This is a genomic window from Mesorhizobium sp. M0060, from assembly GCF_040323155.1.
Taxonomy (GTDB): domain Bacteria; phylum Pseudomonadota; class Alphaproteobacteria; order Rhizobiales; family Rhizobiaceae; genus Mesorhizobium.
In genome coordinates this window covers 1-53018 of record NZ_JAMYUP010000031.1, presented here as the reverse complement: position 1 = coordinate 53018, position 53018 = coordinate 1, and the positions used below count along the sequence as shown (strand labels likewise).

Genomic DNA, 53018 nt, shown 5'->3' with positions numbered 1-53018 from the left:
CGCATCGAGGCTGACGCCAAGCGCTTTCGCTTGCGCCATCAATTCGAGGCCGATCGTGCCTTGGCCCGCGATGATGGCCGGATCGTCGTAGGGCGGCACCAGGACCATGCCCTTTTCCACGTAAGAACGGACGACGGCAGTACGATCGTCGCGGACCCGGTCGAAGGTGATCACTTCCGCGCCCATCTTCCTGACATTGCCGACCTTCATCGCCGGTGCATCGGTGGGCATGGCGATAACGGCTCTGACGCCGAACATCGCCGCCGAGGCAGCGACGCCTTGCGCGTGATTGCCCGACGAGAAGGCGACGACGCCACGACTGCGTTCTTCCGCTGAGAGCGAGGAGAGCTTGTTGTAGGCGCCGCGGAACTTAAACGAGCCGGTGCGCTGCAATGTCTCGGGCTTGAACAGAATTCTGGCGCCAAAGCGCTTGTTCAGCTCCGGTGATTCGATCAGCGGCGTTTCGACAATCAGTCCAGACAATCGGACTGCTGCGCTGCGGATATCGGCAATGCCTGGAGAGATCATGGCGAGGTCCTGCAAGAAATGAGACCATCTATGGTGCACGGAAAGGGAGGCCGCGCACCAATGAAAAAATGTGACCGTTACAATTCGTCTTTGGGCAGGAAAGGGCGCGCACCTGTCACCTACCGCCTCCCCGGCCCTCCGCTATGGCTCCGGGCATTCGTCGCTTCAATCGATAAATCGTTGTCGAATGATCGGCTTCGCCGACCGCTCACCCCAACAGCGTTTTTCGCCGTTTGGCGCCGCCCATCTTGCGCCAGGTGTTAAAGCGATGGGTGGCGGCGGCGAAGGAGATCTTCATCTGCTGGGCGACCGAATAGCGCGACTTGCCCTCGTCGAACAGACGATAGCAGCATTCGACGCCCTCCTCTGTCAGCTTGCCGTCGGGAGCCTTGTTATGCGGATTGGCGGGATCGAATTTTTCGACCTGCAGCTCGACCAAGCCTTTCAGGCGCTGCAGGTCCGCCTCGATGTTGGCGATGAGATCGAGAACGGGCTTGGGATCAAACGGGTGCTGTTTTGCCGGCATCTGCGGGTTCCTTTCTCTTGGTTCAGATTCGGTTATATAGGTGAACGTTTGCCGATAGCAACGACGGCCTGTTCGGTTTCGAAGTCGGTACGTTTGAGCAGATGAGTGAAGCGCGCACGATTGACCGGGGATGTGCGAGGCCCTAGTTTAGAACTCTTCTAAACTAGGGTGAATTTCTCATGCTTTCCCGCGTTTTCGGCTTTGGCCGCCGTCCCTTCGAATCGCTCTCGGAACAGGAGATCCTGGCGCTCGCCATCTCCTCCGAGGAGGATGACGGGCGCATTTATCGCGCCTATGCCGACGGGCTGGCAGAGGGCTTTCCGCAATCGGCCAAGGTGTTCGAGGAGATGGCGGAGGAAGAGGACGGCCATCGCGACTCGCTGATCGAGCTTTACCGCAAGCGTTTCGGCGAGCGCATACCGCTGATCCGGCGCGAGCATGTGAAGGGCTATTACGAGCGCAAGCCGGACTGGCTGGTGAGGCCGCTCGGCATCGATCATGTGCGCAGCCAAGCCGAGGCCATGGAGCGGCAGGCCTACCTGTTCTATGTCGAGGCAGCCAAACGCACAGGCGATGCCTCGACGAGAAAGCTGCTCGACGATCTGGCGGTCGCCGAACAAGGCCACGAGACGCTGGCGCAGCGGCTGGAGCAAAAGCATGTACCGGGCGCGGTCAAGGACGAAGAGGCGGCGGCCGAGCAGCGCCAGTTCATCCTGACCTACGTGCAGCCCGGGCTGGCAGGGCTGATGGATGGCTCGGTGTCGACGCTCGCACCGATCTTTGCCGCGGCCTTTGCCACGCATGACACGTTCCAGACCTTTCTGGTCGGGCTTGCCGCCTCGATCGGCGCCGGCATCTCGATGGGCTTCACCGAAGTGGCCTCTGACGACGGCAAGCTATCCGGCCGCGGCTCGCCGGCAAAACGCGGGCTGACCGTCGGCGTCATGACGACGCTGGGCGGGCTCGGCCACGCGCTGCCCTATCTCATCCCGCTTTTCTGGACGGCGACGATTGTCGCCGCGGTCGTGGTGTTCTTCGAGCTTTGGACGATCGCCTTCGTGCAGAATCGCTACATGCAGACGCCATTCTGGCGCGCCGCCTTTCAGGTGGTGCTGGGTGGCGCGCTGGTGTTTGCGGCAGGGGTGCTGATCGGGAATGCCTAGCAGTCCCTACCCATTCACCGCCCGGCTATCTGCTGGCGCCTCGGCGCGTTCAGTCAGGCCGTAGTCGCGTATGACGTGGGCGATGCGCAAACGGTAGCCGGCAAAGATGCCGCTGCGCCCGGCCTTCTGCGCCTGCCGATGTTCCTCCATGTTGCGCCAGGCCTTCACCGCCTCCTCGTCCCGCCAGAACGACAGCGACAGGATGCGGTTCGGATCGGCAAGGCTCTGGAAGCGCTCGATCGACAGAAAACCGTCTATGCCGTCGAGCAGCGGCCGCAGCTCGGCGGCGATGCCGAGATAGGCGTCGCGTTTGCCCGCCGCCGGCTCGACCTCGAAAATGACCGCGATCATGGCTTCACCAAAGGAGCATGGGGCCCGGAGGCCAGCTTGAGGAAGATGCGATCCTCCTTCAGGATGAATCTTTCCCGTCGGGCGAACTCATAATTCGCCTTGCCGGCGGGATCGGCGGCGAGCCGAGCCCGATAGGCTTCGTAGGCCGCCAGACTGTCGATATTATACGCGGCATAGGCCGTGGTCGCCGAGCCTTCATGCGGCGCGAAATAGCCGATAAGATCGGCGCCGCAGCGCGGGATCGCCTGCCCCCAATTGCGGGCATATTTCTCGAACGCCGCTTTGCCGAACGGATCGATCTCATAGCGGATGAAGCAGGTAATGGTCATTTTCGCCCCCTTGGCGTGTGGATAGTTTCTTGCGACCACAGTTCGAGTTGGGTCGAAACGTTCCGAAGATCGATGTGCTAGGCAATTTCCCTCGCAGTCAGGCTTGCCAGAAGGATTTCGCGCATTCGCGACGGACGTCTTCGGCAGTGAGGCCAAGGTCACGCAGCAGATGATCGTCGATCTCGGCGAGGTCGCTGCAAATGGCGGTCGTACCACCGCGCCAGGAGCCGCAGCCGCAAGCGGCGCAAGGTGATGAACGGCCGGCGATCGAAGCGGCCGGCGGGCGCGGCGTCGAGAATGGTTCTTGTCATCGTCGTCTCCTTGATCCGGGCCGAGAATAATGGTTACCTGACGAGAATGCTTCGATGAGGAACGAACAATGCGTGAAGGACCCGACATAGCCCGCATCGCCAGCCTGGTCGGCGATCCGGCGCGTGCAAACATGCTCACCGCGTTGATGGGTGGCACCGCACTGACGGCGAGCGAACTGGCACTCGAGGCCAGCGTGTCGCTGCCAACCGCCAGCTCGCATCTGTCGAAATTGATGGAAGGCGGGCTGCTGACGGTGGCGAGCCAGGGACGGCACCGCTATTACGGCCTCGCCGGGCCGCAGGTGGCTGAGATGATCGAGGCGATCACTGGCGTCGCTGCTGCTGTCGGGCCGCAGCGGGTGCGGCCCGGCCCACGCGACGCGGCCATGCGCGTGGCACGGGTCTGCTACGACCACCTCGCCGGTGAGCAGGCGGTGGCGATGCTGGACCGTCTTGTCGCTCGACAAGTGCTCCTGCGCGACGACAAGGAGATCCGACTTGGGCCGTCAGCCGCCTCACATTTCGCCGCGATCGGCATCGATGTCGAGAGCAAGGCGCGGCGACCGGTGTGCCGGGCCTGCCTCGACTGGAGCGTGCGGCGTTCGCACCTCGCCGGCACGCTGGGCGCCGCCATTCTCGATAAGATTCTCGCTGAGAAATGGGCGCGGCGCGAGAAGGACAGCCGTGCCGTGATCTTTTCACCCGTAGGCAAGCAGGCCTTCCAGAAGACATTTCTCGCCTGACGGCTCGCTTCGATGCGCTAGCCGCGCTTGAGCAGCTTGGCCTGCTTGAAAAAGTCCGTCCAGGGATCGGCTTGTCCGAGTCGCTTCAGCGTCGTCTTGTCGCCGATCGGAAAGGCGTTCGGCGGCAATCCGGCCTCGATCTCCGCCCAGGTCACCGGCATGGATACTGTGGCGCCCTTCTTGGCGCGTGACGAATAAGGAGCGACCGTGGTCGCGCCGCGGCCATTGCGCAGATAGTCGACGAATATCCTGCCGGTGCGCGCCTTCTTCGACAGTGTCGCCGTGTAGCGGTCGGGTGCGGCCTGTTCGAGGGCGCGGGCGAACTCATGGGCGAAGCCCTTTACCTCGTCCCAACCTGCCGACGGCTTCAGCGGCACGACGACATGATAGCCCTTGCCGCCTGACGTCTTGACGAAATTCGGCAGGGACAGCTCGTCGAGCCGGCCGCGGATATCGAGCGCCGCGGCACGCACCGCCTTCACGTCGACGCCCTCGTCCGGATCGAGATCGAAGATAATCTGGTCGGGCTTCTCCAATTCGTCTGTGGTGCACCCCCAGATGTGGATTTCGACCACGCCGAGCTGCACCAGGGCCACGACACCGTCGAAATCGCGAATGAACAATATCTCCTCGCCGTCGGTTGGATCCTTCATCACGGCGATCTTGTCGTGCATGCCGGCCGAGGCATGTTTCTGGAAGAAGCGCTGGCCGCCAACGCCGTCCGGCGCCCGCACGAGGCTGAGCGGCCGGTTGATGACGAATTGCTTCATGCGCGGCCAGACCAGCGCGTAATGGTCGACCAGATCCTGCTTCGACACCTCCTCCTCAGGCCACAGAAGTTTGTCCGGGCGAGACAGCGTGACCGAGGTTTTCGCCGTCCCGGCGGGTTTGGCGGGCTTTGCCTTGGACTGCTCTGCCGGAGCTGAGCGTGCTTTCGGTTTCTCCTGCACGACTTCCTCCGCCGGCTTGTCCTCGCGCAGTCCCTGGAACGACGCGTGGCGTATTATACGGTCCGACGTCCAGCTGCGAAACTCCACCTCGCCGACAAGTTCGGGCTTGACCCAGACCAGCCCCTTGCCCCTTGGCACCGCCCTGTCGAAGGGCGAGGTCGTCGTCTTCAGCGCATCGAGCCTCTTCTTCAGCTCGTTGGTGCTTTTGGCCGTGAAGCCGGTGCCGACGCGGCCGGCATAGCGCAGCTTGCCGCCCTCGTGATAGCCGACCAGCAGCGAGCGTAGGCCGCGCCCGGTCTTGTCCGACGGCATATAGCCGCCGATGACGAATTCCTGGCGCGCCGTGCATTTCGATTTCACCCAGGAGGGAACGCGGCCGCTGCGGTAGGGCGCATCGGCGCGCTTGGAGACGACGCCTTCGAGCCCCAGGCGGCAAGCATGCTCCAGCATGATCTTGCCGGGCTCGGCAAAGTGCTCGCTGAAGCGCAGCGCCGAATCCTCGGCCTCTTCGGCGAGCAGGCTGCGCAGCCTTTCCTTGCGCTCGACCAGCGGCTCGGAACGGATGTCCTCACCATCGAGACGCAACAGGTCGAAGACGTAGTAGATGAAACGATCGGTCCGGCCTGCCGACAGATCTTGCTGCAGCAGCGAGAAAGACGAGACGCCGTTATCCGCCAGCACGACGATTTCGCCGTCGATGATGGCGTCGGTGCATTTCAGGCCCCCGAGTGCGGCGACGATCGCGCCACCGAATTTGTCGGTCCAGTCGAGGCCGGTGCGTGTCAAAAGCCGCACCTCTGTACCGGCAAGCTGCGCCTGCATGCGATAGCCGTCGAACTTCACCTCATGAAGCCAGTCCTTGCCGGGCGGGGCGTCCCGCTCCAGCGTGGCAAGCGCCGGTTCGATGAATTCGAGCCGCCTTGCCGTCACGGCCTTCGCCTTGCCGGTGGCCGGCCTGTTGGATTGCCAGACCCTCGGCTTCTTGCCATCAGCCGTCTTGCCTTCGCCGACCTCCTCGATGGTCAGGCCGGATTTCACCGATTGTGGCGCCTCCTGCAGAATATCCTCGCCGGGACGTGCGGCGGCATCGTCGGACTTGATCAGCAACCAGTTGTCGCGCTTTTCGCCGGGGCGCGGCTTCAGCCGCACCAGATGCCAGGCGCCGTGCAGCTTATGGCCGTGCAGTTCGAAGTTGATATGGCCTTTCTTCATCGCCTTTGCCGGGTCGCCTTCGGGGACCCATGTGCCCTCGTCCCAGACAATGACCGAGCCGCCGCCATATTGGCCCTTTGGGATAGTGCCTTCGAACGGCGCATAGTCGATTGGGTGGTCCTCGACATGCACGGCGAGCCGCTTCTCGTGCGGGTCGAGGCTCGGGCCTCGCGTCACCGCCCAGCTCCACAGCACGCCGCCATACTCAAGGCGAAGGTCGTAATGAAGCCTGGTGGCGGCATGCTTGTGGATGACGAAGATGCAACCCGGCTCGGCTTTCTTGCCGCGCGAAACCTTGCCGGCCGGTTCGGCGGTTTTCTTGAAATCGCGCTTGGCGTGATATTGTTCGAGGCCGACCATGGGCTGATCCTAAGCCGATTTGCGCCGGGCGGCTTTCGGTTTGGCACCTTTTGCCGGCTGCCCGGCCTTTGGCGGCGCGCCGGCCTCCGAGGAGAGGCTCTTCTTCAGTGCATCGAAGAGATTGACGACGTTGGAGGGCCGCGGCTCTGCCTTGGTCTTCGGTGCCTTCTTGCCGGCCTTCTTGGCGCGGACCAGCTCGATCAGCGCGTTCTCGTATTTGTCTTCGAATTCGGAAGGGTCGAATTTCGCCTGTTTCTCATCGATGATGTGCTCGGCTAGCCTGATCATCTCGGTGTCGGTCTTCACCGGCTTGATGTCGCCGAACACCATCTCCGGCCTGCGCACCGTGTCGCCATAGCGCAGCGTCGTCAGCAGCAGGCCCTTGCCCAGCGGCTCGATGACCACCGGACGTTCGCGGCGGTAGAGCACGATGCGGGCAAGGCCCGCCGTCTTCTTGGCGGCCATGGCGTCGCGGATGACGGCGAAGGCCTCTTCCGAAACGTCGTCCGCCGGCGTCACATAATAGGGCGTATCGAGATAGATCTGCTGGATCGAGGATTTTTCGACGAAACCATCGAGGCTCATCGTATGCGAGGATTCGATCTGCACGGCTTCGATCTCCTCCTCCTCGATTTGGACGAAATCGCCGTCGCCGATCTCGTAGCCCTTGATCTCGTCGCCTTCATCGAGCGGCTTGCCGCCTGCCGAATCGACATAGACGCGCTTGACGGTGTTGCCGGTCTTGCGGTTGAGCACGCGGAACGAGACTTTCTCGGCGTGTGTGACGACATTGGTCAGTTCGACGGCGCAGGTGACCAGCGAAAGCTTGAGATACCCTCTCCAGGCGGGGCGCGGCGCCATGACAAACTCCCTGCGCGACAACATTCAACCGAGAACGAGCAAAGTCCGTTCAGGTTCCGGCGGTGCAAAAGGCAAGCCCAAGCTTTCGGGCCCGGGCTTGCCTTGAACTCGATCGCGGCCTTACTCGGCGGCCTGCAGGTTGATCTTGCTTTCCGCCATCTCGGTGAGCTTGCGGTCAGTCGCCTGCTCTTCCTTGATATTGTTGGCCAGGACATTGGCGCAGTCGCTGCGGCCAAGCTGCTTGGCCCAGGCTATCAGCGTGCCGTAACGGGTTATCTCATAATGCTCGACCGCTTGCGCGGAGGCGATCAGGGCGGCATCGAGAACGTCCTTGTCGTCGATGTCGCCGCTGACTTCATCGGCCTCCTCGAGAATGCCGTCGATGGCCGGACAGTTGACCGTCTTGGCCTTCACGCCATGCAGTTCGAACACCTGCTCGACACGCTCGATATGGCCCTTGGTCTGGCCGAGGTGCTTCTCCAGGCCGGCTTTCAACTGCGGATTGGTCGCCTTGTCGATCATCTTCGGCAGCGATTTCTCGATCTGTTTTTCGGCGTAGTAGATGTCGCGCAGCGTGTGCACGAAGAGATCGTCGAGTGTTTTGATATCTTTCGAAAAGAAGCCCATGGCTTTTGCCTTTCCATTGCTCTTGCTGTTTCGGATTTTGGGCTGCGGCTCAACCTGAGCACCGCAGCCTGCGGAACCGGTCGTCCCGCACTGGGAAATCAACGTGCGGGCTGACGGGCCGGTTCCTGGTTTTCCGGCCGCGTGCACGGAAATTTCGCGGTGGCAGCAAAAGTGAAACAAACCCGCGCCTCGGCGACATCAGGCGAAACATATGTGATGCAAAAGTCACACTAGGCGAAATGCCGACGGACTGCACGGAAACACCGCGAATCAGCCGCATTCCAGCCATGAACAAAGGCATTTTCGACCAGAGATTAACATCGCGTTCACCGACTATTCACGCCTGGACGCTATGATCCCCGCAATTCGGAAGGGACATCCGAAACGGGACAGGGACCGAGTAAAATGAGCTTCTGGAATCAAATCGCCGGCTATGCTGCCGCCATCCGCGAATTCGTCGCGCCGACCTATCGGCCCGAGCGCTATTACATGCGCGGCCCAGGCCCCGCCTGCGCGCGCCGCGGCAACACGCTTGGGATCAGCGTGCACTGATGATGACCACGGAAAGCCGTCACGACAGCCGGATCTGCCGGCCTGACGCCGACAACCGGTCAACGACCTATCGCGCCGAGCGCCCTGCGCTGACCGACAGACGGCGTGCGACAACGCCAAGGTTCTAACATTCCGGGCTTTGATCCAGCCGCCGGCAGGCCTAGTTTCATCTGACACCAGCTGTCAGGCGCCACGTGACCGTCAAGCCGAACCATTCTCCTGAACCGCCGGAATTCGATGCAAGTCGCCCGTTGATCGTGTTCGACGGCGTCTGCGTGTTGTGCTCGGGCTTTGTGCGCATGGTGGTGAAGCTCGACCGCAAGGGCCACTTCCATTTCGTAACGGCGCAGTCGCCGCTCGGCGAGATGCTGTTCAAGAAATACGGGCTGCGGACGGATAGCTACGAGACCAATCTCGTCATCGTCGATGGCGCCGCTTTCACCCGCCTGGACAGTTTCGTTGCCGTCATGGCCGAACTCGGCTGGCCGTGGCGGGCGGCGCGGGTCCTGCTGCTGTTGCCGCGCCAGCTTCGCGACTGGCTCTACGACCGCATCGCAAAGAACCGCTACGCCCTGTTTGGCAAAAAGGACAGCTGTGAAATCCCTTCCGCCGAGGTCAGGGCAAGGTTGATCGGCTAGGGTTCGTTGCCCTCGCCGGACGTAGCGAGCGGGTGGCGCGCCGGCACTTTGGGGGAACTGCGAATGAAGGTTCTTATAGTCGGCGGCTATGGCACCTTTGGTGGCCGTATCGTCGAGCTGCTTGAGGACGAGCCGCGTCTGATCCTGATCGTCGCCGGGCGTTCGCTTGCCAGGGCCGATGCCTATTGCAAGAAGCGCGCCCCTACAGAAGCCCGGCTGGTGCCGGCGTTGTTCGACCGCGATGGCGATCTCGCCGCGCAGTTCGCTGCGCTGCGGCCCAACATTGTGGTCGACGCGAGCGGTCCGTTCCAGGCCTATGGTGAAGGACGCTATCGTCTGATCGAGGCCTGCATCGCTCAGCGCGTCAACTATCTCGATCTTGCCGACGGCTCGGATTTCGTCGCCGGTGTCTCTACGTTCGACGAGGCGGCGCGAAACGCCGGGATCTTTGTGCTGTCCGGAGTGTCGAGCTTTCCGGTGCTGACGGCGGCAGTGGTGCGTCACCTGTCGTCAGATCTGGCGCCGGTAGACAGCATTCGCGGCGGCATCGCGCCGTAGCCCTTTGCCGGAGTCGGCGAGAACGTCATTCGCGCCATTGCCGGTTACGCCGGTCAGCCGGTGCGGCTTGTTCGTAATGGCCGTCCCGAACAAGGCCATCCGTTTACCGAGCAGCTGCGCTACACAATCGCGCCGCCGGGCCGGCGGCCGCTTCGAAACACGCTGTTCTCGCTGGTCGACGTTCCGGACCTGCGCGCCTTGGCCGAACTTTGGCCCGAGGCGAGGACGATCTGGATGGGAGCCGGCCCGGCGCCCGAGACGCTGCACCGCGCCCTGATCGGCCTCGCCTGGCTGGTGCGCGCCGGATTGATCGGTTCGCTTTCGCCGCTGGCGCCGCTGATGCAGCAGGCAACGAACCGGCTGCGCCGGGGCGAGCATCGCGGCGGCATGTTCGTCGAGGTGGAGGGATCGGATCGGGCGGGCGCCACCGCCAAGCGCTCGTGGCATCTCCTGGCGGAGGGCAATGACGGGCCGCTGATCCCGTCGATGGCGGTCGAAGCGTTGGTCCGCAAGGCATTGGACGGACATAGGCCCGCGCCGGGCGCACGGGCTGCCGTGCGCGATCTGGAACTCCGGGATTATGAGGCTCTGTTCGCCGGGCGGACGATCTACACCGGGTTCAGGAGCGGGGCCGCGGACGAGCACAAGCCGCTTTATGCCGCGCTGCTCGGCGATGCCTGGCAAGGCCTGCCCGACGCAATTCGTGAAATGCATGACCGTACGATTACGGCGGAGGGACGTGCGAGCGTGGAGCGCGGGCGCAATGTTCTTGGCCGGCTAATGGCCTGGATGGTGGGCTTCCCCGGGGCAAGCGGGGACATCCCGGTTCATGTCCGCTTCGACACCGACAAGGACGACGAGACCTGGACACGGACATTCGGCAGGCACAGCTTTTCGAGCGTACAGTTCGCAGGCCGGGGTCGATCGCAGCGCCTGCTGTGCGAACGCTTCGGCCCGCTGACCTTCGCGATGGCGCTGGTTGCCGAGGACAGCCGGCTGGCGCTGGTCTTGCATCGCTGGAGCCTTTTCGGCCTGCCGCTGCCGATGTGGCTCGGTCCACGCTCGACTTCTTACGAAACGGTGGAGGACGGCCGCTTCCGCTTCCATGTCGAGATCTCGCATCCGCTTGCCGGTATGATCGCCCGCTACCGCGGCTGGCTGGAGCCCTCCGGCCCGCATGGCTCCAGCGAGATCGTCTCGCCTGCCGCCTTGCCAAGTTCGCGGCAATCCTGAGCCGTGCACAGCGTCCAGCCTTCACCCGTGGCGCCCGAGGCGGCGAGCACCAGGCGCCGCTGTGGCCCGACCTGGGGCGCATAGATCCACCAACCTTCGCGCAGCACCGAGCCTTGCGGCGGCTCCATACCGGCCCCAGAGCCCTTGATGCGGGCCTCGACGAGCTGCAGGCCGGACGGCAGCACCTTCCAGTCTTCCTGCCACCGGGTCTTCTCCACCGAATGCGTCCAGGCGAGCGTGAAGGCGGCCACAGTGAGCGTCGCCGTCTTGCCGGCTGCGACGATGCAGAGGCTCATGCCGAACTGGCCAGCGACGCCTGCCGCGCACGCCAGCAGTGCCAGCCGATCCAGGCAAGAGACAGCGCCCAGCCCGCCTCGTCGGTGAGCGGCAGCGCCGCAACCAGCAGCACGCCTGCGGCGAAGGCGACGAGGCGTTCCCACCAGGTCATGCGCCGGGCCAGAAAGCCGACGGCGGCGGCGCCCCACAGGACGATGCCCATGCAGGCTTTGATGACGATATAGGCGACCTCGACGGGATAGCCGAACTGGGCGGCGATCGGACCGGGGTCCTGCAGCATCAGCGCCGGGGTATAGACCGCCATGAACGGCACCACGAAGCCGGCGATGGCAAGCTTGGTGGCCTGGATGCCGATCTTGAGGCCGCTTTCCTTGGCCATGGGTGCGGCGGCGAAGGCGGCCAGCGCCACCGGCGGAGTGAGATCGGCCATGATGCCGAAATAGAAGACGAACATATGGCTGACCACCAGCGGCACGCCGAGCGACAACAATGCCGGCCCGGCTAGCGAGGAGGTGATGATGTAATTGGGAATGGTCGGGATGCCCATGCCGAGCACCAGGCAGGTGAGCATGGTCAAAAGCAGCGACAGGAACAGATTGTTCTCGCCGATCGAGATGATCCAGCCGATGAAGGTCGAGGCAATGCCGGTGAGCGTCAGCGTGCCGATGACGATGCCGACAATGGCGCAGGCAATGCCGACCGGCAGCGCGTTCTTTGCTCCCTCAGCAAGGGAATCGATGCATATGCGCAGCGTCTCGCGCCCGCCCTTGGAGGTGAGGCAGGCGATAACCAGCACGGCGATAACCAGGCTGAGGATGTTGACGCCGAACCTCATGAAGGAAGCGGCGGCAAGCCCGAGCGCCAGCCAGAAGACGACGCGGAAGGCAAGCGGCCCGATCAATGCCGCCAGCGGCGTGCCGAGGATGAGCACAATGGTCAAGGCCAGGCCCATGGTGCCGGCGAAGACCGGTGTATAGCCGGCAAACAGCAGGTAGATCAGCGCTGCCAGCGGCAGCACCAGCGGCCAGTGTCGTCTCACTGCATCCCACGGATTGGGCAGGTCGGCCTTGGCCATGCCGTGCAGGCCGGCCTTGCCGGCCTCCAGGTGCACCTGCCAGAAACAGGCGCCGAAATAGAGCAGCGCCGGGATGATCGCCGCCTTGACCACCGCGGCATAGGGGATGTTCAACGTCTCGGCCATGATGAAGGCAACCGCTCCCATCACCGGCGGCATGATCTGGCCGCCCATCGACGAGGTCGCCTCGACGGCTCCGGCGAAGGCCGAGCGGAAGCCGAAGCGCTTCATCAGCGGGATGGTGAACTGGCCGCTTGCCACCACATTGGCGACGCCGGAACCGGAAATGGTGCCCATCAGCGCCGAGGACAGCACGCAGACCTGCGCCGGGCCGCCGCGCCATGAGCCGACCAGGCCAAGCGCAAAATCGTTGAACAGCGCGATCATGCCGGCGCGTTCGAGAAAGGCGGCGAAGACGACGAAGATGAAGATGTAGGCGGCCGAGACATAGATCGGCGTGCCGTAGATGCCTTCCGTGCCATAGGCGAAGGTGTCGACGAGCTGGGCGAAATCATAGCCGCGATGGATGAAAGGCGGCGGCAGATGATTGCCGGCAAATGCGTAGGCGAGAAAGATGAAGGCGATGACGGCAAGCGGCAGCCCCATCAGCCGCCGCGCCGCCTCGAAGACCAGCACCACCAGCACCGCGCCGACGATCAGGTCCGGCGTGGTGAGAAAGCCGGAGCGGCGGATGAGGTCGGCGTAGAATACCCAATTGTACAGGCCGGTGGCGAAGCCGAGCACACCGAGCGTCCAGAACACTGCTTTCGCCGGGACGCTTTTGGCGCGCAGATTGGCGATCAGGGCAAAGCCGAGCAGCAGCAGGAAGCCCACATGCATGGCGCGCACGACCTGGCTCGGGAGGCTGCCATAGGCGGCGATGTAGATCTGGAAGATGGAGAAGGCGATGGCGATGAAAAAAGCCGCCTTGCCGGCGATGCCTTCGCCGAAGCCCGGCGGCAATCCTTCGACAGGGGCTTGGGCTGTGGGGGAAAGAACGGTCGGGGTTTCGGTCATTAGCGGGGTTCCTGGCGGTCGGCTCCCTCCCCTCAAGGAGGAGGGAGCGCCCTACTTCAGCAGTCCCTTTTCCTTGTAGTATCTCTCGGCGCCTGGATGCAGCGGCACCGGCATGCCGTCGAGCGCCTTTGCCGGGTCGATCGCTTTGGCGGCGGCATGGGCGGCGGTGAGCTGGTCGAGATGCTCGAACAACAGCTTGGTCATCTGGTAGGCGGTCTCGTCGGCGACATCGGCGCTTGTGATCAGGAAATTGCCGACAGCGGCGGTCGCGACATCCTCGGTCTGGCCCTCATAGGTGCCTTTCGGGATGACCACCGAAAGATAGGGCGAGCCGATCTTGGCGACGTCCTCCGCCGGCACCGCAACGATGTTGACCGGCAGCGAGGTGGCGAGGTCACGGATCGATGCAACGCCCAGGCCCGCCGATTGCAGCGTGGCGTCGAGCTGGCGGTTCTTGATCAGCTCCACCGATTCGGCGAAGGGCAGATATTCGATCCGCCCGAGGTCTTCGTATTTCAGCCCGGCAGCGGCGAATATCGTGCGGGCGTTGAGCTCGGTGCCCGAAGCCGGCGCGCCGACCGACAGGCTCTTGCCCTTGAGGTCGGCGAGCGTCCTGATGCCGGACTCCTTGCTGGCGACGATCTGGATGTAGTTGGGGTAGATGGCGGCAATGCCGCGCAGCTTGTCGAGCTTGCCTGGGAAGCCGGCTTCGGTATTGCCTTCGGCGGCCAGTTTGACGGAATCGCCCAGCGCAAAGGCAATCTCGCCCTTACCCTGCTGCAGAAGATTGAGGTTTTCGACCGACGCTTTCGTCGCCTGCACCTGGGTGCGCGCGCCTTCGATGCCCTTGCCGTAGATTTCCGACAGGGCGACGCCGAGCGGATAGTAGACGCCGGACGTGCCGCCGGTCAGCACGTTGATGAATTCCTGCGCCTTGACCGATGCCGCGCCAAACCCAAGCGACAGCGCCAGCACGCCGGCTGCAACAAATTTCGTCCTGAAATAGAGCATCCGATTTCCTCCCTGAAAATTCGCCGCCGTGCCGTCCTCTGCGGCGCGAAGCGAGGCAAGTTTAGACGGCGGGCGGGAAATGCCAACCCGCAATAGCAGTGATTAGACGAACGGCTAAGCAATGCCGCAACACACAGGCGCTTGCGCGATGTCGCATCGCGGCCGAAAGATTTTTCCAGCGCCTGTCGAAATCGGGCAGGGCCGCGCGACATACGTCCGGCTCGCAACGATGCGGCCTTCGAGAAACGGGAGAAGACCATGCGATACATGCTTTTGATCTACGGAAACGAAGCCGGGATGGCAGCCGCGCCGGCAGACGCGGTGACACAGATGTCGAGCGCCTATGTCGCCTACACCGAAGCGCTGAAGAAATCGGGCGCCTGGCTTGCCGGCGACCGGTTGAAGTCGACGCAATCCGCCACCTCGGTGCGGATGGCCAACGGTAAGACCAACGTGCTCGACGGCCCCTATGCCGACACCAAGGAGCAGCTTGCCGGCTTCTATATGATCGAAGCGGAGGACGTCGACGCGGCCATTGCCTGGGCGGCACGCTGCCCGGGCGCCAGCACCGGCACGGTCGAGGTGCGGCCGATCTGGGAAATGACGGAGTACTTATCTGAGAAATGACCATGTGATGGACGGTCGCCCGGAGATGGCGCGGGCGGCGGCGGAAGCGGCCGCCCGGCAAAGCTACGGCAAGCTGGTCGCCTATCTCGCCGCGCGCACGCGCGACGTGGCCGGTGCCGAGGACGCCTTGGCCGATGCCTTTGCAGCGGCGCTCGAGCGTTGGCCACAGGCGGGCGTGCCCGACAAGCCGGAAGCCTGGCTGCTGGCGGTGGCGCGCAGGCGCCGCGTCGACGCAATCCGGCGGCGGCTGACCAGCGAGGCGGGCCGCGACCACCTCAGGCTGATCGCCGAGGAGATGGAGGCACGCGTGGCCGACGAAGACCTGCCGGACGAGCGGCTCAGGCTGATGTTTGCCTGCGCCCATCCGGCTATCGAGGCCGGCGTGCGAGCGCCGCTGATCCTGCAGACCGTCCTTGGCTTCGACGCAGCGACCATCGCCTCGGCTTTTCTTGTCTCGCCAGCCACGATGAGCCAGCGCCTGGTGCGCGCCAAGACCCGCATCCGCGAGACCGGCATTCCGTTCCGCGTCCCGGAGAGGGCCGAACTCGGCGAGCGGCTGGGCACCGTTCTGGAAGCGATCTACGCGGCGTTTGCCGAAGGCTGGTCCGACCCGGCCGGCACCGAAACGCTGCGCCGTAATCTCGCGACCGAAGGCATCTGGCTCGGCCGTCTGCTGGCCACGTTAATGCCGGACGAACCGGAAGCGCTCGGCCTGCTGGCGCTGATGCTGTTCGCCGAGGCGCGGCGTGCAGCGCGGCGCAACGCGGCGGGCGATTATGTACCGCTGGCCGAGCAGGATCTTGCACTGTGGGACGATACAATGATCGATGAAGCGGAGACGCTGCTCAGGCGCGCCGCGGCCAAGAGCGTTGTCGGCCGCTACCAGCTCGAGGCCGCCGTGCAGTCCGCCCATACGACACGACGGCTGACCGGTTGTACCGACTGGGTCGCGATCAAGGAGCTCTATGACGCGCTGTCGGTGATTGCCGGCTCGCCGGTGGTTTCGATCAACCGCGCGGTGGCCATTGCCGAGGTCGGCGGCGCGGCGGCAGGATTGAGTGCACTTGATGAGCTTGGCGACGACAAGCGGCTTGCCGACTACCAGCCCTATTGGGCGGCGCGCGCGGGCCTGCTGGCCAGGCTCGGCAAAGTTCCGCAAGCGAGCGAGGCCTATGACCGGGCTATCGGCCTCGAACGCGACCCGGCCGTGCGCCGGTTCCTGCAGGACCGACGGGCAGGGCTTTGCGAACGGGCGGCGGATGATTGAGACACGTCCTTGAGTCGGCCACAGAAACCTGTTGATGCCGGCGGGACAACGCCCCCTCTGTCCTGCTGGACCTCTCCCCCACGAGTGGGGAGATTGGACGTCATTTCGGCTTTCGCCAATCGCCAACGTTGCAGGAGTGAGCGGCGCGCTGAAGCTGCCAATCTCCCCCCAAGTGGGGGAGATGCCCGGCAGGGCAGAGGGGGGCGCGAAGGATCGCTACGAATCGATCCTGTGTCGAAAACCTAAGCACCCAATCCCTCGAACAGGATCGTCGAGAGGTAGCGCTCGGCGAAGGAGGGGATGACGACGACGAGATTCTTGCCCTTGTTCTCCGGCCGCGAGCCGACGACGATCGCCGCTTGCAGGGCGGCACCCGACGAGATGCCGACCGGCACACCTTCGAGGCGGGCGACGAGCCGTGCATTGGCGACCGAATCCTCGTTCGAGACCTTGACGATCTCGTCATAGATCGTCGTGTCGAGGATTTTTGGTGCGAAGCCGGCGCCAATGCCCTGGATCTTGTGCGGGCCTGGCTGGCCGCCGGATAACACCGGCGAGGCTTCCGGCTCGACGGCGACGACATGCACCGACGGCTTGCGCTTCTTCAGCACCTGGCCGACGCCGGTGATGGTACCGCCAGTACCGATGCCGGCAACGAAGATATCGACTTCGCCATGGGTGTCGTTCCAGATTTCCTCGGCCGTGGTGCGGCGATGGATTTCCGGATTGGCCGGGTTCTCGAATTGTTGCGGGATGACGGCGTGGGGCAGCGTTGCCGCCAGCTCGTCGGCCTTTGCGATGGCGCCTTTCATGCCTTTCGGCCCTTCGGTCAGCACCAGTTCGGCACCGAGCAGCGCCAGCATCTTGCGGCGCTCGACCGACATGGTTTCCGGCATGGTCAGGATCAGCTTGTAGCCCTTGGCAGCGGCGGCAAAGGCGAGCGCGATGCCGGTATTGCCCGAGGTCGGCTCGATCAGTGTGGTCTTGCCGGGCGTAATCCTGCCCGAAGCCTCCAGCGCCTCGATCATCGACACGCCGATGCGGTCCTTGACCGAGCCGATCGGGTTGAAGAATTCGAGCTTGGCGAGCAGATTGGCGACGACACCCTTCTCCCTGGCGAATTTGTCGAGCCGCACCAGCGGCGTGTCGCCGATCGTCTCGGTGATCGAATTGTAGATGCGGCCGCGGCCGGGCACGTGTGTGGGGGTGGCGGGCTTGTTCATTGGTTTTCCTCCCAGAGGTCAAGCGGCAAGAGTCGGGCGGGCATAAGATAGAGCCATCCGCAGCGCAAGATAGGCTGTCGATCGAAAATATCCGAGTGAAGTTCGTGCCGAAATACCACCGCTTTGGAAAGGCGTGACAATCCTTGGGCGGCTTGGCGAAAGACGCTATTGGCGGGCGGCGATTGCTGCTGCCGCCCCGATCATGAAACCGGCGGCGGTGCGGTTGAGTGCCCTCAGCGCACGCGGCGACTTCAGGAACCAGCGTGCCTTGGCAGCCAGCGCCAGATAGGGCACCAGCACCACGAGCAGGACGACGATGGTGAGCGCGACAAGGATGCCGTAATCGGCCAGCGTGATCGTCTTCAGATCGACGATGGTCGGGGTGATGGCGAGATAGAAGATCATCGTCTTCGGATTGCCGAGAGTGACGGCGAGGCCGGCTACAAAGCTGGATGCCAAGCCGCCCTTGCCTTTCTTCGCCTCCACCGTTTCGGGCGTGATGCCGCTCGTCCAGAAGCGCCAGCCAAGAAAAGCGAGGTAGGCGACGCCCAGCCATTTGATGGCCAGAAAAACCATGCCGAAGGTTTGTGCGACGAAAGCGAGGCCGAGCACCACGGCAGTAAGATAGGTCAGATCGCCGAGCATCAGCCCGAACGACATGGCCAGCGACGAGCGGAAGCCCGAACCCAGCGCACGCGCAACGAGCGCGGTGACGCCGGGGCCGGGGATGGCTGCGGCAATGCCGAGGGCGGCACTATAGGCGAGGAACCCAGTGAGCGTCATGATTCGAGCTTGTCGCACAATGTTGAAGTTGGGTGAATTCCCTCGGGCCGGATTCGATTACTCCAGCGCAGGAGACGATTCGGCCCCGTTAAGAGCGACCGTCTCCATAGGTGATGCGCCAGATGGTGCCGTTACCGTCCTCGGTGACGATCAGCGAGCCGTCCTTGGCCATGGCGACACCGACCGGGCGGCCCCAGACGGCGTCGTTCGAGATCACGAAGCCGGTCATGAAGTCCTCATACGCACCGGTCGGCTTGCCGTCCCTGAATTTGAGCCTCACCACCTTGTAGCCGGTCCTGGCGCCGCGGTTCCACGAACCATGCATGGTGACGAAAGCGTCACCGTGATAATCCGCCGGAAAGTTCTCGCCGTGGTAGAAGGCTATGTTCATCGGCGCCGAATGCGCTTGCATCAGCACGTCGGGGACAGTGGCCTTGCCGGCGAGGTCGGGCCGCTCGCCCTGATGGCGCGGATCGTCGTGATTGCCGATGTAGTACCAAGGCCAACCATAGAAAGCGCCGTCCTTGACTTCAGTTGCAAATTCGAACGGCACATTGTCGCCGAGTTCGTCGCGCTCGTTGACGACGCACCACAACGCGCCGGTGGCTGACTGCACGGTCATGCCCGTACAGTTGCGCAGGCCGGTGGCGACAGTTCGGGGATTTTTGCCATCCGGGTCGAAGGCTAGCACATCGGCACGGCCGTCCTCGGAGCCCCAGGCCGCACCGAGCGGCTTTGATTTCGCCCAGGCATCGAGGCCGCCATCCGGCTCCTTGCCTATGTCCTCGGCGACGTTCGAGGCGGAGCCAACCGACAGATAAAGCGTCTTGCCATCCGGCGAGAAGGCGATGTCGCGGGTCGAGTGACCGCCCGACGGGATTTTGGCGACAATGGTTTCTGGTTTGCCGGACGCCTTTAGGTCGCCGTCGCGATAGGGGAAGCGGACGATGCTGTCGCTGTTTGCGACATAGACCCATTGCGGCTTGTCCCCTGGCGGATAGAAGGCGATGCCATATGGATAACTGAGCCCCTTGGCGAAGATCGCTTTCTCGATGGGCTTGGCGCTGCCCTCGGCGAGACGATAGACGCGTATCTGGTCGGCATGGCTGTTGGCAACGAACAGGTCGCCATTCGGAGCGACGCGCACGACGCGCGGATTGACGATGCCGGATGCGATCATTTCGGCCGAGAAGCCCGGCGGCAATTCTGGCTTGGCGCTTTCGGGCCGTTCCGCCACGCCGGCGCCGTTCGAAGCGGATTGGGCGGGATCGGCTGTCGGCATGTCTTGCGGCCCGATCAGGCGGCGGATGCCAGGCCTGTCGGCGTGCCAATCGCCAAAAGCGGCTTCGCCTTTGAGCACCTTCTGATCCGCCTGCTGGGCGGATGCCGGTGTCGCAACAAGGAGAGCAGCGGCAATGGCCGCAAAGCCGCCAGATCGGATCATCATCGTCCTTCGGGATTCGCCTCGAAGAGGACAAACGGGATGAGGCATCGGTCGTTCCAAGCGGGCGTCCAGCACACGAGGATTTGAAGCCGAACCCCGGTTACTTGCCAGCGGCGTAGAAATCGTCGTCGAGGCGCTTTTCCAGCGCGACCAGATCGGCCGGCAGCGGCAAGCCCATGGCCCGCATCTCCCCCAGCTTTTCGCGCAATTGCTCCTGTACCTCGTGCTGATCCTGGGGCTGGTTGACCATTTCCTCGAGCAGCAGGCTGATCTGGGCCTTGAACGATTCCAGCGCCATTCTTTTTCTCCTTGCGGCAGGCCGCGGCGGCTCCTAGCGCAGCATGCGCGAAATCAGCTGCGCGGTATAGTCGACCATCGGTACTATGCGCGCATAATTCAGCCGCGTCGGCCCGATCACGCCGAGCGCACCGACGACGCGCGCGTCCTTGTCGCGATAGGGTGCCACCACCAGTGATGAGCCCGACAGCGAAAACAGCTTGTTTTCCGAACCGATGAAGATGCGCACGCCCGGGCCTTCCTCGGCGAGGTCGAGGAGCTGGATCAGCCCATCCTGGGTTTCGAGATCCTCGAACAAATGCCGCAGCAGCTCGATGTCGGCCTGGGCGGTGACGTTTTCCAGGAGATTGGCGCGGCCGCGCACGATAAGCCGCCCAGGCACCCCGCTTTCGGCACCTGCCCAGACCGCCAGGCCCTTCTCGACCAGATCCTGCGAAAGCGTGTCGAGGGCTGCCCTCGTCTCTTCCTTGATGCGGGCGATCTCGACCCGCGCCTCGGCCAGCGTGCGGCCGCGAATATGGGCGTTGAGGAAGTTCGAGGCTTCGTGCAATTGCGAGACGGTGATGCCGGCGGGCAGGTCGATGACGCGGTTTTCGACGTCGCCGTTCTGCGAGACCAGCACGGCAAGCGCCTTGGTCGGCTCGAGCTGGATGAATTCGATGTGCTTCAGCGCCACCTCGTTTTTGGCGGCGAGCACGAGGCCGGCGCCGCGCGACATGCCGGATAGCATCTGGCTGGCCTCGGTCAGCATATGCTCCAGCGTCGCGCCCGAGCCGGAGGCGCGCACCTGCGCCTCGATGGTGCGGCGCTCCTCGTCTGAGAGGTCGCCGAGCTCCATGAAGGCGTCGACGAAGAAGCGCAGGCCGGCCTGGGTCGGCAGCCGGCCGGCCGAAATATGCGGCGCGTAGATCAGGCCGAGATGCTCGAGGTCGCTCATCACGTTGCGGATGGTGGCCGGCGACAGCGACGAGGGCAGGATGCGCGACAGGCTGCGCGAACCGACCGGCTCGCCATCCCTCAAATAAGAATCAACGATGCGCCGGAAGATGTCGCGCGAACGTATGTCGAGCGATTGAAATGCGGGCGATTGAAGCGCGTGCGACGGGAGCACGTGTGATTGCGAACCGGGATCGACTGCCTTGGTCATTCGAGCCAAAAACCTCCGGCCCGAAGATATAGACTTCTGCGGCGTCGGCGCAACCGGTCCATTTTCCTTTGCGCCTCACGCCCCGTGCGGCTACAAGCCGGCCAAGATTCCGAAGAAAGAAAGAAGCCTGAATGCGCCCTTCCAAACGCCAATTCGACGAAATGCGCCCCATCTCCTTCGAGCGCGGCGTCTCCAAGCACGCGGAGGGCTCGTGCCTGGTGAAGTTCGGCGACACACATGTGCTGTGCACGGCCAGCCTGGAGGAAAAGGTGCCGGGCTGGATGCGCAATTCCGGCAAGGGCTGGGTGACGGCGGAATACGGCATGCTGCCGCGCTCGACCGGCGAGCGCATGCGCCGCGAGGCGTCGGCCGGCAAGCAAGGCGGCCGCACACTGGAGATCCAGCGGTTGATCGGCCGTTCCTTGCGGGCGGTGGTCGATCTGCAGGCGCTCGGCGAGCAGCAGATCACCGTCGACTGCGACGTGATCCAGGCCGACGGCGGCACGCGCACCGCTTCGATTACCGGCGGTTGGGTGGCGCTCTACGACTGCCTGCGCTGGATGGAAGCCCGCCAGATGGCGAGCCTGGGCAAGGTGCTGAAGGATCACGTTGCGGCAATCTCTTGCGGCATCCATGATGGCCAGCCGGTCATCGATCTCGACTATATCGAGGATTCCTCGGCCGGCACCGACGCCAATTTCGTCATGACCGGCAAGGGCGGCATTGTCGAAATCCAGGGCACGGCCGAGGGCGAGCCGTTTTCGGAAGAGCAGTTCGCGGCGCTGATGAGGCTGGCCAAGAAAGGCATTCAGCGTCTGGTCAGCCTGCAGCAGATGGCCGTGGACTGATCTTCAGTTTATGACGATGAGGTTGACGATCCTGTGACTCCTTCCGCAATCCTGGAATCAGCACTCTACGTGACGGATCTTGCTGCCGCGGAAGAGTTCTATTCCGGCGTGCTCGGGCTCGATCTGCTCGGCAAGGTCGGCGGCAGGCATCTCTTCTTCCGCTGCGGCGACGGCGTGCTGCTCATCTTCAACGCCGAAGCGACCAAAGTGCCGCCGGCGCCCGATGCCAGGCTGCCAGTGCCGCCACATGGCGCGGTCGGCGAGGGCCATCTCTGCTTTGCCGCAAGCGCCGACGAGATCGTGCGCTGGAAAGCGCATCTGGAAGCAAAGAGCATCGCCATCGAAAGCGAGTTGGAGTGGCCGCAGGGCGGCCGCTCGATCTATATTCGCGACCCCTCGGGCAATTCGATCGAATTCGCCGAACCAAGAATCTGGGGCATCTGATGCATTCGCCAACTGTTCATTCGCCAACTGTTCATTCGCCAACTGTTCATTCGCTTGACGGGAAGAAGATCGTCGTCGCCAGTCATAATGCCGGCAAGCTGCGCGAATTTGCCGAGCTGATGGCGCCGTTCGGCTTCGAGGCGACGTCGGCCAAGGAATACGGCCTGCCGGAACCGGACGAGACCGGCACCACCTTCGAGGAGAACGCGCTCATAAAAGCCCTGGCCGCCGCCAAAGCCACCGGATTGCCGGCGCTCTCGGACGATTCCGGCCTGTGTGTCGATGCGCTCGACGGCGCGCCTGGCGTCTACACCGCCAACTGGGCCGAGGCGCCGGACGGCTCCCGCGATTTCGGCATGGCCATGCAGCGCACGGAAGTGGCCTTGCAGGAAGTCGGCGCGGTCGCGCCTGCTCAGCGCAGGGGCCGCTTTGTCGCGGTCATCTGCCTGGCCTTTCCCGACGGCGAGGCTGAATATTTTCGCGGCGAGGTCGAAGGCACGCTGGTGTGGCCGCCGCGCGGCGAGCTCGGCTTCGGCTACGACCCGGTGTTCTTGCCCGACGGCTTCGAAAAGACCTTCGGCGAGATGAGCGCGGAGGAAAAGCATGGCTGGAAGCCCGGCCAGCCAACCGCATTGTCGCACCGCGCCCGCGCTTTCCAGAAATTCGCCCAAGCCAGACTGGATTTGGCGCGATCGGGCGCCGCATGACCATGCTGCTCGATCGCCGCCCGGGTTTCGGCGTCTACATCCACTGGCCGTTCTGTGCGGCCAAGTGCCCCTATTGCGACTTCAACAGCCATGTCCGCCACCAGCCGGTCGACCAGGAGCGTTTTGCGCGCGCCTTCGAAACCGAACTGGCGACCATGCGCGCACGCACCGGGCCGCGCGAGGTGACGAGCATCTTTCTTGGCGGCGGCACGCCGTCGCTGATGAAGCCGCAGACCGTGGCCGCGGTGCTGGACGCCGTGGCGAAGAACTGGACGGTGCCTGATGGCATCGAGGTGACGCTGGAAGCCAATCCTTCCTCCGTCGAGGCCGAGCGCTTTCGCGGCTACCGCGCGGCGGGCGTCAACCGGGTGTCGCTCGGCGTGCAGGCGCTGAACGACAAGGATCTGCGCTTTCTCGGCCGTTTGCACAATGTCGATGAGGCCCTGCACGCGATCGGTCTGGCGCGCGAGATCTTTCCCCGGCTGTCGTTCGACCTGATCTACGCGCGGCCCGGCCAGACGCCTGAAGCGTGGCAGGCGGAGCTCGAGCAGGCGATCGGCCACGCCGCCGACCATCTGTCGCTCTATCAGCTGACCATCGAGGAAGGCACGCCGTTCCACGCATTGCATGCGGCAAGGAAATTCATCATTCCAGACAATGACCATGCCGCCGACCTCTACGCGTTGACGCAGGAGATCACCGCCGCGCACGGGCTGCCGGCCTATGAGATTTCCAACCACGCCAGGCCGGGCGCCGAAAGCCGGCACAATCTCACCTATTGGCGCTATGGCGAATATGTCGGCGTCGGTCCCGGCGCGCATGGCCGCTTCGTCGAGAGCGGCCGCCGCGTGGTGACGATCGCCGAGAAAATGCCGGAGACCTGGGCCAATCTGGTCGAGGCCAAGGGCCATGGCGTCACCGGCGGCGAGATCTTGACGCGATCGGAAGAGGCCGACGAGTTCCTGCTGATGGGGCTGAGGCTGGCGGAAGGCATCGACCTTTCGCGTTACGAAGCGTTCTCCGGGCGCGGCCTGTCGACGGCACGGCTTTCGGTGCTGCAGGACGAAGGCCTCGTGGCACCGATCGGCAACGCCCGCCTGCGCGCCACGCCGGCCGGCATGATCGTGCTCGATGCGGTGGTGGCGGATCTGGCGCGGTAGCATCGTTGAAGAACGTTCTCTTCATCTGCAGCCAGAATCGCTTGCGCAGCCCGACTGCGGAGCAGGTGTTTTCCAAGCGCCGGGACATCGAGGTCGCATCAGCGGGCACCAATCACGATGCCGACACTCCGTTGACGCACGAACTCGTCGCCTGGGCCGATATCATCTTCGTGATGGAAAAGGCACATCGAGCCAAACTGCAACGGAAATTCAACACCAGCCTGAGGAAGGCTCGCGTGATCTGCCTCGATATTCCCGACGATTATGAATTCATGGACCCGGCTCTGGTGGGTCTGCTGCAAGCGCGCGTCTCAAAGTATCTGGGTTGAATGATACATCGCCGAGCATTCGCAACCGCGCTTTCGAGAACTGTCTCGGCCAATCGCGAAGGTTTCCGGTGGTCAAGCCTCGTGCTTGTGGCGGTGTTTGCCGCGATCTTTTTCGCTGGCAACCTCTCCGGAGCGGGCCTGCTTGATCTCGCTTTTGTCGCGCGGGGCACGGTGCTGGTCGCCTGTGGGATGTGATGCTGCGCCATCACGGGCGCTTTTTGTTTCGAGACGGGTGATGAAAATGTCGAAGCGATTGGGCATCGTCCGGTCAGTGCTCCGTCGTGTTGTCGGTTTCGGTTGCGGGCTTGCGCTCTGCCAATGGCTGGCATGCGAGCGGCTTCTTGGCTCTGCCATCTGCGGCTTCGGCAGGCAGGCTCTTGTCGCTCGGCGGGGCGAAGCGCTTGCGGCCGGCATAATAGGGTTCGAAAACGTCCTGTATTGTCAGGCTGTCCATCCTGCTCCTCCCGAGATCAGGTGTAAAATTCGCCGGCAACGGTTTCGTTCCCTACTGTGGCGAAGGCATGGCCGCCGGTTCACGTCGGCATCCTTTTGGAAGTCCGGGCTTTTGTAACCCGGGCCTTTGCAACCCAAGCTTTTGCAACCAGGCGTGAGCCGTGCCAAACAGGGTCGAATGGAGTTGTGCAGGTGACCGGCGAATTGGCCAAACGCAGTTATGTGATCGGGCAGACCGAGATCGCCGCCCGGCCGCTTGAGCCGGCGCTCTATCTGGTAGCGACGCCGATCGGCAATCTCGCCGACATCACGCTGCGCGCGCTGGAAACGCTCGCCGCCGCCGATATCGTCGCCTGCGAGGACACGCGTGTTTCGCGCGTCCTGCTCGACCGGTACGGCATCCGCCGCCGCACCACCGCCTATCACGAGCACAATGCCGGCGAGGCCGGGCCGAAGCTGATCGCGGCGTTGCTGGCCGGGCAAAGCGTGGCGCTAATCTCGGATGCCGGCACGCCGCTCATCTCCGATCCCGGCTACCGGCTGGTCGGCGAGGCGCTGGAACGCGGCATTCGTGTCGTGCCGATCCCCGGACCGTCGGCGCCAGTTGCCGCTTTGACGGCATCCGGCCTGCCTTCGGACGCCTTTCTGTTTGCCGGCTTCCTGCCGGTGAAGACCGGGCAGCGGCTGACGCGGCTGGAAGTGCTGAAGGCCGTGCCGGCAACGCTGATCTTCTTCGAATCGCCGCGCCGACTGGCCGAGACGCTCAGTGCTATGGTCGAGGCGCTGGGCGGCGCCCGCAAGGCGGCGATCGGCCGCGAGCTGACCAAGACCTTCGAGGAAATGCGGACCGGCACCTTGCAGTCGCTTGCCAGCCACTACGCGGCAGCCGATACGCCGAAAGGCGAAATCGTCATCTGCGTCGGTCCGGCCGATGCGGTCGCTGATGAACCGGCGGACATCGACCGGCTTCTGCTTTCGCTCGCCGCCGAAATGCCGGCCTCCAAGGCAGCGGCGGAAGCCGCCAAGATGACGGGTGGCCAGAAGCAGGCGCTCTATCGTCGGCTGCTCGACCTCAGGGCCAGCGGAGACGGCGATGGTTGAACGGCCGAGCGCCAGCCGGCAAAAGGCCTACCGGCGCGGCCATCACGGCGAATGGCTGGCGGCAGCGGCGCTGATGGTGAAGGGCTACCGGATTCTAGCCCGCCGCCACCGCACCAGGTTCGGCGAGATCGACCTGATCGCGCGGCGCGGCGATTTGGTGCTGATCGTCGAGGTCAAGGCGCGCCGCACGCTGATGGAGGCAATGGAAGCCGTCGGCCGCGAATCGGAGCGCCGCATCGAGGGTGCCGCCGATTTCTGGCTTTCGCGCCAATCCGACTACGGAAAATTGTCGGTGCGCTTCGACATGGTGGCGGTGCTGCCATGGCGCTGGCCGGTGCATGTCGAGAACGTGTTTTACGGACGGAACTAGGCCATTCCCGAAGTGGGGCTCGTTTTGCTGCGCTGACCTCCGGTTCAGATCAGGGTGAACAGGAAATAGAACCCTAGGGTCAAAACTCAATCAGCTGCCGCAAATGGCCGAGATGGGTGGATATTGCCCATCGTCTCGTCGATGGGAACAAACAAGCAGCGCCATTTGCTGACCTTCGATGCGCCGCGCAAAAGCGGACAGTCCGGCAGGAGACATTCGGGTTTTTCGTCGGCAGCCTGGATCGTCATGTGCCGGCGACTCACCTGTTTCGCTCAATCGATCGGTTTGTCGACCTCTGGAACATTTGTCGACCTCTGGAACAAAAGCGTTCCTGCGTTGTTCTCCAACCGTCCTGATGTTCGACGGGCTGGTTCAAATGCCGGCCAGAGCAGTCTTCGCGGCAGGCATGCGAAGACACGGGATGGCGAGGCAAATGGATCCTGACGATCTCAACATGGAACGGATCGTCACTGTGTTCGGCGGAACAGGCTTTCTCGGGCGCAGGATCGTGAAGCGGCTCCTGGAAAGGGGTTTCACGGTCCGTGCCGCATCCCGTCACCCGGCTCGCGTGGGCCTGGTCTTTTCCTCGACTACAAGGATGCCCGAAGCAGTCGAGGCGGATATATTGGATGCGTCCTCGATCGGGTCGGCCATTACCGGATCACAGGCGATCGTGAATGCTGTCAGTCTTTATGTCGAGCGGGGCGTCCAGACGTTTGAACGCGTGCATGTGAAAGCCGCGGCTGATCTCGCCGCCGCGTCGCGCGATGGCGAGGTCGACAAGTTCGTGCAGATTTCGGGGATCGGCTCCGATCCTCAATCGGATTCGAATTATATTAGGGCACGTGGGCGCGGAGAAGTTGCCGTGGAGAGCGCATTTCCCGGCGCTTTCATTGTGCGTCCCGCCGTCATGACAGGACCTGACGACGCTTTCCTCACGACCATTGTGAGGCTGATACGCCTCCTGCCGGTCTATCCGCTGTTCGGCGACGGTAGCACGCGGCTTCAGCCGGTCTATGTGGCAGACGTCGCAGAAGCAGTGAGCCGGCTGATCGACGGGCCAAACCGCAAGGGTTCATCCATATTCGAATTCGGTGGCCCGCGCATCTACACCTATAAGGAACTGCTTCGGGAGATCGCCCGACAGCTCGATATGCACGTCAAGCTGATGCCGGTGCCCTTTGCGGTGTGGAACGCCTTGGCTGGCGTCGCGGAACTCCTTCCGGCCACCCCCATAACGCGCAACCAGATCGATCTTATGCGTCACGACAATGTGGCAGCAATCGACGCGCCGGGCCTGAAGGAACTCGACATCGAGCCGCGGGACATCGACGAGGTGATCCGCTTGATCGAACAGCGCCGCGACGCAGGCTCGCGCTCGTCTCCCGCTTAGGAAGGCCCTATGATCCTGACGGGAACCTATCGCCGCGCGACAGGTTGGTCGAGCTTGAGGCCAATGAAAGAAGGAAAAGAACTATGGCCAGATGCGATCAATGCGGGAATGACTACGACAAGGCTTTCAAAGTGACGATGGCCGAGGTGACCTACACTTTCGACAGCTTCGAATGCGCGATCCAGAAACTTGCTCCGACGTGTCCGCATTGCGGATGCCGGATCATCGGACATGGCGTCGAACAGGATGACATCATCTACTGCTGCGCACATTGCGCCGCGGAGGAAGGTGCAAGCGCGCTGACCGATCGCGCGCCTTGATGCACCTCTTGGCCTCCCCAGGGCGACCGTTCCGAATGGTTGCGCCGGCTCACCCCCAGATGGCCAGTGCTGTCAGGCCGACGATGCCGACGACCAGCCGCCACCAGCCGAACAGCGCGTAGCCGTGGCGCGAGACGTAGTCGAGCAGGAAGCGCACGACGATCAATGCGGTGACGAAGGCGGCGACGAAGCCGACGGCGATGATGGGCAGGTCGGCGCTGCTCAGCACGTTGCGGTTCTTGAACAGGTCGAAGGCGAAGGCGCCGACCATCGTCGGGATGGCAAGGAAGAAGGAGAATTCCGCCGCCGCCCGCTTGTCGACGCCGAGCAGCAGCGCGCCGACGATGGTCGAACCCGAGCGCGACGTGCCGGGGATCAGCGACAGGCACTGGAACAGCCCGATCTGCAGATAGAGCCTGGTCGGAAACCGCTCGACATCGTGGTAGTACGGCTTCGGCTTCATGCGATCGACCAGCAGCAGGATGACGCCGCCGATGATCAGCATGATGCAGATCAGCCGCGGCGATTCGAACAGCACCGTCTTGATGAAATCATGCGCCAGCGCGCCGATGACGGCCGCCGGCAGGAATGCGATGAGGATGCCAAGGACGAAATGCCGCGTCAGGCGATCGTAGGGCAGTTCGAGCAGCATCTTCCAGAGACGGCGGAAATAGACGCTGAGGATCGCCAATATGGCGCCGAGCTGGATCAGGATCTCAAAGGCCTTGCCGGTCGAATGGAAGCCGAGGAAATGGCCGGCGAGCAGGATATGGCCGGTCGAAGACACCGGAATGAACTCGGTCAACCCCTCGAGCAGCCCGAGCAGCAGCGCTTCGACGACGGTCTGGCTTTCCATGGCAACCTCGGCGTTGGGGTGAGGGCTTGAGAAAAGGGCTTGCTTGTCACAGCGCGGAACTCCCCCTATAGGTCGCAGCACCCTGACAGCCCGGTGAATCGGGCGATCAAGACTTACCGGCGCAGCCGGCAATTTGCCAGTGCGCTCTATTATCGCGGGACCATGCTGACGCTTTTCCACCATCCGATGTTCGCCAGCTGCCGCTTCGTCCGCCTCGCCTTTGGCGAGTATGGCGAGGAACTGGCGCTGATCGAAGAGAAGCCGTGGACGCGGCGCAAGGAGTTCCTGGCGCTGAACCCGGCCGGCACGCTGCCGATCCTGCTCGCCGAGGGCGACGTGCCGATCGTCGGCGCAGGGGTCATCGCCGAATATCTCGATGAGACGCGCGGCGTGCTGAAGCGCGACAAGCGGCTATTCGCCGAAGACCCGATGGAGCGCGCCGAAATCCGCCGGCTGACCGACTGGTATCTCAACAAGGCGGAAAGCGAGGTCACCCGGCATCTGGTTCGCGAGCGCGTGCTGAAGCCGGTCATGCCGGAAACGGCGGGCGGCGGCTCGCCCGATTCGGCGGCGATCCGCGCCGCCCGCGCCAACATCCGCCAGCATATGAAATACACCAACTGGCTGGCCGGCACCCGTCATTGGCTGGCCGGCAACAAGGTCACCTATGCCGATCTCGCGGCGGCGGCGACGCTGTCGGTGCTCGACTATCTCGGCGAGATCGACTGGCGCGAACACACCGCTGCGCGCGAATGGTATACCAGGGTGAAATCACGGCCTTCGTTCCGGCCGCTCCTGTCCGACCGGGTGCGCGGCCTGTCGCCGGTGTCACATTATGCGGACCTCGATTTCTGACGCGGCAAAGCTGCGCGCGCTGATCGACCGCGAGGCGCGGAACGCCGGCTTCGACGCCGTTGCCGTCACCACGCCCGATGCGATCCCGCAGGCGCCGGCGCGGCTGGCCGAATTCGTTGCCGACGGCTTTCACGGCTCGATGGGCTGGATTGCCGAAACGCTCGAGCGGCGAGGCAAACCGACGGCACTTTGGCCGGAGGTCCGCTCGATCATCGTGCTGGCGATGAATTACGGCCCCGACCACGACCCGCGCGAAATCCTGGCAAAGCGCGACCGCGGCGCGATCTCGGCCTATGCGCAGAACCGCGACTACCATGACGTCATGAAAGGCCGGCTGAAGGCGATCGCCGGCAAGATCGTGGCGCGCACCGGTGGCGACGTGAAAGTGTTCGTCGACACCGCGCCGGTGATGGAAAAGCCGCTGGCCGAAGCCGCCGGCCTCGGCTGGCAAGGCAAGCACACCAATCTGGTCAGCCGCGCGCACGGCTCCTGGCTGTTCCTCGGCACCATCTTCACGACGGCCGAGCTCGTGCCGGACGGGCCCGAGGACGACCATTGCGGCTCCTGCCGCGCCTGTCTCGACGTCTGCCCGACCGACGCCTTTCCCGCGCCCTACCGGCTCGATGCGCGGCGCTGCATTTCCTACCTCACCATCGAGAACAAGGGGCCGATCCCGCATGAGTTCCGCGAAAGGATCGGCAATCGCATCTATGGCTGCGACGACTGCCTGGCTGCCTGTCCATGGAACAAGTTCGCCCAAGCCGCCTCGGAGGCGAAGCTTGCCGCCCGCGACGATCTGCGCGAACCGCGGCTCGCCGAGCTGCTGCGTCTGGACGACGCCGCCTTCCGCGCGTTTTTTTCGGGTTCGCCGGTCAAGCGCATCGGCCGCGACCGTTTTATCCGCAACGTGCTGACCGCCGCCGGCAATTCCGGCGATTTGTCGCTTGCCGACGCCGTTCGCACGCTGCTCGGCGATGCCTCGCCCCTGGTTCGCGGGGCGGCTGTATGGGCACTGTCGCGGCTTGTGCCGGGGACCGAATTCGCTGAACGTGCCATTTCTGCCGTGAAAACAGAGACCGACGAGGCTGTGAGAAACGAGTGGCATTTTGCGTCACGAGACCCCCAAATGCAGGCTGAGATGCGCGTATGACAATTAAGAAGGTGCTGATATTTGGCGCTGGCTATTCAGGCATGGCGTTCGCACGGGCGAACAAGGATCCAGGTACAACGATCGTCGGCACCACGCGCTCTCAGGAGAAGTTCGAAGCGCTGAGGGAGGCCGGCATCACGCCTATTCTGTTCGAAAATACGGTCGGTATCCTGGACGAGATCAGTGCGGTGACGCACCTCATCATTTCCGTTCCGCCGGACGAGGCTGGTGATCCCATTCTTGGAACATTCAGCGAGCCGATCGAACAATGGATGCCGGCGCTCGAATGGGTCGGCTATCTCTCCACTGTCGGTGTCTATGGCGATCATGGCGGCGATTGGGTGGACGAAACATCCCACTGCCGGCCTGTATCGAAGCGCTCCATCATGCGGGTAAAGGCCGAACGGCAATGGCTGAAATTTGGCAGTAAGACGATTTTCGTGCCAGTGGCGATTCTGCGGCTTTCCGGCATTTACGGACCGGGCCGCAACGCCCTGGTCAATCTGGAAAACGGCACCGCCCGGCGGCTGGTCAAGCCGGGCCAGGTGTTCAACCGCATCCATTGCGACGATATTGCCGGTGCGCTTTGGCATCTCGCCGAAGGCAATCGCGGCGGCATCTTCAACGTCACCGACGATCTACCGGCGCCGCCCCAGAACGTCGTCGCCTATGCCGCCTCTCTGATGGGCATCGAGCCGCCGCCGGAAATCCCGTTCGAGACCGCCCAACTTTCGCCCATGGCGCGGTCCTTCTATGGCGAGAACAAGCGTGTCGCCAACGCGGCGATCAAAGCGGCCGGTTATCGCTTTCGCTTTCCCGACTATCGCTCGGCCCTCGATGCCATGTGGGCCAGCGGCGACTGGCGCGACGGCGAGGCGCGCAGCCCGATGAAGCGGTCGTGATCGATGCGTTGCGCGAGCCGTGGTATGATGTGATTCAAATCAGGGAGGGGTCCCGCTTGGTGAAGATGTTGAAGCGATCCTTGTCCGGAGGAGCGCGCCTGCTTTCGGCAGCACTGGCCGTCGCCAGCTTGACGGCACTGGCAGAGCAGCCGGCGGGCGCGGAGCAACGGGCAAAAGCCCTGTTCGGCGCCAAAGAGCTACCGGCGCTCGCTGCGCCGCAATCGATCGGCTTCTATTCCAAGGGCTGTTTTTCCGGCGGCGTCGCGCTTCCCATGGATGGCCGGCACTGGGAGGTGATGCGGCCTTCGCGCAACCGCCGCTGGGGCCATCCGGCAATGATCGCGCTGATCGAGAAATTGTCACGCGACGCCGCCGCCGACGGCTGGCCGGGTCTGTTGATCGGCGACATTTCGCAACCGCGCGGCGGTCCGATGCTGACCGGTCATGCCTCGCACCAGATCGGCCTCGACGCCGACATCTGGCTGACGCCGATGCCCGACCGCAAGCTCTCGACAGAAGAGCGCGAAAACATCAGCGCTACCTTAATGGTCGATGAAAAAACCCACCTGGTGAAGGACGGCGTGTGGACGCCGATGCATACGCGGCTGTTGAAGCGCGCCGCGAGCTATCCCGAAGTCGAGCGCATCCTGGTCAATCCAGGGATCAAGAAGAAGCTCTGCGACACGGTCAAGCGCGACCGCAGCTGGTTGCGCAAGGTCAGGCCGTTCTGGGGCCACGACTACCACTTCCACATTCGCATCGGCTGCCAGGCTGGATCACCCGACTGCAGGGCGCAGGAAGCGACGGCGCCGGGCGATGGGTGCGACCAGGCGCTGGCCTGGTGGTTCACCGAGGAGCCGTGGCGCCCCAACAAGAACCCGGACAAGCCGAAGGCACGCGACGTGATGACGATGGCGAACCTGCCCAGACAATGCCAGTTCGTGCTCGACGCGCCGGCTCCGGCCTCGGTGGAAGCAGTCACCTACTATGGCGACGGCGTGCCGATCGCGGCCGCACCCGCTGTCGCGGCAGAACCTCCGCCGCAGCCGACGGTCGCAGCCGGCGCGGCAGCGCTTCCGGCCTCGGCGAATGCCTTTGTGGCGACCCCCGAGATCGGCATTCCGCTGCCGCGGCCACGACCGGGACACTGACGCGGATTGCGTGTTCGCCGTTTGCATCCGTGCATCGTCCAATTCGAAAACCCATTTCCCTTTCCAAGGTCATGCGCTAGTCAACAGGAGTGGGAACGGACGAGAGCATGCCAGGCGTAAGCGACGACGACACTCTGTTGCGGTTTCCGATCCTGATCGGCGACATAGGCGGCACCAATGCGCGCTTCTCGATCGTGCTCGACGCGAATTCCGAGGCCGGCGAGCCGACCATCGTCCAGACCGCCAATTTCAACACGATCGATGAGGCGATCCAGGCGGCCGTGCTCGACCGCTCGTCGGTCCGGCCGAATTCGGCTGTGCTGGCGGTAGCCGGGCCTGTCGACAGCGACGAGATCCCGCTCACCAATTGCCCATGGATCGTCAAACCGAGACAAATGTTCGCCAGTCTCGGCCTCAGCGATGTCGTGGTGCTCAACGATTTCGAGGCACAGGCGCTGGCTGTCGTCGCGCTCGGCGAAGAGCATATGGAAAAGATCGGCGGTGACGCGCCGGAACCGAATTCCGGGCGGGTGGTGCTCGGTCCGGGAACCGGGCTCGGTGTCGCCGGGCTGGTCTATGCGCTGCATCACTGGATACCGGTGCCCGGCGAGGGTGGCCATATGGATATCGGACCGCGCTCGCCGCGCGATTTCCAGGTCTTTCCGCATATCGAGAAGCTCGAGGGCCGCATCTCCGGCGAACAGATCCTGTCCGGACGCGGCCTGGTCAATGCCTACCGGGCGGTGGCCAAGGCGGACGGCAAGCCGTCGCCGTTCACCACGCCGGCCGAGATCACCGCCGCGGCGCTGGCAAAGACCGATCCGGTAGCCGAAGAGGCGCTGTCGATCTTCGTCACCTGCCTGGGGCGCACCGCCGGCGACCTCGCTCTGGTGTTCATGAGCCGCGGCGGCGTTTTCCTCACCGGCGGCATCGCGCAAAAAATCCTGCCGGCGCTGCGGACCGGCAATTTCCGCGCCGCCTTCGAGGACAAGGCGCCGCACAGCGCCCTGATGCGCAGCATGCCGGTCTATGTCATCACCCATCCGCTGGCGGCGCTTTTAGGGCTGGCCGCCTATGCCAGAAATCCGTCGCTGTTCGGCGTGCAGACGGCGGGGCGGCGCTGGCAGGTCTAGGCTGCAACCTGCGCCGCGACGAAGTTTCGCCGTCCTCGGCCATAGGCAAGCCGCCATTGGAGCGTTAAGAGGTTGCCGAATTGCAGCCGGCCGAAGCCAAAACCACAAAGCGCTCCAAATTGACACTTCTAGCACCAACCAAAGGGAAAGTCCGGCCCGGCGAAATCGTGGCGGTGATCCGCCGCATCATCGCCGAGAACAGCCGCGAATACCGCTGGTACTATGTTCTTGCCGTGCTGTGCCTGGTGACGATCGCGGCGACGACCGCCTTCACCGCATGGATCATGAAGGACGTCGTCGACCAGATTTTCTACAAGCAGCGCGGCGATCTTATCGCGCTGATCAGCGTGTCGATCCTGGCCGCCTTCATGCTGCGCGGGCTGGCCAGCTACGGCCAGGCAGTGACGCTGGCCAAGATCGGCAACAATCTGGTGGCGCGCTATCAGCGCCGCATCTTCGACCATCTGATGAAGCTCGGCGTCGGCTTTTTCAACGACACCCGGTCGGGCCGGCTCGCCGCGCAGATCAACGAGAACGTCAACGGCATTCGTGATCTTTTGTCGATGACGCTGACGTCGCTGGCGCGCGATGCCGTGTCGCTTGTCGCGCTGCTCGGCGTCATGATCTGGCAGGACCCGGTGCTCTCGGCGATGTCGCTGCTGATCGGGCCGCCTTTGATCTACACCGTCACCTATCTGATGCGCCGGGTGCGGCGCATCACCCGCGAATCGGTGCAGATCAACTCGCGGCTGATCGGCGCCATGCAGGAGGCGACGCAAGGCATCGCCATCGTCAAGGCTTTCACCCTGGAGGACGAGCTGTCGCGCCGCATTGGCGGCCTCGTCGCCGGCGCCGAGCAGCGGTCGAACAAGATCGCCCGCGTCTCCGAACGGTTGACGCCGATCTCCGACATGCTGGCCGGCTTCGCCGTCGCCGGCGTCATCGCCTATTCCGGCTACCGGGCAACCGTCGGCGGCCAGCCGCCTGGCGCCGTCGTTGCCTTCATCACCGCCCTGCTGCTTGCCTATGATCCGGCCAGGCGGCTGGCGCGTATGCAGGTCGGCATGGAAAAGTCGCTGGTCAACGCGCGCATGATCTACGAGCTTCTCGACCTCGAGCCGCAGCAGGGTGACGTGCCGGCAGCCGCCGAGGCGAAATTCACCTCTGGCGAAGTGCGCTTCAACACCGTGTCTTTCCGCTATGTCGAAGAGGCGCCGGTCCTGCAGGATCTGAGCTTTGTCGCCGCCGCCGGCAAGGTGACCGCCATCGTCGGAGCCTCGGGCGCCGGCAAGACGACGCTGGTTGCGCTGCTGCAGCGCTTCTACGATGTCGAGTCGGGCAGCATCGAAATCGACGGCCAGGACATTTCAAAGGTCACCAAGCATTCGCTGCGCGGATCGATCGCCTATGTCTCGCAGCAGCCCTATCTGTTTGAAGGCACCATCCGCGACAACATCCGCTACGGACGACTGAGCGCCACCGACGCCGAGATTGAACGCGCCGCCCACCAGGCCGCGGCCGACGATTTCATCCGCCAGCAGCCGCAAGGCTACGACACGCCCGTCGGCGAGAACGGCGTGACGCTGTCGGGCGGTCAGCGCCAGCGCGTATCGATTGCCCGCGCCATCGTTCGGCAGGCGCCGATCCTGCTGCTCGATGAAGCCACCTCGGCGCTCGACAACGAGGCCGAGGCCCGCGTCCAGCAGGCGCTGACCCATGTCATGGAAGGGCGCACAACCATTGTCATCGCGCACCGGCTGTCGACGGTGGTCAATGCCGACCATATCATCGTGTTGGAGCAGGGCCGGCTGGTCGAACAGGGCACGCATGCCTCGCTGATGGCCGACCCGCACAGCGTCTATACGCGGTTCCACCGGGTGCAAGGCAGGAAAGGGCTGGGGCTTGTCGATGACGGCAAGCCAATCCAGACTGCGGCGCAAAATGTTCGCGCGAAAAAGGCGGCCGGGAGACATTCATGAGTGACACGCCGACCGTTAGTGAAATGGGCCTCGTGGTCGTGGGCGCGGCCGGCCGCATGGGCCAGGCGCTGATCCGCGCCATCCACACGATACCGGGCGCCCGTGTCGCCGGCGCGATCGAGCGGGCCGGTTCGCCCCATATCGGCAAGGATGCCGGCGAACTGGCCGGCGTCGGCAGGCTCGACGTGGCGATCGGCGACGATCCGCTGCCGGCCTTCGCCAAGGCCGACGGCGTGCTCGATTTCACCACGCCGGCAGCGACCGTCGAATTCGCCGGCTATGCGGCGCAGGCGCGCATCGCCCATGTCATCGGCACCACCGGCTGCTCGGCCGAAGACAATGCCAGGATCGCGGCGGCGGCGCGCCACGCGACTATCGTCAAATCCGGCAATATGAGCCTCGGCGTCAATCTGCTGGCGGTGCTGGTGGAGCAGGCGGCGCGCGCGCTCGACGCCGACGATTTCGACATCGAGATCCTGGAAATGCACCATCGGCACAAGGTCGATGCGCCGTCGGGCACGGCGCTGCTGCTCGGCGAAGCCGCCGCCATCGGGCGCGGCGTATCGCTTGCCGGCAACGATGTGCGCGTGCGCGACGGCCATACGGGCGTGCGCAAGGCAGGCTCGATCGGTTTCGCCAGCTTGCGCGGCGGCTCGGTGGTCGGCGACCACAGTGTGGTGCTGGCCGGTACCGGCGAGCGCATCACGCTCGCCCACCACGCCGAAGACCGGGCGATCTTTGCCCGCGGCGCGGTCAAGGCAGCCCTGTGGGCGCGCGGCCGCAAGCCGGGCCTCTATTCGATGCGGGACGTGCTCGGCCTGACCAGCTGATCCACAAAATTTGAAGGAGCAAATATGTCGAGAACTCTCGTGCTCGTGCGTCATGGCCAGAGCGAATGGAACCTGAAGAACCTATTTACCGGCTGGCGCGACGTCGATCTGACCGAACTGGGCCATGCCGAGGCCAAGCAAGCGGGCGCCAAACTGAAGGCGCGTGGCATGAAATTCGACATTGCCTTCACTTCGTCGCTGATCCGGGCGCAAAAGACCTGCCAGCACATTCTCGACGCCGTCGGCCAGAGCGATCTCGAAACCATTCGCGACCCGGCGCTGAACGAGCGCGACTATGGCGATCTCTCCGGCCTCAACAAAGACGATGCGCGCAAGAAATGGGGCGAGGAGCAGGTGCATGTCTGGCGCCGCTCCTACGACGTGCCGCCGCCCGGCGGCGAAAGCCTGAAGGACACCGGCGCGCGCGTCTGGCCCTATTATTTGCACGATCTGCAGCCACATGTGCTGCGCGGCGGCACCGTGCTGGTGGCGGCGCACGGCAATTCGCTGCGCGCGCTGATCATGGCGCTGGACGGCAAATCGGGCGAGGAGATCGTCAAGCTCGAGGTCGGCACCGGCGTGCCGATCATCTACACGCTCAACGCCGATTCGACGGTGGCGTCGAAGGAAGTGCTGGAGGACTGAGCCGGCGAGCGGGTTTCTTGATTGAGCATGATCTTTTCCGAAACCTGTTCCCCATTTTTCGCTGACGCGGACCTTCGGTTCGGGATCATGCTTTAAAAAAGCGCGTTGACACTCATCCCTCGCCCGCTTAATGAGCGCGCACCAGCCCAGATGGCGGAATTGGTAGACGCGCACGGTTCAGGTCCGTGTTCCGCAAGGAGTGGAGGTTCGAGTCCTCTTCTGGGCACCATTCGATCCCGACTGCCAACGGGATCAATAAGATAGCTTGTTCATTCGTTGCACTCGCACTGTGTATTGCAGAGGTGTACAATAATCGGCTGGTCCGTCCCACGCTTCTCATGCTCTTGGGCAGCACCAACTGCTCGTTTTTCATCAACGCCTCGATGAGGTCAAATCAGGAATGGCGATACGGTAGCTAACGTGCCGGCTAGCAGCAGCAGACATTGCGGACATAGGTGTTGCCATAAGTGACGTAGGCGTCGTCAGGGATCGCGCCGTTTTCCTTCATCACCCTGGCTAGGTTCTTGGCAACGTCCTGCGCGTAGGTTCCGCGTAGCGTAATGGCGAACCAGCCGTTGGTGGCAAGGTAGGCGACAAGCGGGATCGATGCGGATCGCACATAGGCCTCAGTCTCGGCCAGATTGTCGAAACTCTTGACCTGGATATGGCGCTGTCCGAAGGGGCCGCTCTCATATTGGTCGACGTAGACCCAGGTATCATGCATGTAGCCGACCTGACCGTCCGCCTGGACACGGTACCATCGCCCGACATTGCCGAGGATCGCCACCGCGCTGCGGTTTCGCACATTGGTGAGCGTGGCGGATTTTACCTCTGGAAGCGCCTTCAACGGCGCCGCACCCTGGGAGCGGAGAATGCGGCCCGAGCGGGCCTGGGGAATCATGAGTGACGGATTCGCGGAAGCCGGCGGCAACGAGGCGACAGGAGGCTCAGACGGCACTTGCTTAGGCGATGGCGGCAAGGATGGTGCCTGGCTGGCGACTGGCGGCTGGCTTGCTCCAGTGTCCAAGGTGGTGACCCTGTATTTCGCCATCTCGCTCATGGACAGATAGCGAACGTCGTTACTGTCATATTGAAGCGAAAGTTGAAGCAGAGTCGGGTCGACGCCCATCTCGATCATGTAGGTGATGATGTCGGCGGTAACGGACAGCGGAAACCGCATCCCGGGTGCCTATCGGGATGTCACCGCCGAAAGAAGACTTATGGACGCCGATGGAACCCGGATCGGCATAGCGCATGACGCCACCGAGGAAGGCCAGGGAGCACGCCGAGGCGCACTCGGCGGCCCTGAACTGAGCCGTGTTGAGGCCGAGCCTGCGGATGAGGCGGCCGAGCTCCATTGCTTTCTGGATGTTGCCGCCTGGCGACTGGAACGTGACAGCGACTGATGCATTGGACCGTGCCAGTGCCTCGAAAACCGACAGGTCGTCCTGAGAAGCGAAATCGCCCGATATCAGGATATAGCGGAATCCGGAATCGGTCTGCCCGGCTTGGAACTGCAAACCAGCATGGGCCGCGGTAGCTCCCAGCAGCACCGATGCAATAAACAACAGGACGCGAACGGAAGAGATGCGAGACATGGCCCAAGAGTACCCCGAAGGTTAGCCTAGCCTCGGCCAATGACACTGTCGAATCCTCGTTGCAGATTTGGCGAGAGCAATCTTAAGTTCATGCCAGGGCGGGATATCCGAGGGGTCTGCCACCTATCGTCGTAACTTGAGACGGCTGGCTGTTTGGCTGCAGCACGCAGCGCAAATATTGTGGGATCGTTCCAACTGGCGGTTGGTAGACGCAAGGCAGCTGGCGCGCCTATGAATACTCACGGTCCGCGCTCACCAGGCGCAGCCTAACCGCCCCCCGCCCAGCGCGCTTGGTGCAACGCCGTGATCGTCCCGCCGCACCGAAAGGAGCGGCGGTTTTTGTTTCTGGGATGAAACACTGGCTTGCGACGAAGGTTCGGTGCCTGCAGAACCGAGGCGCCGCGAGCCGGTCTCGCCAAACATAATCGTCAGTTGCCCGACAACCCAAACAGTCTCCCAGCCGGCACGACATCATCCACCCCGGCGAGCCGTAGGCAATGCCAGGCCATGGCGTGGTTGCTCGAAGTGACCGGGATGCCGATGCGCTGCTCGAGCCTTGCCGCGGCTTCGGCGACGCGCAGGCTTGTGCAGGATATGAAGATCGCATCCACCCCCGGCGTGGCAGCCATGCGCTCGGCTGCGGCCTCGATCGACGCGACCGAGATGCGGGCGGCGTCGCGGTCGTCGCGCCGGTCGAACGTGGCGACGGCTGATATGTCGAGGCCACGCCCATTGAAATAGGCGACGAGGTTTTCGTTGATCTGAGGCGCGTAAGGCGTCAGCAGGCCGATGCCCTTGGCGCCGAGAGCCTTGAATGCCGCAAGCGCGGCAGTGACCGGCGTGGTGCAGGCGACGCCAGGCCGCGCTCTCCTGATCTCGGCGAAAACCGCCTCTTCGCCGAGCACCATCGTTGCCGAGGTGCAGCCGAAGCCGACGACGTCGAGCGGGATGCTCGGCAGGATGAGGTCGACGGTGGGCGCGATCCTTGGGCCGATGGCGCGCAGCGTGTCCGGCGTGATGTCGTTGTCGCTGAAGACGCGAGCTTCGTAGAAGGCGACGCCGGGCATGCGCACCAGCGCACGGAATTCATGCTCCAGTGTCTGGTCGGTGGCCAGCACCACGAGGCCGATCGCCGCCCGTGAGGCCAGACCGCCGTCGAGTTCGGACGGCAGCACGCCGAGGTCCACCGGTTTGCGATTGGTCGATCCGGAAGACGGAACGGCGGCAACGTTGAGAGACATGGCGTTCCCTTTCAGTTCAGCAGACCATCCATGGCAATCGCCGGAGTCCGGCCTGCGATCAGATCGGCGGTGATACGGGCCGAGCCATGCGACATGGTCCAGCCGATATGGCCGTGCCCGGTGTTGAGGAAGAGGTTGCGAAAGCGTTGCCGGCCGAAGGCGGGAAGATTGTTCGGCGTCATTGGCCGGAGACCAGCCCACATTTCGGCGCGGTCGTAATCGGCGCCTTCTGGGTAGAGCTCTTCCGTCACGCCCTTCATGAAGGCAAAATCGGCAGGCTTGTGACTGGTGTCGTAGCCGGCGAACTCCGCCGTCGCGGTGACGCGGATGCGGTCGCCGAAGCGCGAAATGGCGACCAGATTGTGCTCGTCGACCGAGGCGATGGTCGGCGGCAGCGGGCGGTTGCCGATCGGGATCGTCAGCGAATAGCCCTTGATCGGATAGATCGGCAGCCGAATGCCGATCTTGCCTGCAAGCGTTGGGCTGTGCGATCCGAGCGCAAGCACATAGGCGTCGCCTTTGAAGGCGCCTTTGTCGGTGAGCACCTGGGTGATGCCGTCGCCTGAGGTCTCGACCCCGATGATCGTCGTGCCGGTGTGGATGGCACCGCCTCTGGCAATGATCTTGGCGGCGAGAGCCCTGGTGAACTTTGCCGGGTCTCCCGTCTCGTCGGTCGGACAGTAAATGCCTCCGGCAATGCTGTTCTTAGCGGAGGCCAGCGCCGGATCGAGCGCGACGATGCCGTCGCGGTCGAGCACCTCGATTTCTTGCCCGTCCGACTGGAGCAGCTTCATGTGCTCGACGCCCTTGTCGAGCGCCTGCTGGCTGCGGTGGAAATAGACGATGCCGCGATCGTTGCGGTCGTAGTCGATGTCCTCGTCCGCGACGACCTCGCGCAAGACAGCCTGCGAGTAGGCGGCAAGGCGATGCTTGAGCAGCGTGTTGCGGCGCGCCTTCGGAGCCGTGCATTCCATCAGAAACAGCCAGGACCAGCTATAGAGCCGCGGGTCGGCCGAGAATTTGAAGCGCAGCGCCTGGTCCTTGAGCAGCAGCGATTTCAGCAAGGTCATCGGCGCCTTGGGGGACGACCAGACGAAGGAATGGCCGGGCGCGATCATGCCGGCATTGCCCCAGCTCGTCTCGGCAGCGACCTGCGCGTTGCGCTCGATGAGCGCGACCTCGTGACCGTCGCGTTGCAGTTGATAGGCCGTCGTGACACCGACGACGCCGCCACCCAGCACCACTACGCGCATGACACCTCCGAACCGCTGGTCCGTCCCTTCGATCCAGAAGAGATTGGAGCACAATTATCCCAGGCATTGCTGCCTGGAAAGAGGCGCCATTTCCTGACTGTCACTGGTTCCTGGTCATGCTTATCCGTCCGGGTTAGGCAGCGATCTGTCGTTGCGACAGCGCGCTAGCGGAAGGATTTCGCCCGAGATCACCCTGGTGATCTTTTGCTGCTTGGCGTTGGTTACGACGGTCATGCACGCACATCCGTAGCCATGGCCCGAACCAGGCACATTGGTCTCGACGAATTGTCGCTCGTCGAAGGCCGGCACATTGTCGATGCCTTTGGGATCCGGGCGGCCCTGCATCTGGATCCACCATTCCCCGTCCCTGTCGGTGAGCATGAGGTTGCCGGGTGTCGAGCTGGAGTACCAGCCACAACGGCGCTCGGCATCGGCGGCCGCAGGTAAGGACATGACGGCCAGGCAGAAACAGATAGCGAACAGCAGGCGCATGAAAATCTTTCCTTCCCTGGAGTAAGTGAGCAGGTCATGCCGTCGACAATTTCTGCGTTGAAGCCGGTAACGAGGCGGCATGAGTTTTTGTAGCCTTATGGCTCCAACTTCGTGTCCACGTTTTCTTCGATCAATCCGCAATGAAGCGTCACAGGTTCCCTTTGGACATCGCTTAGTGGACCGTCGATGAAATCGCAGTTGAGCAAATTGTCCGCACTGCTCTTGCGCGCCGACGCAACGTTGACGTTGACCTCGGGAGGGCCGGCAAGCCAGTCGAGACGCTTCGTATCGACCCTTGCGCCGCTGATGTGGGCGTGGCCAGCTGTGCCCGGAATCCCTACCTGCTCGTCCTGCGGCGTGAGATCGATCTGGCCGACTTCGTTGGCGTGCTTCTCGGCGCTCCGCTTTGGATCGCCGTAGTAGGAAGCGAAGACAACGATCCCTTCCTTTTCAGCCGCGAGCTTGGCGGCTGCCTTCTTGGAAAGCGTGACATTGACGTCGAAGCTCATGTCACCCTGGGCTGTTGCCGGCACCGCACATGCCAACAGCACAGATGCCGCAATCGTCATTGCGAGCGACGATCCATAGCGTTTCACAATCCACCTCCTTCAAGTCCCTCACGCAATGATGATGCCCCTCGCATCCTTTCATGTCTGGCGGCGACGTCACGCTCGCCGCCGGCTTCATCATGATCCGATCAGCTGTGGCATGTGTCAGTTCGCGGCCGGAACAGGGCAGCTCATGTCGCCTTCCTGGCATTTCAGATAGCCTTCGAAACCTTTGGCACGGGATTGCGTAAGGCCGTCCATGCACTGCGCGATGAGCATTGGCATCATGCTTCCTCCGGCCGCTCCTGCGGTCTGGAAACTGCATTCCGCGTCGCGAAACTTGCCCCAATCCCGCTGTGCCTGAACAAGAAGCTTCTTGGTATCCGCATCGTCCTTCAGGCGGGCTTCGATCTGCTTGTAAAGCTCATTGAGCTTCTTGTCGGATTTCTGAAACTCGGCACCGAAGCATCGGTTCATGGCGGCCTGATCCTTGGCATCGGCGCACTTGTCCTTGGCAAAGGCGAAAGTCGGCAGGGCCAGAACCACGGCAGCGATCAGTATTGCTGTTTTCATCGATTTCCCTTTCCGGTTGCAGTCAAGCTCTTAAGTTGCTCAGCCCCGCCCTATGTTCTCTTCAGCTGTCCGTCGTCGCCATGGTCGGCCGTGCCCATGGCCTGATCATCTGGTTGTCATTGGATCAGCTTTGCCACCTTCGGCGACCGTGATGCTGCCGACCTTTCCTGAGCCGGTCAGCCTGCCGCCTTCTTTGACCGTGACTTTGCCGGAGACCTCCCCGTCAACGACAAGCAGTCCCGAGACGGAAACGTCACCGGTCAAAGAGCCGATCACGTGCAACTCCGCTCCCGCCGCCACTTCGGTCATGCCCGAATATTTGTTCTTTCCGCTCAGCGTCAGCTTGCCACCGGCGATAACGAGACCGCCGCTGTCGCCGGCGTCATCATAGTTCGCGATGGTTCCATCAAATTGCCCGTCGGCTTCTGTCAGGATCAGTCTGCCCGCACCCAGATAGACCTCGCCTTTACCGCCAAGGTTGCGAATGGCCGTATCGTTCATGGAGCGCGCCGCCCCCCAGGGCTCCAGATAGTTTCCTTTCTGATCGAGGTTGAGCACACCGTCGACCACGACGCGCGAGGAATGCTCGATGCTGCCCGGCCCGGCCAGAGTAAGATACCCATCGGCCGCGATATGGGTTGTGCCGGTGTGGCATTGGCCCCGGTCATGCGCACGTCCGCGTCCTTCTCGATCGTGAAATCGCCGGCGCCGGAGATGATGCCGGCCAGTCCGAGCCAGCCATCGCTTCCAGCATCGCTGGTCGCGCGATTCAGCTGCACTTCATCCTCGGCAGCCGCGTCTGTCGTAAAGTTAGCAGCGCTGACAAAATAGGGTGAATATGCGGTCGTCCTGTTTTCCAGATCATACATTACGGAATTTGACTCGAAGAATGGCAAGCCGAGAATGAGACCGCCGACTATTACCTCATCGCTTTGGCGGAGAATGTCGACATCATCATATTCCCGGTTATTTATACTATCATCGAATCCAAAAAACTTGAAGTCGATCAGCTCATCACCAAATTTATCAATATGAAATCCTCTCGTCCGAAGCTTATCTAAAGTAGATTCTGTGGTAATATAAATAAAGCTTGTCGTTCCTGTATCCAATAAAACAGGCCCCCTGAAATCAACCGATTGCTTCTTTCCTTTATGGTCAAAAGAAATTGTATAACGGTAAGAGCCTTCGTACTGATTGGATGCGTTCGCGCCTGATCGCGGGAATCGTCTCTGGACGAATTCGTAATCCAGTTCGCCCCACGGCATCAGGGCCGTAAACTGGGATCTCAGACTGGGGGACAAATTCAGCGTCAGGCAGGGAGCGCAGCCCGGTGTCGTCTTCTCTCCAAGATTGGCATTGGCAGAGACCACATAGCCGCTTTGCGTCTGACTGCCAGGAGCGGCGGTCTGGTCCCCCTCGTTGATAAAATCGCCGGCTCCCAAGACGCCGTAAAACGGCGCCTCGTTACCGGGTTCGCCGTTCTGCATGCTCTTGCGCGCATCAAGATCCGCATAAACCGGCGTATCGCCATGGTGGCCCACGGGCTTTTGCGTCACATTCGCATCCTCGAGGTCGCCGAAATCCTTGGTGAAGACGTAATCCACCACCCGACCGGCGGCAAAGCCGCCGTCGAGGGTTACGACAGGCTCCGAGGGATTATCCGGATCGTAATAGGACAGGCTGTCGAACCGGACCTGTTGTACCCAACCTCCATAGGTGCCGTTTCCATAGGGGTACATTTCGGGCTTGCTGCCGCGCACCGGCTTTACGCCAGGGACACTCGAATCGATCTCGGCGTTGAGCACATCCGACCCGGTGTCGAATTCGAACAGACGAGGCTTGGCACCATTGATGCCCATCATGATCCCGAGTTTGTGGTAGATGACTTCATCACTGCCGGTTCCGAACTGCCCACTAACATGTTGCAATGGAATGGGTATCGAGTCAGCAGTCTGGGCAAGGACAGCCCGGCCGTGCTCATCGCCCGCGGCAGGTACGGCAGGTGATGTGTTCGCTGCCGGAACGGGGCAGCTCAGATCGCCTTCCCGGCATTTCAGGTAACCTTCGAAGTCTTTGACACGGGATTGCGTCAGGCTGTCCAGGCACTGCGCGACGAGCGTTGGCATCATGCTTCCTTCGGCCGCTCCTGCGGTCTGGAAACTGCACTCCGCGTCGCGAAATTTGACCCAATCGCGCTGTGCTTGACCGAGAAGCGTCCTGGTATCCGCGTCGTCGTCCAGGCGGGTTTCGATCTGCTTGTAAAGTTCGTTGAGCTTCTTGTCGGATTTCTTGGACGCGGCATCGGCGCACTCGTTCGGGGCGGCCTGATCCTTGGCGTCGTCGTAGCACTTGTCCTGGCCAAAGGCGAAAGCCGGCATGGCCAGAACCATGGCAGTGGTCCGTATCGCGGTTTTCATCGACTGTCCTCTGTCTAGAACTGCCGGCAGGGTCCGCCGCTAGTTGGCATCGTCATCGTCCGATCCGTCAGCGTCGTCGGTACTGTCATCCGACGCATCGTCATTACCGTCGGTGCTGTTTTCGTCTTCACCATCTGCCGACGGGTCGTCATCGTCATTCTGATCGCTGGAATCGTCCTGATCATCGGAATCATTGTTGTCAGTGCTGTCATCCGACGCATCGTCATCCGCGCCGTCGTCGTCAGTGTCGGTGCTGTTCTTGTCACCATCACCGTCCGTTGAGTTTTCATCGTCGTTCTGATCGCTGGAATCGTCCTGATCATCGGAACTATTGTCATCGGCATCGGGAGAAAGCGCATTTGTGTTGGCGTCGCCAGGCTGCGAGTCGTCCTCGCGATAGCTTGTGTCATTGAGGCCCGTCTCCATCTCGTCGTCATACTCATCGACGATCTGCGTCCACTCCTCTCGATTGTCGACGCTCGTCCATTGCGAGATATTGTTGACCGAGATGTTGGTATTGAAGTTGTTGACGGTGATGTTGGTGTTGACCTCGACGACATCCGCGACTTCTGTCCCGCGGTTCACGCCAAACAGGAAACTGGTGGCACTCACGGCAAGGGCGGCCCAAACGAGTCTGTCGACATCGCCCGGCGTCGAAATCGGTTGATGCCGCACTGTGGCAAGCACGTCACCCGGTCGGATACCTTGCCGCGCGGCAACGCCATGCGGTGCAACGGCCAGGACATATACGCCGCGAAGCTTGGGCGGGATCTGGTAGCGATGCCGAGAGGCGTGGTTGATCGGTATCAGAACCGCATCAAGAGCCCGGGAAACATAGGGCTTCGGCAGATCATACTTGCTGGCATACGCAAAATTGATCGTTTGCGGGACGGCAACGCTCACAACAGCCGTCATTTTCACTGACGTTGCCAATGCACGGGTGAAATGCACGATCAGTCTGGATTTTCGAAGACTTTGCATTTTCCACATCCTGCAGCTGATGAACCTATGTCAGATGCCCGGCGCCCGGAGCGCTCCCCCGCTAGTTGTTCTCCTCCTGCGCCAACTGCGTCGACGGCAATCTCCAGCGATCACCATCATTCCGTAACTTGCTCGGCAAAACACTTTGCCAGGTCTTGCGGCGCTCCGAGCTTCTTCGCCCAGGATACCAGTTCAGGTTTTTCCGATGGCTCGGCATAGCCGCCCCACACGTCGCGAAACTGCTTCTTTCCGTCGACTGTCTGGAAGAACATCACGCCGTCGTCGCTCACGGGCGTGGAGACGTAAGCGGCGCTCCAGTTGCCGTTCTCCATGATCGTGATGAACTTCACCCGAGCGGGCTTGACCTTGTTGTCCAACGCCGAGGCGACGAGAGATGCATATTCCTGCCTGCGCGCCTTCGTCGCTTCGACCTTTATACCGTCGCAGGCGTTACCCGCAGCGAAAGCGGATGTCAGCGTCATTCCCAGCCCCGTGAGGCCGACCGCAACGATTTTGGCATGTCGCCGGACCAGGCTGCTGAATTCAGACATGATTGGCTTCCTCCTTTTTCGCCCCGGAATCCATTAATCGGAATCGTCATCGTCCGATGAACTGTCATCGCCCGACGAACTGTCGTCGACCGGTGTATCGACCTCGCAGCCGATGCCGCGGCAGCCTTGGTAGTTGCCTTGCGTATCGAAGTTCGGATTGCCTTCTCTGTCGTACTGCGGTCTGTCGTCGATGCTTTGATCCCCGTCATCAGGATCGTCGACTTTACATCCGAGCCCATGACAGCCGATGTAGCGGCCCCGCGTATCGAAATTGGGATTTCCGTTCCTGTCGAACTGCGGCCGATAATCAATCTTTCGGCCGCCTTTATGGGGCCGATCAGCCAGGCAGCCCTTTCCGCGACAACCGCCGTAGTCGTCGGTGGTACAACCGGCGATCGCCATCAAAGCAGTGACCAGCGTCGCATAGATTACGAATTTCATGATTCATTCCTCTGATTGGCTGGCGGCCGGGGATCGTCCGTCAGACGTGTAGTCGATAGCCGCTGACGACCCGAACAGGATCCCGGCGATCAAGAGCAGCTTGAGGGCCTGCCAGAAGCTTATGGTCTTCAGGCCAAAAACATCCGGCATGGTGGTGTTCCAGAGCCACAGAAGAAGGGCGGACAGGATCGCCACGACGACGATTACGCCGATCAAAACACCAACGGCAGTTGCCAAATCCGGCATGTCTGTCCCTCCATCCGAAGGCTATTGCAGACGCCCGTCTCCGCTCTTGTCGGCAGCCGCGAAGTCCTTCATGACCCGGTTCATGAATTCCTCCCGGCTGATACGGCCGTCCCCGTTCGCATCGGCCGCCGCAAACTGATCGGCGTTCAGGACGTCGGCAGTCTCGGCCTGGCTGAGAGAGCCTTCATTGTCGGCGTCCAGCTTTTCGAAGGCCTTGGTCATGAAGGCCTGATACTCCTGCCGGTTCACCGCGCCGTTGTTATTGGTATCGATCTGGTCTTGCTGCCCCTGGTACATGGACTGCTGTGCCATGGCCGCGCCGGTGCAAAGCAGGAGCAAGGAAGCTGTCGTCGCGATTATGGATTTCATTGTCTTGTCCCTTTCTTCTCGCCTCAGCGGCAGGCAAGACGATTGCCAAGGTAGCCACCACCGCCGATACCGACAGCTTCGGCCAGGACGCGGCCGCGGCCACCGCCGATCGCGCTGCCGACAAGACCGCCCACGATCGCACCACCGACCGTACTGGCGATGCAGCCGAACTCGCTGTTGCGCGCCTGGACTTCCGGGTTGGATGACGACTGGCACGCCGTAAGCGCGAAAGTGCCTGCGAGCACGATTGCCAAGATTGATTTTCTCGTGGCTCTTTCCTGATCTGATTGCGGGTTGGCGCCAATCCGAGCAAGACAGAGCTTCGCTGGCCATCGAATGAGCCAGGCTGTGGCCCATGCATTCGACGACTTAGCCGCCGGCTGTCGTAAATCTCTTGCGTCGAGGGGAACTACGTCGAGGGAAACGTTCCCCGCAGGGGCCGCATTGGCGAATGTCAATTTTCCTCTCCATGCCTAGCGCCCCGTCCGCCCAAGCATGCCCACGATCCGCTGACGCGGCTGTGTTGCTAAAAAGTGGCATCCGACGTCAGCCTATGGCAAGGAAAAAGTACAATATCGCTGGATTGAATTTTGCAAATGCTTAATAATTCGGAACCAGTGCCGGTTATTTTAGCAGATACTGAAATTGAATCGACAGCAAGATCCTAGCATGCAACCTCAGTTTTATTCTCTGGTCACGCGTTGTTGCAAGTAACATGTCAAATTGTTATGAATTTACGCCGGCTACCAAAAAGACGCGACGAAAACTGCTTCTTATATGATGGCATGAATCTTGATCTAGTGTCTTATTTTTTCGAACCCAACCAACCCGTTGCGCAGGCCGAAAGAAATGCCGCTCACTCATTCGAGTTGTTCAACACTGCGGCGTGCCGCAAAGAGGTGCAGTTGGGGGCGCGGCGACCGCGTCGTGAGCATCTTCCCAGTCGGATTGTCATCGAGTAGCGTGCAGGGCGGCACGTGACGGCGCTCTCTTTGGCGAATGCACTGCGGCACCTTCAGCAGTTGCCCGTCAGAAGATGGGACTGGTGTCACAACCCGGTGCTCGCCGTGACAGATTGTTTCCGTCCCGGTTCATTTCAGCACCGAAGCGAGGGGGAAGAAAATGCACAACCGATTTCGGCGGTGCCTGCGGAAAATGTCGCTGGCGGCATTGATGATGCTGGCGGTAAACATCCCGGTCCACGCGGCTGATCTCGTCATTGCAATGCCGAACTGGCCGTCGGGCCAGGCAACGGCAAACATCCTCAAGGTCAGCCTGAAGGAAAATTTCGGGCTCGATGCCGATGTGCGCGAGATGGGGACGCTTATTGCCTTTGCCGGTCTCAATTCGGGTGAGGTGGATATTCATCCCGAAATCTGGCTGCCCAACCTGGACAATCTGGTGAAGAAGTATGTGGACGGTGCCGGCACGGTGGCCATCAGCCCCATCGGTGTGCCGGCCTGGCAAGGTCTGTGCGCCACGCGTGAAGCAGCCGACAAATTTGGAATTCATGATGTTTCGGATCTCAGCGACACGAAGAAAACCGCCGCGCTGGATACTGATGGCGACGGACGTGGCGAACTCTGGATAGGCGCTGAGGGTTGGTCCTCAACCGCTATCGAGCGCATCCGCGCCAACAGCTATGGTTATGCCAAGACAATGACATTGCTGGAGACGCCCGAGGATGTCGGAATGGCGGCTGTCGATGCCGCGGTTGCCACGGATCACCCGATGGTGTTTGCCTGCTACGCGCCGCACTACGTCTTTGAGCTGCACGACATTGTCCGCCTTACGGAGCCGCCCTTCGACCCGGCAAAGTGGAAGATCGTGCTGCCGTCCGAAGACCCGCTCTGGGTTTCAAAGTCCAGCGCGCCGGTATCGTGGGATACGGCGCGTTTCCATATCGCCTACGCCACCTCGCTGCGCAAAAAATATCCGAAGGTGGCGGTCCTGGAACGGGTCGACCTGAAGCCCGAGGAAATCACCAAAATGAGTTATGCGATCCAGGTAGAGCGTCAGGATCCTTACGAATACGCCAAACAATGGGTTGCCGCACAAGGCGTCCGGGTGCACGGGTGGGCAAATCCATGAACCGAAAGCTGATGATCGCGGGACGCGCCACTTTCCAGCGGAGCTCCCTTACAACAATTGTCGCGGTAGCGTTCGGTCTTGTCGCGGTGGCGGCGCTGGCTGCGGGAACACAGGTTTTCGATCCGAAAACCCACAAATGGGTGGACTACGACCGCACCAAGGCGCGCAAATACTATGCCGCGCATAATGAAGTGCCCGAGGCGTTCCGCCCGCAGATGGTCAAGTTCCGCACCGCGGAAGTGCCAGGCACGATCATCATCGATGGCAACCAGCACTTTCTCTATCTTGTGCAGCCGGATCAGCGGGCGATGCGCTACGGCATCGGCGTGGGCCGGGAAGGATTTGGATGGGCCGGCATCGTGCGCGTCGGCTGCATGGCGGAATGGCCGACATGGACGCCTCCGGCCGAAATGGTCGCTCGTGATCCGAAGGCGGTGAAATACGCCGGAGGCATGAAGGGAGGGCCCGACAACCCGCTCGGCGCGAGGGCGCTCTACCTCTATGAGCGCGACCAGGACACGATCTACCGGATACACGGCACCCCGGAGCCCTGGACGATCGGGCTCGACGTGTCATCGGGGTGCATCCGTATGAGGAACGACGACATCACCGATCTCGCATCCCGCGTCAAGGTCGGGGCCAAGGTCATCGTTCTCATGCAAGGGGCAGCCCTCTACAAGGGTGTGTGAAGCGGCGTTCGGAGAGGGCCAAGCAATGTCGGCAAAACGTGCAGTGAGAACTTCGATCCTGGTGACAGCAATTGGATTCCTGGCTGAAGCCCTGAGCGCGTGCGTCAGCGCGCCGCCGCCGCCTCCTCAGGACCAGATGTCCAGGACCAAGGTCGAAACGGCCCCGGCGGACCTTCAGCTTCTTTGCGCCAATGCGGTCGCCAAGGCGAGCGGCGTCGACAGCACGAAGATACTTCCGGTTTCATCGACCAAGCTCGATTCCAAAACCTATCAGGTCGAACTCGATGCCAGCGGCAAGAAGACAAGCTGCCTCGTGGATGACAACGGCAACGTCAAATCGGTTGAGCCCGTCTGATCCGCTCTGGTCGACGACTTTTGCGACCGATCTGACCATTGCCGCGAACCGGCGTCGGCTTCGGACGTGACGATGTTGGGTGGCGGCCAGCCGCGATGAACGGTTTAGAACGCCCGACTAACCGCGCCTTGCCTCACCCCAGCCCGATCCGCCTGGCGCCTTGCCGGAACAGGGCCTCGGCGTCCGGCTCGAAGCGGAAGGTGCCGATGAAATCATCGGCGCAGTAGTTCGGCAGCGTCTTGCGCAGCGCGGAGGCGAAACTTCGCGCCTCGTCCAGCCGCCCCGCCAGCGCAAGGCAATGCGCGGCAATCGCCAGGATGATGGCATGGGCGTTGGGACGGGCGGCTGCTTTCAGCGCCCATTCGGCGGCCTCGTCGAACTGGCCGAGCCGGACATGCGCCATCGCCCTGGCGCCCAGCATACCGAACAGCAGCGGATCGAAGGGGCTCAGATGCCTGGAATGGTCGGACGAGCCGATGGCGGCCTTCGGGTCGCCCGACTGCGAGTGGACGAAAGACAGCGCATAGTGGCCAAGCGCAAAATTCGGGCTGAGGTCGACGGCGCGTTCCAGCTCGATGAGGGAGCCGTCCTGCTCGCCGCGCAGCCACAGCGCCCGCCCCATGGCCCAGTGCGCGGCCGGATTGTGATCGTCGACGAGTAGGCTCTGGCCGGCGGCCTCGAAGGCCATGGCGCTTTCCTGATCGCGGTCCCCCCAGCGCTGGAAGGCGTTCTGCCAATGGGTGAAGGAGAGGCCGGCATAGGCGCGGGCGAAGGTTGGGTCGAGCTTCAGGGCCATGTCGAAGAAATGCCGGGCCTGCTCGTTTTCCGCGCGGGTGAAGCGATACATGTGCCACAGGCCGCGATGGTAGGCTTCCCAGGCATTCAGCGAATTCGGCGCCTTCAGCATGGCGCGGTTGCGCTCGACCGTTTCGATCTCGGCCGAGATCGACGAGACGATGCTGTTGCCGATATCATCAAGCACGGCAAAGATGTCGTCCGGCTTGCGCTCGAACGTCTCGGCCCAGACGATCCTGGCCGTGCGTACTTCGATCAGCTCGACCGCGACGGTGACGCGGCCCGCCTGGCTGCGCACCGTGCCGGTGGCGACATAGTCGACCTTGAGCCGCCGGCCGGCATCCTCCGGCGCGATGTTTTTCTCCGCTAGCGCAAACACCGAGCCGCGCGCGATGACGAAGAAATCCCTGAGCTTGGCCAGGCGGGTGATGATGTCGTGGGTCAGGCCATCGGCGATTCCTCCGCGCGGGCCGCCCAGAGGACCGGTGGGAACGCCGCCGATTCCGGCCTGTTCGACAAACGGCATCACCGCGAGCGAAGCCTTGCGCGACGTCGCGGCATTCGGATCGGCAAGCACGATAGATGCCTGGGATACCGAGAGCGGGACGGCTTACTGTGCCCC

64 protein-coding genes, 1 tRNA gene and 1 pseudogene (1 of these 66 running past the window's edge) are annotated in these 53018 nt (G+C 62.7%); 31 read left to right on the top strand and 35 right to left on the bottom strand.

Going from position 1 to position 53018, the window contains the following annotated elements:
* On the bottom strand, window positions 1-528 hold the 5' portion of the coding sequence (locus NKJ94_RS24625; RefSeq protein ID WP_352528679.1) for a threonine/serine dehydratase family protein. It extends 447 nt beyond the left edge of the window; only the first 528 of its 975 coding nucleotides appear in the window; the start codon lies at window positions 526-528; the stop codon falls past the left edge of the window.
* Window positions 529-736: 208 nt separating this feature from the next.
* Window positions 737-1054, bottom strand: coding sequence for a hypothetical protein (locus NKJ94_RS24620; RefSeq protein WP_352528677.1), 318 nt, complete (start codon window positions 1052-1054; stop codon window positions 737-739).
* Between the two features lie 179 nt (window positions 1055-1233).
* On the opposite strand from NKJ94_RS24620, the gene mbfA reads away from it, so the two are divergent.
* A complete protein-coding gene (gene mbfA, locus NKJ94_RS24615) occupies window positions 1234-2217 on the top strand; it encodes an iron exporter MbfA (RefSeq protein ID WP_352528675.1) in 984 nt (327 codons plus the stop codon).
* Between the two features lie 6 nt (window positions 2218-2223).
* Here mbfA and NKJ94_RS24610 read toward each other — a convergent pair whose 3' ends face one another.
* On the bottom strand, window positions 2224-2568 hold the full coding sequence (locus tag NKJ94_RS24610; protein WP_352528673.1) for an antibiotic biosynthesis monooxygenase family protein: 345 nt from the start codon (window positions 2566-2568) through the stop codon (window positions 2224-2226).
* The gene (locus tag NKJ94_RS24605; RefSeq protein WP_352528671.1) at window positions 2565-2897 is read right to left on the bottom strand and encodes an NIPSNAP family protein; all 333 of its coding nucleotides are present in this window, start codon (window positions 2895-2897) and stop codon (window positions 2565-2567) included. The genes NKJ94_RS24610 and NKJ94_RS24605 overlap by 4 nt, the downstream gene beginning before the upstream one ends.
* 103 nt (window positions 2898-3000) lie before the next feature.
* Between NKJ94_RS24605 and NKJ94_RS24600 the strand changes: the two genes are divergently transcribed.
* Both NKJ94_RS24600 and NKJ94_RS24595 read left to right on the top strand, forming a co-directional pair.
* Entirely contained in the window at window positions 3001-3150 is a 150-nt protein-coding gene (locus tag NKJ94_RS24600) for a hypothetical protein (protein WP_352528669.1), read from the top strand.
* Window positions 3151-3276: 126 nt separating this feature from the next.
* On the top strand, window positions 3277-3951 hold the full coding sequence (locus NKJ94_RS24595; protein WP_352528667.1) for an ArsR/SmtB family transcription factor: 675 nt from the start codon (window positions 3277-3279) through the stop codon (window positions 3949-3951).
* Between the two features lie 17 nt (window positions 3952-3968).
* Here the strand turns inward: NKJ94_RS24595 and ligD are convergent, their stop codons facing one another.
* From ligD to NKJ94_RS24580, 3 genes are all read right to left on the bottom strand, one after another.
* A complete protein-coding gene (gene ligD, locus NKJ94_RS24590; RefSeq protein ID WP_352528665.1) occupies window positions 3969-6473 on the bottom strand; it encodes a DNA ligase D in 2505 nt (834 codons plus the stop codon).
* 9 nt (window positions 6474-6482) lie between these two features.
* Window positions 6483-7334 carry a non-homologous end joining protein Ku gene (gene ku, locus NKJ94_RS24585; protein ID WP_352528663.1) on the bottom strand — a complete coding sequence of 284 codons (852 nt, stop codon included), beginning with the start codon at window positions 7332-7334 and terminating at the stop codon, window positions 6483-6485.
* Between the two features lie 120 nt (window positions 7335-7454).
* Window positions 7455-7961: a YciE/YciF ferroxidase family protein gene (locus NKJ94_RS24580; RefSeq protein ID WP_352528661.1), complete on the bottom strand. Its 507-nt coding sequence runs from the start codon at window positions 7959-7961 to the stop codon at window positions 7455-7457.
* 405 nt (window positions 7962-8366) lie between these two features.
* On the opposite strand from NKJ94_RS24580, the gene NKJ94_RS24575 reads away from it, so the two are divergent.
* From NKJ94_RS24575 to NKJ94_RS24560, 4 genes are all read left to right on the top strand, one after another.
* On the top strand, window positions 8367-8513 hold the full coding sequence (locus NKJ94_RS24575) for a hypothetical protein (protein WP_023718851.1): 147 nt from the start codon (window positions 8367-8369) through the stop codon (window positions 8511-8513).
* A gap of 194 nt (window positions 8514-8707) precedes the next feature.
* Complete coding sequence (locus tag NKJ94_RS24570) at window positions 8708-9151, top strand: thiol-disulfide oxidoreductase DCC family protein (RefSeq protein WP_352528659.1); 444 nt, start codon at window positions 8708-8710, stop codon at window positions 9149-9151.
* A gap of 63 nt (window positions 9152-9214) precedes the next feature.
* Entirely contained in the window at window positions 9215-9709 is a 495-nt protein-coding gene (locus tag NKJ94_RS24565) for a saccharopine dehydrogenase NADP-binding domain-containing protein (protein WP_352528657.1), read from the top strand.
* Window positions 9710-9769: 60 nt separating this feature from the next.
* On the top strand, window positions 9770-10942 hold the full coding sequence (locus tag NKJ94_RS24560) for a DUF4166 domain-containing protein (RefSeq protein WP_352528655.1): 1173 nt from the start codon (window positions 9770-9772) through the stop codon (window positions 10940-10942).
* Here the strand turns inward: NKJ94_RS24560 and NKJ94_RS24555 are convergent.
* Genes NKJ94_RS24555 through NKJ94_RS24545 form a run of 3 tightly spaced genes read right to left on the bottom strand, consistent with a single transcriptional unit; the run spans window position 10855 to window position 14342 of the window.
* Window positions 10855-11238, bottom strand: coding sequence for a DUF1850 domain-containing protein (locus NKJ94_RS24555; protein WP_352528653.1), 384 nt, complete (start codon window positions 11236-11238; stop codon window positions 10855-10857). The genes NKJ94_RS24560 and NKJ94_RS24555 overlap by 88 nt on opposite strands.
* Window positions 11235-13331, bottom strand: coding sequence for a TRAP transporter permease (locus NKJ94_RS24550; RefSeq protein ID WP_352528651.1), 2097 nt, complete (start codon window positions 13329-13331; stop codon window positions 11235-11237). Before NKJ94_RS24550 ends, NKJ94_RS24555 begins: the two co-directional genes overlap by 4 nt.
* A 51-nt stretch (window positions 13332-13382) precedes the next feature.
* On the bottom strand, window positions 13383-14342 hold the full coding sequence (locus NKJ94_RS24545; protein WP_352528649.1) for a TAXI family TRAP transporter solute-binding subunit: 960 nt from the start codon (window positions 14340-14342) through the stop codon (window positions 13383-13385).
* Between the two features lie 258 nt (window positions 14343-14600).
* On the opposite strand from NKJ94_RS24545, the gene NKJ94_RS24540 reads away from it, so the two are divergent.
* Together NKJ94_RS24540 and NKJ94_RS24535 are read left to right on the top strand one after the other, a co-directional pair.
* Complete coding sequence (locus tag NKJ94_RS24540) at window positions 14601-14969, top strand: YciI family protein (protein WP_352528647.1); 369 nt, start codon at window positions 14601-14603, stop codon at window positions 14967-14969.
* A 7-nt stretch (window positions 14970-14976) separates the two neighbouring features.
* A complete protein-coding gene (locus NKJ94_RS24535) occupies window positions 14977-16236 on the top strand; it encodes an RNA polymerase sigma factor (RefSeq protein ID WP_352528645.1) in 1260 nt (419 codons plus the stop codon).
* A gap of 242 nt (window positions 16237-16478) precedes the next feature.
* Here the strand turns inward: NKJ94_RS24535 and cysK are convergent, their stop codons facing one another.
* The 5 genes from cysK to hrcA all read right to left on the bottom strand — a co-directional run bounded on the left by cysK (window position 16479) and on the right by hrcA (window position 21130).
* A complete protein-coding gene (cysK, locus tag NKJ94_RS24530; protein WP_352528643.1) occupies window positions 16479-17459 on the bottom strand; it encodes a cysteine synthase A in 981 nt (326 codons plus the stop codon).
* Window positions 17460-17624: 165 nt separating this feature from the next.
* Window positions 17625-18242, bottom strand: coding sequence for a LysE family translocator (locus NKJ94_RS24525; RefSeq protein ID WP_352528641.1), 618 nt, complete (start codon window positions 18240-18242; stop codon window positions 17625-17627).
* Window positions 18243-18330: 88 nt separating this feature from the next.
* On the bottom strand, window positions 18331-19686 hold the full coding sequence (locus tag NKJ94_RS24520) for a PQQ-dependent sugar dehydrogenase (RefSeq protein ID WP_352528704.1): 1356 nt from the start codon (window positions 19684-19686) through the stop codon (window positions 18331-18333).
* Window positions 19687-19786: 100 nt separating this feature from the next.
* Window positions 19787-19984: a hypothetical protein gene (locus NKJ94_RS24515; protein WP_352528640.1), complete on the bottom strand. Its 198-nt coding sequence runs from the start codon at window positions 19982-19984 to the stop codon at window positions 19787-19789.
* Between the two features lie 33 nt (window positions 19985-20017).
* Window positions 20018-21130: a heat-inducible transcriptional repressor HrcA gene (gene hrcA / locus NKJ94_RS24510; RefSeq protein ID WP_352528638.1), complete on the bottom strand. Its 1113-nt coding sequence runs from the start codon at window positions 21128-21130 to the stop codon at window positions 20018-20020.
* Window positions 21131-21261: 131 nt separating this feature from the next.
* Between hrcA and rph the strand changes: the two genes are divergently transcribed.
* The 5 genes from rph to NKJ94_RS24485 are packed head-to-tail and all read left to right on the top strand — an operon-like array spanning window position 21262 to window position 24618.
* On the top strand, window positions 21262-21978 hold the full coding sequence (gene rph / locus NKJ94_RS24505) for a ribonuclease PH (protein ID WP_352528636.1): 717 nt from the start codon (window positions 21262-21264) through the stop codon (window positions 21976-21978).
* Between the two features lie 33 nt (window positions 21979-22011).
* Window positions 22012-22422, top strand: coding sequence for a VOC family protein (locus NKJ94_RS24500; protein ID WP_352528634.1), 411 nt, complete (start codon window positions 22012-22014; stop codon window positions 22420-22422).
* Window positions 22422-23129: an RdgB/HAM1 family non-canonical purine NTP pyrophosphatase gene (rdgB, locus tag NKJ94_RS24495; RefSeq protein WP_352528632.1), complete on the top strand. Its 708-nt coding sequence runs from the start codon at window positions 22422-22424 to the stop codon at window positions 23127-23129. Before NKJ94_RS24500 ends, rdgB begins: the two co-directional genes overlap by 1 nt.
* Window positions 23126-24289, top strand: a complete 1164-nt coding sequence (gene hemW, locus NKJ94_RS24490; protein WP_352528630.1) for a radical SAM family heme chaperone HemW — start codon at window positions 23126-23128, stop codon at window positions 24287-24289. Before rdgB ends, hemW begins: the two co-directional genes overlap by 4 nt.
* Window positions 24290-24294: 5 nt before the next feature.
* The gene (locus tag NKJ94_RS24485) at window positions 24295-24618 is read left to right on the top strand and encodes a low molecular weight protein tyrosine phosphatase family protein (RefSeq protein ID WP_352528628.1); all 324 of its coding nucleotides are present in this window, start codon (window positions 24295-24297) and stop codon (window positions 24616-24618) included.
* Window positions 24619-24690: 72 nt separating this feature from the next.
* Here the strand turns inward: NKJ94_RS24485 and NKJ94_RS24480 are convergent, their stop codons facing one another.
* The gene (locus tag NKJ94_RS24480) at window positions 24691-24879 is read right to left on the bottom strand and encodes a hypothetical protein (RefSeq protein ID WP_352528626.1); all 189 of its coding nucleotides are present in this window, start codon (window positions 24877-24879) and stop codon (window positions 24691-24693) included.
* A 7-nt stretch (window positions 24880-24886) separates the two neighbouring features.
* Entirely contained in the window at window positions 24887-25072 is a 186-nt protein-coding gene (locus NKJ94_RS24475) for a hypothetical protein (RefSeq protein ID WP_352528624.1), read from the bottom strand.
* Window positions 25073-25263: 191 nt separating this feature from the next.
* Between NKJ94_RS24475 and rsmI the strand changes: the two genes are divergently transcribed.
* Complete coding sequence (gene rsmI, locus NKJ94_RS24470; RefSeq protein ID WP_352528622.1) at window positions 25264-26172, top strand: 16S rRNA (cytidine(1402)-2'-O)-methyltransferase; 909 nt, start codon at window positions 25264-25266, stop codon at window positions 26170-26172.
* Window positions 26165-26542 (top strand): YraN family protein, encoded by a 378-nt coding sequence (locus NKJ94_RS24465; RefSeq protein ID WP_352528620.1) that lies wholly within the window; start codon window positions 26165-26167, stop codon window positions 26540-26542. The genes rsmI and NKJ94_RS24465 overlap by 8 nt, the downstream gene beginning before the upstream one ends.
* Window positions 26543-26628: 86 nt before the next feature.
* Here the strand turns inward: NKJ94_RS24465 and NKJ94_RS24460 are convergent, their stop codons facing one another.
* Window positions 26629-26790 (bottom strand): hypothetical protein, encoded by a 162-nt coding sequence (locus NKJ94_RS24460; RefSeq protein ID WP_352528708.1) that lies wholly within the window; start codon window positions 26788-26790, stop codon window positions 26629-26631.
* A 185-nt stretch (window positions 26791-26975) separates the two neighbouring features.
* Here NKJ94_RS24460 and NKJ94_RS24455 point away from each other — a divergent pair, with 185 nt between their 5' ends.
* Window positions 26976-27935, top strand: coding sequence for a complex I NDUFA9 subunit family protein (locus NKJ94_RS24455; protein WP_352528618.1), 960 nt, complete (start codon window positions 26976-26978; stop codon window positions 27933-27935).
* An 83-nt stretch (window positions 27936-28018) separates the two neighbouring features.
* The gene (locus NKJ94_RS24450) at window positions 28019-28255 is read left to right on the top strand and encodes a metallothionein (protein ID WP_502896079.1); all 237 of its coding nucleotides are present in this window, start codon (window positions 28019-28021) and stop codon (window positions 28253-28255) included.
* Window positions 28256-28304: 49 nt separating this feature from the next.
* On the opposite strand, the gene NKJ94_RS24445 is transcribed toward NKJ94_RS24450, so the two are convergent.
* Window positions 28305-29111 (bottom strand): undecaprenyl-diphosphate phosphatase, encoded by an 807-nt coding sequence (locus tag NKJ94_RS24445; protein WP_352528616.1) that lies wholly within the window; start codon window positions 29109-29111, stop codon window positions 28305-28307.
* A gap of 162 nt (window positions 29112-29273) precedes the next feature.
* Here NKJ94_RS24445 and NKJ94_RS24440 point away from each other — a divergent pair, with 162 nt between their 5' ends.
* From NKJ94_RS24440 to NKJ94_RS24400, 9 genes are all read left to right on the top strand, one after another.
* Entirely contained in the window at window positions 29274-29966 is a 693-nt protein-coding gene (locus NKJ94_RS24440) for a glutathione S-transferase family protein (RefSeq protein ID WP_352528700.1), read from the top strand.
* On the top strand, window positions 29947-31116 hold the full coding sequence (gene queG / locus NKJ94_RS24435; protein ID WP_352528614.1) for a tRNA epoxyqueuosine(34) reductase QueG: 1170 nt from the start codon (window positions 29947-29949) through the stop codon (window positions 31114-31116). The genes NKJ94_RS24440 and queG overlap by 20 nt, the downstream gene beginning before the upstream one ends.
* Window positions 31113-32018: an SDR family NAD(P)-dependent oxidoreductase gene (locus NKJ94_RS24430; RefSeq protein ID WP_352528612.1), complete on the top strand. Its 906-nt coding sequence runs from the start codon at window positions 31113-31115 to the stop codon at window positions 32016-32018. The genes queG and NKJ94_RS24430 overlap by 4 nt, the downstream gene beginning before the upstream one ends.
* Before the next feature lie 65 nt (window positions 32019-32083).
* On the top strand, window positions 32084-33169 hold the full coding sequence (mepA, locus tag NKJ94_RS24425; protein ID WP_352528698.1) for a penicillin-insensitive murein endopeptidase: 1086 nt from the start codon (window positions 32084-32086) through the stop codon (window positions 33167-33169).
* A 107-nt stretch (window positions 33170-33276) separates the two neighbouring features.
* Complete coding sequence (locus tag NKJ94_RS24420; RefSeq protein WP_352528610.1) at window positions 33277-34302, top strand: glucokinase; 1026 nt, start codon at window positions 33277-33279, stop codon at window positions 34300-34302.
* Window positions 34303-34421: 119 nt separating this feature from the next.
* Entirely contained in the window at window positions 34422-36281 is a 1860-nt protein-coding gene (locus NKJ94_RS24415) for an ABC transporter ATP-binding protein (protein WP_352528608.1), read from the top strand.
* A complete protein-coding gene (gene dapB / locus NKJ94_RS24410; protein ID WP_352528606.1) occupies window positions 36278-37111 on the top strand; it encodes a 4-hydroxy-tetrahydrodipicolinate reductase in 834 nt (277 codons plus the stop codon). Before NKJ94_RS24415 ends, dapB begins: the two co-directional genes overlap by 4 nt.
* Window positions 37112-37135: 24 nt before the next feature.
* Window positions 37136-37756: a 2,3-bisphosphoglycerate-dependent phosphoglycerate mutase gene (locus NKJ94_RS24405; RefSeq protein WP_352528605.1), complete on the top strand. Its 621-nt coding sequence runs from the start codon at window positions 37136-37138 to the stop codon at window positions 37754-37756.
* Window positions 37757-37900: 144 nt separating this feature from the next.
* Window positions 37901-37985, top strand: a tRNA-Leu gene (locus NKJ94_RS24400).
* A gap of 198 nt (window positions 37986-38183) precedes the next feature.
* On the opposite strand, the gene NKJ94_RS24395 is transcribed toward NKJ94_RS24400, so the two are convergent.
* Entirely contained in the window at window positions 38184-38657 is a 474-nt protein-coding gene (locus tag NKJ94_RS24395; RefSeq protein ID WP_352528603.1) for a hypothetical protein, read from the bottom strand.
* Here NKJ94_RS24395 and NKJ94_RS24390 point away from each other — a divergent pair.
* Entirely contained in the window at window positions 38656-38826 is a 171-nt protein-coding gene (locus tag NKJ94_RS24390; protein WP_352528601.1) for a hypothetical protein, read from the top strand. The two genes, NKJ94_RS24395 and NKJ94_RS24390, sit on opposite strands and share 2 nt — an antisense overlap.
* 15 nt (window positions 38827-38841) lie before the next feature.
* On the opposite strand, the gene NKJ94_RS24385 is transcribed toward NKJ94_RS24390, so the two are convergent.
* The 14 genes from NKJ94_RS24385 to NKJ94_RS24320 all read right to left on the bottom strand — a co-directional run bounded on the left by NKJ94_RS24385 (window position 38842) and on the right by NKJ94_RS24320 (window position 48723).
* Window positions 38842-39354, bottom strand: coding sequence for a hypothetical protein (locus tag NKJ94_RS24385; protein ID WP_352528599.1), 513 nt, complete (start codon window positions 39352-39354; stop codon window positions 38842-38844).
* Between the two features lie 428 nt (window positions 39355-39782).
* On the bottom strand, window positions 39783-40595 hold the full coding sequence (locus tag NKJ94_RS24380) for a maleate cis-trans isomerase family protein (protein WP_352528597.1): 813 nt from the start codon (window positions 40593-40595) through the stop codon (window positions 39783-39785).
* 11 nt (window positions 40596-40606) lie between these two features.
* Window positions 40607-41848 (bottom strand): D-amino acid dehydrogenase, encoded by a 1242-nt coding sequence (locus tag NKJ94_RS24375; RefSeq protein ID WP_352528595.1) that lies wholly within the window; start codon window positions 41846-41848, stop codon window positions 40607-40609.
* 120 nt (window positions 41849-41968) lie between these two features.
* Window positions 41969-42340 carry a DUF4087 domain-containing protein gene (locus NKJ94_RS24370; RefSeq protein ID WP_352528593.1) on the bottom strand — a complete coding sequence of 124 codons (372 nt, stop codon included), beginning with the start codon at window positions 42338-42340 and terminating at the stop codon, window positions 41969-41971.
* Window positions 42341-42435: 95 nt separating this feature from the next.
* Entirely contained in the window at window positions 42436-42909 is a 474-nt protein-coding gene (locus tag NKJ94_RS24365) for a hypothetical protein (protein ID WP_352528592.1), read from the bottom strand.
* A gap of 144 nt (window positions 42910-43053) precedes the next feature.
* Window positions 43054-43461: a lysozyme inhibitor LprI family protein gene (locus NKJ94_RS24360; protein WP_352528590.1), complete on the bottom strand. Its 408-nt coding sequence runs from the start codon at window positions 43459-43461 to the stop codon at window positions 43054-43056.
* A 105-nt stretch (window positions 43462-43566) separates the two neighbouring features.
* Window positions 43567-43962, bottom strand: coding sequence for a hypothetical protein (locus NKJ94_RS24355; RefSeq protein ID WP_352528588.1), 396 nt, complete (start codon window positions 43960-43962; stop codon window positions 43567-43569).
* Window positions 43959-45878, bottom strand: a complete 1920-nt coding sequence (locus NKJ94_RS24350; protein WP_352528586.1) for a lysozyme inhibitor LprI family protein — start codon at window positions 45876-45878, stop codon at window positions 43959-43961. The genes NKJ94_RS24355 and NKJ94_RS24350 overlap by 4 nt, the downstream gene beginning before the upstream one ends.
* 39 nt (window positions 45879-45917) lie before the next feature.
* Window positions 45918-46859, bottom strand: coding sequence for a PDZ domain-containing protein (locus NKJ94_RS24345; RefSeq protein ID WP_352528584.1), 942 nt, complete (start codon window positions 46857-46859; stop codon window positions 45918-45920).
* Between the two features lie 116 nt (window positions 46860-46975).
* Window positions 46976-47410, bottom strand: a complete 435-nt coding sequence (locus NKJ94_RS24340) for a hypothetical protein (RefSeq protein WP_352528582.1) — start codon at window positions 47408-47410, stop codon at window positions 46976-46978.
* Window positions 47411-47443: 33 nt separating this feature from the next.
* The gene (locus tag NKJ94_RS24335) at window positions 47444-47851 is read right to left on the bottom strand and encodes a hypothetical protein (protein WP_352528580.1); all 408 of its coding nucleotides are present in this window, start codon (window positions 47849-47851) and stop codon (window positions 47444-47446) included.
* Window positions 47852-47854: 3 nt separating this feature from the next.
* On the bottom strand, window positions 47855-48097 hold the full coding sequence (locus NKJ94_RS24330) for a hypothetical protein (RefSeq protein WP_352528578.1): 243 nt from the start codon (window positions 48095-48097) through the stop codon (window positions 47855-47857).
* A 21-nt stretch (window positions 48098-48118) separates the two neighbouring features.
* A complete protein-coding gene (locus tag NKJ94_RS24325; protein WP_352528576.1) occupies window positions 48119-48409 on the bottom strand; it encodes an EF-hand domain-containing protein in 291 nt (96 codons plus the stop codon).
* 80 nt (window positions 48410-48489) lie between these two features.
* Entirely contained in the window at window positions 48490-48723 is a 234-nt protein-coding gene (locus NKJ94_RS24320) for a hypothetical protein (RefSeq protein WP_352528696.1), read from the bottom strand.
* A gap of 898 nt (window positions 48724-49621) precedes the next feature.
* Here NKJ94_RS24320 and NKJ94_RS24315 point away from each other — a divergent pair.
* The 3 genes from NKJ94_RS24315 (at window position 49622) to NKJ94_RS24305 (ending at window position 51601) form a co-directional block, all read left to right on the top strand.
* Window positions 49622-50557 (top strand): ABC transporter substrate-binding protein, encoded by a 936-nt coding sequence (locus tag NKJ94_RS24315; RefSeq protein ID WP_352528574.1) that lies wholly within the window; start codon window positions 49622-49624, stop codon window positions 50555-50557.
* The gene (locus tag NKJ94_RS24310; protein ID WP_502904217.1) at window positions 50554-51246 is read left to right on the top strand and encodes a L,D-transpeptidase; all 693 of its coding nucleotides are present in this window, start codon (window positions 50554-50556) and stop codon (window positions 51244-51246) included. The genes NKJ94_RS24315 and NKJ94_RS24310 overlap by 4 nt, the downstream gene beginning before the upstream one ends.
* A gap of 136 nt (window positions 51247-51382) precedes the next feature.
* Window positions 51383-51601, top strand: a complete 219-nt coding sequence (locus NKJ94_RS24305) for a hypothetical protein (protein WP_352528570.1) — start codon at window positions 51383-51385, stop codon at window positions 51599-51601.
* Window positions 51602-51734: 133 nt separating this feature from the next.
* On the opposite strand, the pseudogene NKJ94_RS24300 reads toward NKJ94_RS24305, so the two are convergent.
* A pseudogene (locus NKJ94_RS24300) lies at window positions 51735-52940 on the bottom strand (tetratricopeptide repeat protein); the annotation flags it as partial.
* Window positions 52941-53018 lie beyond the last annotated feature (78 nt).

Bases quoted from the DNA above. Each gene is read 5' to 3' on its own strand.
- NKJ94_RS24620 (WP_352528677.1), bottom strand. From the start codon at position 1,054: ATGCCGGCAAAACAGCACCCGTTTGATCCCAAGCCCGTTCTCGATCTC.
- mbfA (WP_352528675.1), top strand. From the start codon at position 1,234: ATGCTTTCCCGCGTTTTCGGCTTTGGCCGCCGTCCCTTCGAATCGCTC.
- NKJ94_RS24610 (WP_352528673.1), bottom strand. From the start codon at position 2,568: ATGATCGCGGTCATTTTCGAGGTCGAGCCGGCGGCGGGCAAACGCGAC.
- NKJ94_RS24605 (WP_352528671.1), bottom strand. From the start codon at position 2,897: ATGACCATTACCTGCTTCATCCGCTATGAGATCGATCCGTTCGGCAAA.
- NKJ94_RS24595 (WP_352528667.1), top strand. From the start codon at position 3,277: ATGCGTGAAGGACCCGACATAGCCCGCATCGCCAGCCTGGTCGGCGAT.
- ligD (WP_352528665.1), bottom strand. From the start codon at position 6,473: ATGGTCGGCCTCGAACAATATCACGCCAAGCGCGATTTCAAGAAAACC.
- ku (WP_352528663.1), bottom strand. From the start codon at position 7,334: ATGGCGCCGCGCCCCGCCTGGAGAGGGTATCTCAAGCTTTCGCTGGTC.
- NKJ94_RS24580 (WP_352528661.1), bottom strand. From the start codon at position 7,961: ATGGGCTTCTTTTCGAAAGATATCAAAACACTCGACGATCTCTTCGTG.
- NKJ94_RS24575 (WP_023718851.1), top strand. From the start codon at position 8,367: ATGAGCTTCTGGAATCAAATCGCCGGCTATGCTGCCGCCATCCGCGAA.
- NKJ94_RS24565 (WP_352528657.1), top strand. From the start codon at position 9,215: ATGAAGGTTCTTATAGTCGGCGGCTATGGCACCTTTGGTGGCCGTATC.
- NKJ94_RS24555 (WP_352528653.1), bottom strand. From the start codon at position 11,238: ATGAGCCTCTGCATCGTCGCAGCCGGCAAGACGGCGACGCTCACTGTG.
- NKJ94_RS24550 (WP_352528651.1), bottom strand. From the start codon at position 13,331: ATGACCGAAACCCCGACCGTTCTTTCCCCCACAGCCCAAGCCCCTGTC.
- NKJ94_RS24545 (WP_352528649.1), bottom strand. From the start codon at position 14,342: ATGCTCTATTTCAGGACGAAATTTGTTGCAGCCGGCGTGCTGGCGCTG.
- NKJ94_RS24540 (WP_352528647.1), top strand. From the start codon at position 14,601: ATGCGATACATGCTTTTGATCTACGGAAACGAAGCCGGGATGGCAGCC.
- NKJ94_RS24535 (WP_352528645.1), top strand. From the start codon at position 14,977: ATGGACGGTCGCCCGGAGATGGCGCGGGCGGCGGCGGAAGCGGCCGCC.
- cysK (WP_352528643.1), bottom strand. From the start codon at position 17,459: ATGAACAAGCCCGCCACCCCCACACACGTGCCCGGCCGCGGCCGCATC.
- NKJ94_RS24525 (WP_352528641.1), bottom strand. From the start codon at position 18,242: ATGACGCTCACTGGGTTCCTCGCCTATAGTGCCGCCCTCGGCATTGCC.
- NKJ94_RS24520 (WP_352528704.1), bottom strand. From the start codon at position 19,686: ATGATCCGATCTGGCGGCTTTGCGGCCATTGCCGCTGCTCTCCTTGTT.
- NKJ94_RS24515 (WP_352528640.1), bottom strand. From the start codon at position 19,984: ATGGCGCTGGAATCGTTCAAGGCCCAGATCAGCCTGCTGCTCGAGGAA.
- hrcA (WP_352528638.1), bottom strand. From the start codon at position 21,130: ATGACCAAGGCAGTCGATCCCGGTTCGCAATCACACGTGCTCCCGTCG.
- rph (WP_352528636.1), top strand. From the start codon at position 21,262: ATGCGCCCTTCCAAACGCCAATTCGACGAAATGCGCCCCATCTCCTTC.
- rdgB (WP_352528632.1), top strand. From the start codon at position 22,422: ATGCATTCGCCAACTGTTCATTCGCCAACTGTTCATTCGCCAACTGTT.
- hemW (WP_352528630.1), top strand. From the start codon at position 23,126: ATGACCATGCTGCTCGATCGCCGCCCGGGTTTCGGCGTCTACATCCAC.
- NKJ94_RS24480 (WP_352528626.1), bottom strand. From the start codon at position 24,879: ATGCCCAATCGCTTCGACATTTTCATCACCCGTCTCGAAACAAAAAGC.
- NKJ94_RS24475 (WP_352528624.1), bottom strand. From the start codon at position 25,072: ATGGACAGCCTGACAATACAGGACGTTTTCGAACCCTATTATGCCGGC.
- NKJ94_RS24465 (WP_352528620.1), top strand. From the start codon at position 26,165: ATGGTTGAACGGCCGAGCGCCAGCCGGCAAAAGGCCTACCGGCGCGGC.
- NKJ94_RS24460 (WP_352528708.1), bottom strand. From the start codon at position 26,790: ATGACGATCCAGGCTGCCGACGAAAAACCCGAATGTCTCCTGCCGGAC.
- NKJ94_RS24455 (WP_352528618.1), top strand. From the start codon at position 26,976: ATGGATCCTGACGATCTCAACATGGAACGGATCGTCACTGTGTTCGGC.
- NKJ94_RS24450 (WP_502896079.1), top strand. From the start codon at position 28,019: ATGGCCAGATGCGATCAATGCGGGAATGACTACGACAAGGCTTTCAAA.
- NKJ94_RS24445 (WP_352528616.1), bottom strand. From the start codon at position 29,111: ATGGAAAGCCAGACCGTCGTCGAAGCGCTGCTGCTCGGGCTGCTCGAG.
- NKJ94_RS24440 (WP_352528700.1), top strand. From the start codon at position 29,274: ATGCTGACGCTTTTCCACCATCCGATGTTCGCCAGCTGCCGCTTCGTC.
- queG (WP_352528614.1), top strand. From the start codon at position 29,947: ATGCGGACCTCGATTTCTGACGCGGCAAAGCTGCGCGCGCTGATCGAC.
- NKJ94_RS24430 (WP_352528612.1), top strand. From the start codon at position 31,113: ATGACAATTAAGAAGGTGCTGATATTTGGCGCTGGCTATTCAGGCATG.
- mepA (WP_352528698.1), top strand. From the start codon at position 32,084: ATGTTGAAGCGATCCTTGTCCGGAGGAGCGCGCCTGCTTTCGGCAGCA.
- NKJ94_RS24420 (WP_352528610.1), top strand. From the start codon at position 33,277: ATGCCAGGCGTAAGCGACGACGACACTCTGTTGCGGTTTCCGATCCTG.
- dapB (WP_352528606.1), top strand. From the start codon at position 36,278: ATGAGTGACACGCCGACCGTTAGTGAAATGGGCCTCGTGGTCGTGGGC.
- NKJ94_RS24405 (WP_352528605.1), top strand. From the start codon at position 37,136: ATGTCGAGAACTCTCGTGCTCGTGCGTCATGGCCAGAGCGAATGGAAC.
- NKJ94_RS24390 (WP_352528601.1), top strand. From the start codon at position 38,656: ATGAGTGACGGATTCGCGGAAGCCGGCGGCAACGAGGCGACAGGAGGC.
- NKJ94_RS24395 (WP_352528603.1), bottom strand. From the start codon at position 38,657: ATGATTCCCCAGGCCCGCTCGGGCCGCATTCTCCGCTCCCAGGGTGCG.
- NKJ94_RS24385 (WP_352528599.1), bottom strand. From the start codon at position 39,354: ATGTCTCGCATCTCTTCCGTTCGCGTCCTGTTGTTTATTGCATCGGTG.
- NKJ94_RS24380 (WP_352528597.1), bottom strand. From the start codon at position 40,595: ATGTCTCTCAACGTTGCCGCCGTTCCGTCTTCCGGATCGACCAATCGC.
- NKJ94_RS24375 (WP_352528595.1), bottom strand. From the start codon at position 41,848: ATGCGCGTAGTGGTGCTGGGTGGCGGCGTCGTCGGTGTCACGACGGCC.
- NKJ94_RS24370 (WP_352528593.1), bottom strand. From the start codon at position 42,340: ATGCGCCTGCTGTTCGCTATCTGTTTCTGCCTGGCCGTCATGTCCTTA.
- NKJ94_RS24365 (WP_352528592.1), bottom strand. From the start codon at position 42,909: ATGACGATTGCGGCATCTGTGCTGTTGGCATGTGCGGTGCCGGCAACA.
- NKJ94_RS24360 (WP_352528590.1), bottom strand. From the start codon at position 43,461: ATGAAAACAGCAATACTGATCGCTGCCGTGGTTCTGGCCCTGCCGACT.
- NKJ94_RS24355 (WP_352528588.1), bottom strand. From the start codon at position 43,962: ATGAACGATACGGCCATTCGCAACCTTGGCGGTAAAGGCGAGGTCTAT.
- NKJ94_RS24350 (WP_352528586.1), bottom strand. From the start codon at position 45,878: ATGAAAACCGCGATACGGACCACTGCCATGGTTCTGGCCATGCCGGCT.
- NKJ94_RS24345 (WP_352528584.1), bottom strand. From the start codon at position 46,859: ATGCAAAGTCTTCGAAAATCCAGACTGATCGTGCATTTCACCCGTGCA.
- NKJ94_RS24340 (WP_352528582.1), bottom strand. From the start codon at position 47,410: ATGTCTGAATTCAGCAGCCTGGTCCGGCGACATGCCAAAATCGTTGCG.
- NKJ94_RS24335 (WP_352528580.1), bottom strand. From the start codon at position 47,851: ATGAAATTCGTAATCTATGCGACGCTGGTCACTGCTTTGATGGCGATC.
- NKJ94_RS24330 (WP_352528578.1), bottom strand. From the start codon at position 48,097: ATGCCGGATTTGGCAACTGCCGTTGGTGTTTTGATCGGCGTAATCGTC.
- NKJ94_RS24325 (WP_352528576.1), bottom strand. From the start codon at position 48,409: ATGGCACAGCAGTCCATGTACCAGGGGCAGCAAGACCAGATCGATACC.
- NKJ94_RS24315 (WP_352528574.1), top strand. From the start codon at position 49,622: ATGTCGCTGGCGGCATTGATGATGCTGGCGGTAAACATCCCGGTCCAC.
- NKJ94_RS24310 (WP_502904217.1), top strand. From the start codon at position 50,554: ATGAACCGAAAGCTGATGATCGCGGGACGCGCCACTTTCCAGCGGAGC.
- NKJ94_RS24305 (WP_352528570.1), top strand. From the start codon at position 51,383: ATGTCCAGGACCAAGGTCGAAACGGCCCCGGCGGACCTTCAGCTTCTT.